Here is a 57,411-nt window from a genome sequence, read left to right as displayed (position 1 = left end):
AGCCGGATCGTCATAGACGTCGCCTCCGAGGATGGGAGCGTCGTACCCGACCTCGCGAAGAGCGCGAACAATTACGGCGATATCCGTGCCGTACGAGGACACGAAGATGACGTCCGGCTCCTTGCCGAGTGCCTTCAGCCGGGCAAGCTGCGCGGAGAAGTTATTATCGCCGTTGGTATAGGTGTCTTCAAGGATGATCTCGCCACCTTCTTTCTTGAACTGCTCGACGAAGTATTTCGAGAGTGATTTAGTGTAGGCGATGTATTGGTCGGTGACTACATAGGCCGTTTTCCAACCGCGTTCCTTTGCCGCGTAGTCGGCAGCGACCGCACCCATTGTCGTGTTCCACATCGACAATGTGAACTGCTTGTCGCCAAGCGACCATGAACTGTAGAGCGGATCAGAGGCGCAGAGAGAAATTCCGACCAGGCCGGCGTTTTGCGCTTCGCGGCTTGCGGGGCTGCCAAAATCAAAGTCACAGGGCGCGACGATGACCTGGGCGCCCTTGCCTATCAGTTCGACAGCAACGTTACCGACGGTCACCGGATCGGACTTGCCGTCGATGTTGATGAACTCGACCTGCTTGCCGAGAATGCCGCTATTGTCGTTCAGATATTTGACGGCGACCTGCGCGCCCTTGTAGCCAGGTGTGTCGAGAGACGCCTGGACGCCGGTAAGCGAGAGGGCGCCACCGATGACGATCTTGCTGTCGTCGGCGGCCGCAGTGCCTGCCAGCAGCATCGCTAGAGATGTAGCGGCGAGGATTCGTTGGTATTTATTCATTTCTTCATTCCCCTTTTGTTTTTGGTCAAATGCATGTGGCCCGGCACCCTGCCGAACCGGTGGACTTAGTTTTTCGAGGCGAGCTCCTCGATCTCTGCGAGCAGTTCATCGGTCGAAAGCTGGCGGCAATAACCCTTGATGGCGCTGAGCGAGAATTGCTCGCGTTCCGGCGTGTAGCTCGCACACGCATCGGGAACCAAGGTCACGAGGTAACCCAGATCGCATGCGTCGCGGACGGCGGATTCGACGCACTGGTCCGTCAGCAGGCCGCAGATGACGAGTTGTCGGACACCGAGGTTGCGCAGCAAGTAATCGATGTGGGTCGAGACGAACACGCTCGAAGAGCTTTTCGGCAGGACGATTTCGTCTTCCAGCGGTGTTAGTTCGTCGATCACCTTTCCGTCCCATGAGCCCTTCGGGACATTGAAACCAGTGATCTTGTAATCCAGGCTGCGGTCGCGGCCGTCGAGCGTAAGGCTTTCGATCGTTGTGTGGAGGACCTCTATGCCAGCCTCGCGGAACTTTGCCAGGAGTCGTTGCATGTTCGGAACCGCGACTGTTGCCAGGCGATCGAAGTAGTAGGCGTATTTGATATCGACCTCGTTTGCCGATACGTCCTTGAACTCGCCACCGTCGCGCCGGGCGCAGAAGTTTTGGACATCGATGAAAAGGATTGCCGAGCTTCCCGGATCGAGCTTCACATGGCGAGTCGTCAACTGATTATAATTCATTGGTCATTAGCTCCATTCTGACAGCAGCGGCGCGCGCCGTTTGCGAGATGATGTCGGCCCAGCGCGATTGGCCGGCTTGATTTGAGATGAGATCGTTCCTGATCTCGATAAGGACATGTGGGATGCCCCGCGCCTCCCCATGGACGGGAATTGTGTAGTCCGACAGGTCGTCGACGGTGTAGGGGACATTCAGTGCGGCTTTGATCTCGGGATAGCTCAGGTTCACCACTTCGAGCATCGCGCGGGCGAACCGGTCATCACGATTATAGAGCAGTCCGAGCTCATACTCCCTGGCCTCACCCGTGCTTCGCATCACCGGGGTGAAACTGTGGATGGCGAGAAGAATTGGCTCGCCGTTTAGCATAACGAACCGACCCAGGGCCTCCTTCACGGCATCGTGATAAGGGCGATGTATCAACAAATATCGCTCTTCGCGATCTTGAGGGCACAAGCCGATGTTCTTTGGTATGACCGTCCCGTCGCTCATCTCCGGGATGGAGTCGCTCGCACGCGCAGGCCGATTGCAGTCGATGACCAACCGGCTGTAGCGCTGAATATAAAGTGGCGCGCTCAGTAAATCAGAAAGCTTACGAGAGACCTCTTCCGCACCGACATCATAGGCGATGTGCCGATCCATTTCGCGGCGACCGATGCCGAGATCACCAAGGCAGGACGGAATTGCCCTGCCCGCGTGCTCGCAGGTCAGAAAGAACTGGCCACGGTACCGCTCTCCTACGACCTCCAGCGGGTGCGGATCGCTTTCAGCAAGATGAAAGCGGCTGCGGTCGCGCATTTGAGACTCCATTGATTGGCATTTTTGTTTTCGTTTCTGCAGGTCGCGCATCGGGCTCTTTCTGCGGCTGGGCGTGGAGGCGCTTCCAAGCCAACGGGCGGAAAAGCTGTTTAGGTTTCGGCCGGACTACCGCGCGCCGCACCAATCGAGGATGGCGGCTGAGATGACTCTCGTCCTCTCTCTAGGAGCGAGTGGATTCCGAAGTGTTCGTCGTAGCCGTGGAACCCGCCACCGCTTGCCCCAAGACGACCGCCGACACCTCGGCTCCGGCGTAGCACGCCGCGACGGTGACGAGTTCGACCTCGTGAAAATCCAGGTCGAGTATCTTCCATACGGCCTCTGTCGCTGAATGCATCTGGCTCTCCCCTCTTTTTGGCGGCCTTAACGGGTCCCCGGCGAATGATGTTGGTGCCTCGAACTAGACGCATCAAACGAATGTGTTTCGTCATTGTCAACATTGTATTGCAGTCTTGATGCAATTTTTTCATCATTTGCTCTCGGAATCCGAGGTGGAGATGCCGACGAAGGCATGCTATTGGACCATCGATGGAGCCTGAATGATTGAATGTTTTCATTCATTCAGGCCGTAGCCAAATTGTTTGACAAAAAACTTTCGTTGCGGTTATGTGGAGACATGGAGAGGAAAATGCAGACAATAAGGACACGCCTGCGCAAAATGACGGAGCAACTGACCGCAAGTGAGCGGAAGATCGCCCAAGCGATCTTGGCCGACTATCCCTTTAGCGGCTTGCTTCCCATCCAGGAACTTGCAGACAGAACGGGCGTCAGCTCCGCCTCGATCACCCGATTTGTAGGCAAGATCGGTGGCGGCGGATATCAAGATTTCCAACGGCAGTTGATTGGGGAACTGAAGGAAGGCAACAAGTCCCCGCTCGATCTCAAGGTCCGCCAAGCGCCGGCCGAGCCTGCGTTTCTAGTCGATTACGCCAACCGCATGACTGTCATCCTCAGGGAAATGACGGAGACGGTTTCTCAGGAGCAGTTCGACCAGGTTTGCCGCCTCATCGCCGACACCAGCCGCAACGTCTTTCTGCTCGGCGGGCGCGTGTCCAATACATTGGCATCCTTCCTCTCAATCCATCTGCGACAGATACGCAGCCAGATCTATCATCTCCCTGACAATCCGGAGTTCTGGCCGGAGCATATTCTCAGGATGCGCAAGAAGGACATCGTCGTCTTATTCGATTTCCGTCGCTACCAGCCCAATCTGGCCGCGCTTGCCGAGATGATTTCGCGAAAGCGCCAGGCGACGATCATCCTGATCACGGACAAATGGATGTCACCGATCGCGCGACACAGTTCAGAGATTATCGCGCTACCGATCGATGCTGGCACGGCCTGGGACACCGTTGTGGGGGCGCATGTCTTCGTCGAAGCGCTAATCGTAAAAGTGTCCGAATTCGACTGGGCCTCCACCCAGGCAAGGATCAAGGCCTGGGACGAAGTTCGACTGGATTCGCCCATGCCCGGAGAAGAACCCAGTTCAACGATCGATCTTGAGGGAACAAATGAAGCGTGAAGAAATGATGATCGCATGCTGCAGCGATTTGGCCGGCAAGGTGCGCGGCAAGGCATTCCCAGTTCAGCAGTTTGACAAACGGCTTCGCCGCGGCGTCGGCTGGACGCCCACCAATGTTCAGATAACCTGCTTCGACGTGCTCGCGGAAAGCCCCTTCGGTTCGCTCGGCGATCTGGTTCTCATTCCGGATGCGGAAACGAAAGTCTCGATTGAAACCGACGACAATGTTCCTCCCGAGCAGTTCGTTCTTGGCAATATCCGTTACACGGACGGCCGCCCCTGGGAGTTCTGTACGCGCTCTATCCTCCAGGATGCGCTCGCTAAGTTCGAGGAAGTCAGTGGACTGACGTTGTTTGGCGCCTTCGAGCACGAGTTTCAGTTCAGGAACATGGGCGATGACGGTCACGGGGCATTCACACTCTCCGGCTTCCGCGCCGAGCGGGAATTTTGCGAAGCGGTAATTGCCGCGATGCGTCAGGCGGGCGTCTCACCCGATACGATCCTGCGCGAATTCGGCGCCAATCAGTATGAAGTCACGATGAACCCGCAAAAGGGGGTTACCGTCGCCGATCATTCCGTCATCACGCGTGAGGTCGTCGGCGCGGTCGCGCATCGGCTGGGGCGGCAACCGACGTTTACCCCAATTCGTGACCCTGCGGGCGTTGGCAACGGCGTGCACATCCACATGAGCTTCCTTGACAAGGGAGGCAACCCGGCGACTTGGGACGGGAACTGCAAGCACGAACTCTCGTCGCTCGCAGCCAAGTTCATCGCGGGGATCTTGAAGTATCTCGACAGCATAATTGCGATAACCGCCCCAAGCGTCGTGTCGTATTTGCGCCTGACTCCGCACAGGTGGAGCGCGGCCTTCAACAATCTCGGTTTCCGCGATCGCGAAGCCTCGGTACGCATCTGCCCTGTCTCCGACATCAGCGACATCGCAAAGGCGTCTCAATTCAACTTCGAATTCCGCGCCGCGGATGCGACGGCGAGCCCTTATCTTCAGCTTGCGGCACTCGTATATGCCGGCACGCAAGGCATCAAGGAAAACCTGGCCGTTCCTGACGCGACCACTGAAGACCTGACCGCGCTCTCCAGCGATGAACTGGCAGCAAAGGGGCTCGTGCGCCTGCCGCAGAGCCTGCGAGAAGCGCTAGAGCGATTTTCGGCCAACGACGTCGTCAAAAGCTGGTTTCCGGAAGAGTTCGCAGACGTCTACGTCAAGCACAAGCAACGTGAGATCAAACACGTCGAAGGGCTTTCAGAGCAGGACGTGTGTCTCGCATACGAACGAGCCTATTGAGGGGATCAAACGCGGTAGCGGTCGAGCAGATCGCTACCAGCAATTCTCGCCGAGATTGCCGGAGAGCGAGTTTGGCGCAGTCATTCTTGCCTTTGCGCGATTACTGTCTCTCAGGATCAACTGCCTTGCTATCCCCGGCTACCAGGATCCGCTCGTCAACCACTTGTCAGCGTTGCACCTCAGGCGAAATCGCGCGCTCCACCCGCGTAAGTGCGATCCTTCAGCCTGCCCTGGCCGTCGCTGCGAGGGATTTTGGTGTTCTAGGTGCCGAATCCGCAGATTTCCTGTTTCTCGTACGGCGCAACTGCAGGATCCGGACGCTTTGGAGCGGGCGCAGCGTCCTATACGGGCAGAAGTGCCCTTAGGGTACTTGAAAATGCCATGCATTTGCCCCACAGCGTAAGCATGACAAAATGGCACCCCGATGCCGGCCTGCTTCGACGCCCGGTCTATATCTCCCTGGCAGACCAGTTTTCGGCCGCGATTAAGAGCGGCCGCCTTGCGGCGAATGAAAAGCTGCCGGCCCACCGCGATCTCGCCTATGACCTGAAGCTCTCCATCCAGACCATCAGCAAGGCCTACGACATTCTGGCGCGCCGCGGACTCGTATCGGGCGAGGTCGGCCGCGGCACCTATGTCAAACCGAGCGGCCCTCCGTTCCAGTCCCCCTATATGGCGGAGGGCCAAGCAGATGTAATCGACCTTTCCATCGTTACACCTGTCTGTACTCCCCTGCAGTTCGAACGCATGAAGGCAGCCCTCCACCGGCTTGGCGACACGATCGCGCCCGCCTCCGTCCTGTCGTTTCGGCCCAACACGATCTTTCCTCGACACAACGACGCCGCTGCCGGCTGGCTGGCCACCATGGGCATTAATGTGTCGCCGCAATATGTACTCCTCACCAACGGCTGCGCCTCTGCCTTCACCGTAGCGCTCATGACCGCGGTCGGCCCCGGCGCGATCCTGGCGGCTGAAGAAGTATGCTACCACGTGATCCGTCCACTGGCAGATTATCTCGGTATCCGAGTTCGCGCGATTGCGACGGACGCCGATGGTATGCTGCCGGATGCTCTGGACGAGGCCTGCGATCGCGAGCAGATCCGCGCGATCACGCTGCAACCTAATTTGGCCAACCCCACCGCCGTGCTGATGACGGAAGGCCGGCGCCAGGCCCTGGCGGATGTCGCCCGCAAACATGATGTCGCTATCATCGAGGTCGATGTCTTCGGCCCTCTGCTGTCCGATCGGCCACGCCCGATCGCAGCCCTTGCCCCGGAGCGGACACTCTACGTGACGGGCTTCAGCAAAGTGATCATGCCGGGCTTGCGCATCGGCTATGTCATCGCGCCTGACCATCTCGCCGCCACCATCGCAAATCGTCAACTGATGGCCAACTGGATGGCGACGCCAGTCATGGCCGAAATCGCCACGCTCTGGCTCGTCGATGGCACAATGGACACGCTGCTCAAATGGCAGCGCGAAACGCTGCGCGTCCGCAACCGGATCGTCGCGAAATGCTTCGAAGGCCTCGCCTATCGTGCCCATCCCGAAGGACTTCACGTTTGGCTACCGCTTTCTCCCGATCATGACGAGGTCGCTTTCGCATCGCAGGCCAGGGCGCGCGGCGTTGCAGTCGCCCCCAGCACGCCGTTCTGTCTTTCCGGCGCACCCGTGGGTGCCGTCCGCGTCTCGGTCGGGGCGACGGAGGAAGAAAACCTGCGCGCGGGCCTCGACGTTCTCGCCTCCCTGCTGCGCGCGGCGCCGGACCTGAACGTGCTTTCGCTCTAGTGAATTGACACGTATCTTTTTCTCAGATTGACATGCTTTCCCCTACGCGGCTCAATGCAGGTCGAACCCTGCGGAGCGCGCATGATCGACGAAATCCAGCCACGGCCAGCCCTGGAACAGCGCCCTCTCCCCTGGCGCGTCGGCCTGATTGCCCTTGCGGCCGATCACACGGCCGAGGCCGATTTCCGGCGCTTGGTGGCAATTGACGAGATCGTCGTCCATGTAACGCGCGTCGCCTATGCCAATCCGACCACACCGAAAAACCTGCGCGCCATGAAGCCGCTTCTCACCGATGCGGCGTCGCTTGCCCTTCCGGATGAACAGCTCGATGCTATCGTCTACGGCAACAGCTCCGGGTCGGTCATCATAGGCGAGGACGAAATTGCAGCGGCGCTCGCCGCCGGCAAGCCGCGCACTTCGATCATCACACCCGCCGGCGCGGCCGTCGCGCTGTATGCCAGGCGCATCGCCATTCTGACGCCCTATGTGCGGCGCACCGCCGGACCCATGCACGCCTTGTTCGTCGGGCAGGGCTTTTCGGCCGTCCGCCTCGTCTGCCTCGGCATGGAGGACGACCCCGAAATGGCATGCCTGCCGCATGACGAGATCGTCCGGCTGGCCGTCCAAACCATAACACCGGGAGCGGATGCGACTTTCACCGGCAGCGCCGCGCTGAGGGCCGCGCAATGCGTGACGAAGATCGAACGGCGAACCGGTCTTCGCGTCGTCACCGGCAATCTGGCAGCGGCCTGGGCCAGCCTCCGGCAATACGGCATCGCGCCGGATCCGCTCGCGCCCAGCCGCCTGTTCACCCTGACCGCAACACCATAACCCCGCCCACAGGATGCGTTCTTCATGATCGAACTCCCCTTCCCGCTTTCGGAATACAAAGCCAGGCTTCACGCCATCCGTACCGAGATGGCGCGCCGCAATCTTGATCTCCTGATCGTCAACGACGTCGCGAACCAGCACTACATCACCGGCTATGACGGCTGGTCTTTCTATACGCCGCAGGTCGTACTCGTGCCGATCGCCGACGAAGAACCCGTCTGGATCGGCCGCGCTATGGATGCGGCAGGCGGCCTGTTGACGGCGTGGATGAAGCCGGAAAACGTCGTCGGCTTCCCCGAGGATCACGTGCAGCGCGCCGACCGTCATCCGATGGACTGGATTGCTGCCTGGATCGTCAGCAAGGGCTGGGGCCGCGGCAATATCGGCATCGAGCTGGAGGCCTACTACTACTCGCCCAAGGCGCATGTCCGCCTGACGGCAGGTCTTCCCAACGCGACCTTCCACGATGCAGACCTTCTGGTGAACTGGATCCGGAGCGTGAAATCGAACGCGGAGATCGACTATCTGCGCAAGGCCTCGCGCCTTGCCGAAGCAGCCGTCACCGCAGCCTATGACTTTATTGCGCCCGGCGTGCGCGAATGCGACGCCATCGCCCGCATCCAGGCCGCACAGGTGGCAGGATCGCCGGATTTCGCCGGCGATATCACCGCGCTTCCCCCGACCATCCTTGCCGGCGAGAATGCGTCTGCGCCGCACGTCATGTGGAGCGACCGGCGCTTTGGCGAAAACGAGACAGTGGCGCTCGAACTCGCCGGCGTCGTCCGCCGCTATACGGCAGGCCTCGCCAGGACCATGCAACTCGGCACGATGCCGGCCAAGGTGAGTGACGCGAGCAAAGCCGTGCTGGAAGGCATGGAGGCGGTGCTGACGACCGTCAAGGCAGGGATCACGGCCGAAGAGGTCGAAGCGAGCTGGCGCCAGGTCATTCAGCGTTACGGCCTGAAGAAGGAGTCGCGGATCGGCTATTCGATCGGCGTAGGCTACCCGCCGGATTGGGGCGAACACACGATCAGCCTGCGCGCTGGCGACAAGATCATCCTGAAGCCCGGCAACGTGCTGCACTCGATCCTTGGCATGTGGATGGACGGCTGGGGCATCGAGATCAGCGAGACCTTCCTGGTGACCGAGCGCGGCTGCGAGACGCTCACCAACTTCCCGCGGGACATCCATGTCAAAGCCTGAGCCCAAGACCACTGGAATGGAACCCACCCTGGAACGCCGGATGATCGACATCCGGCGTCACCTGCACCGCAACCCGGAACTCTCCAACGAAGAACGCGAGACGCAGGCCTATCTGAAGCAGGTCCTTGAGGAGGCAGGCTTTGAGACTGTCAAGCCCGTCGCCGGGTTCGGGCTTGCCGTCGAGATCGTCGGCGCGGCCGGGCCTTCTAACCGCAAGGTCGTGATCCGCGCCGATATCGACGCCTTGCCGATCAACGAGACGTCAGGCGTTCCATTCACCTCGGAGCGGCCGGGCGTGATGCATGCCTGCGGCCACGATGCCCATGCCGCGATGGGATATGCCGCCGCGGTTCTGCTCGACCGCCAGAAACAAGCCTTCAGTGGCACCGTGCGACTGATCTTCCAGCCCGCCGAGGAGGCGGAACCGCTGGGCGGCCGACGCGTCATCGAAGAAGGCCTGCTCGATGACGTCGATGCCGCGATCGGCATCCATGTCGATCCCTACACACCGGCCGGCCGGGTCGCCGTCGGTACAGGCCCCTACACGCTTGCCTGCGACACCTTCGACGTCGTGGTTTCCGGCAATTCCGCGCATGCCGCCAAGCCCTCGGATGGGGTGGACGCGCTCGCCATCGCCTGCTCGATGGTCACGGAGTTGCAGAAGATCGTGTCGCGGGAGATCGATCCCTACGACCCGTTGGTCGTTTCCATTACCGGCATCGAAGGCGGCGGTGCGTATAACGTCATTGCCCCGGAAGTCCGGCTGAGGGGCACGATTCGCAGTGGCCATGAGAAAACCCGACAGAAGGCTTGGCAGCGTCTGCGCCAGATCCTCGAGAGCCTCGCCTCGGCGCACGGCGCCAGCGTCGACATAAACCTCCAGCGCGGCGAACCGGCGGTCGTCAACGCACCTGAAATGGTGGATATCATCCAGCGTGCAGGCGCAGACGTCGTCGGGCGCGAAAATGTGATCAATGCACCTGGCTGGACCGCCGCCGACGACTTCGCGTTCTACAGCGAGAAGTGCCCCGCCGTGTACTTCCGCCTAGGAATTCGCAGCGATGAGGCGGGTTCGATCTATCCGCTCCATCACCCAAGGTTCCGCGTCGACGAAAGTGCTCTGGCGAAGGGTGCCGCTGTGCTTGCTGGCGCAGCTTGCATCTTCCTCAAACCCCCATTTGAAACGACAAGGAGACCTTGATGCTCGATCAAGGTGCCCACATAGAGCATGTCCGTTGAATGCGGAATCGGGCTGAGGATTCCCTTGCTGGCCGAATTCTGGTTCCATCGCCCCGACTGGTGATTTAGTCGGAGGCTCTGTGACCGCCAGCATCACTGTCGGCCGCGCTGCGCTATGCCGACCGCTCCGCGCGGCCTCCTACACCATCACTGGGGAAACGACCCGCTCACGTCTATTGGCCGCAGAATGCTGGTGCGATTGCGCCCCGCCTTCTTCGCTGCAAGCAGAGCCTCGTCCGCGGAAGAAACAAGGCTGTTGAGATCCACCTCCTGGTTCGCAACAGTCGAGATTCCGGCGCTTGTTGTCGCCAAGATCCTATTGTGGCCATCCACAATCGGCGTGTCCGCGAAGGCTGCACGCACGCGTTCCACGACCTTGCGGGCATCACTGAGTGTTGTACCGGGCAGCAGCAGAGCAAATTCCTCGCCTCCGATTCTCCCAAGGATATCGCCGGGCCGGATCGCCCGAGCCGCTCGTTGTGCGAACTCAGCGATAACTCTGTCTCCGGCAGGGTGACCGTATGTGTCGTTGATGGACTTGAAAAAATCGATGTCAAAGAGCGCCATCGCGGTTTCACCCGTTTTTCGGTTCGTCCTTCTAAGGGCATTCGTGCTCGTCTCGAAGAAACCTCTTCGATTGAAAATGCCAGTGAGCTCATCTTTCATGGCGAGGTCGCGAAACCGATGTTGTGTGCGCTCGCCAATCATGAGGATACCCAGCACAACGATTGCCACCATCGCGACAGCGGATTGGAAGGGTGCAAATGTGAACCATCCTTGCAACGGGCCATCGCCGACATCGTTGCGCATCACCACGAGGGCAATTGCCTGGCTGTAACTGACAACCGTCTCAGACAGGCAGATAATCGCAATGCCCAGACGCGGTGAGAATTCCTTCACGGACGACCGCCACAGATCGAAGCCAACAAGAAAGGTCCCGGTTCCGATAGCGACATTGTAATTGATCTGTCGAAGGGCAAAGGCGTCATGAACGAAAGGTAGCCCGAACGCCCAAATCATCGCTGGCGTCAATGCCAAAAGCGTCGTGGGCCGTCGATCAAGAATGCGCAATCCCGACCAGAAGGCTCCAAACCCCAGCAAAGTCGCAAAGCCGGGAGTACCAATATTCGAAAGCAGGGGCAGCCGATATCGTTGCGCTGCAATCAGAACGCCAAGTCCGTACAGCAGAAATGCGATGATCCACCAAGCATAGGCTGCCGTTGAACGGTCACGCAGCCATACAAATACAATGACCAGGCAGCCGAGTCCACATACAATAGCGGCCAACAAGCCGACAGTGAACATATCAAACAACGAAAACCTCCACCCTTTACCCACCGAACCCAATGCAATTTAAGATCTAATAAGCATTTGTTGGAACAAGTCTGAGATGAGATCATGAAAGGCGCACGGATCAGAAGAACCCCAGCCCCCGCAGCAATCCCTCGAAGGTCTGCTGATCTGTGGCATTCTGCATCTCCAGATTTTGAGGATATTGGTCTCCCGTAGACTTGCGATTGTGTATATTGCTCGCACTGTAGTCGAACTGTTGCGTGAAAGCGCGGCTGAAATTCGCTGCGGAAACAAAACCAAGTTCCAAACCGACCGCGGCAATCTTCCGCGCGTCCGCGGGGTCTGCGAGCATAGCGTGAGCTGCGAGAAGACGTCGGCAGCGGATATAGCCTGCAACGCCACCAGACGCTTCAAGGAGTTCATAAAGCCGGGTTCTTGAAATTACCAATTCCCTGCAGAGAGCATCGGTTGTCAAGTCAGACGAGGAAATATTCACTATGTCGAGCAGGTATCGCTACCGACAATCTACCTGCGGGCCGGTCCGCACGTGGACTTTCCCCGGTGCGCCCGGATCTGTGGCGCGAACGTCATGACGATGACAGGACGCGCGCTTCTCGTCAGACGACGGTTTCGCCGCCGTCAACCACCAGGATCTGGCCAGTCATGTAGGAGGAGCGCGAAGACACGAGAAAGAGGATGGACTCGGCGATCTCCTCGACACTTGCCCAGCGCCCCATCGGCACCTTTTCCCGGACATAGGCTTCGATCGCCCCCCTGCCGCCCATCTGTTCGATGAAGGGTACGTTGAAGGGCGTGTCGACCCAACCGGGGCAGAGCGCGTTGACGCGAATGCCGAAGCGCGCGTAGTCGCCGGCCATCTGGCGGGTCATGGCGATCACGGCGTGTTTGGTGGTCGTATAGGCGATCATCTCGCGGTCGAAGAGCACGCCGGACGATGACGAGGTATTGAGAATGACGCCGGATCCCTGACGTTTCATCATCGGCATGACCAAGCGAGCAGCCATAAAGTGCGCCCGAACATTGAGGCTCCACGAGCGGTCGAAGCCCTCGATCTCGACCTGCTCGAGATCGCCGGCCACCTGTGCGCCGGCGTGATTGTGCAGGATGTCGATGCGTCCATGACGGGCCATGAACGCCGACAGACCGGATTCAAGGGCGGCATCGTCAGTCACATCGAGCCCGAGCGCCTCGGCGCTGCCGCCCGTCGAGCGGATTTCGGCCACGACGGTCTCCGCAGCGTCGATATTGCGGTCGACGACGGAGACATGGGCGCCTTCGCGCGCCATGATGGCAGCGCCCGCCCGGCCGATGCCGGAGCCGGCGCCAGTGACGATCGCGACGCGGTCTTTCAGGATCATGGGTTACTCCCCGGCATGCGTTTTTTTGTCCCGCATCAGCGTGCGAGCTGTCAGGATGAGGAAGAGCGAGGCGACCAGCACCAACGTGGCAATCGCGTTGATCTCCGGCGTGACGCCACGGCGGATCGACGCGAAGACATAGATCGGCAGCGTGGTCTTGGATCCGGCAACGAAGAAGGCGACGATGAAGTCGTCGAAGGAAAAGGTGAAGGCGAGCAGGAAGCCGGCGAGCACCGAGGGCAGAATCTGCGGCAGGACGATCTCGCGGAAGGTGGTGAACGGCGTCGCATAGAGATCGCTCGACGCCTCGACGATGTCGCGGCCAAGGCTGGCGATCCGCGCCTTGACGATCATCGTCACCAGCGCCAGCGAAAAGAGGCCGTGCGCGGCGACGATGGAGCCGTAGCCAAGCCCGAGCTGCGGCGGCTTTTCGCCCGGCCAGATCGAGGCGAGCGCCGGGTTAACGAAGGAGAAGACCTCGACCAGCGCCACCAGGGTGGCGATGCCGATCACCACACCCGGCACGACGATGGCCGCGGCGAACAAGCCGTCGAAGATGGCACGACCGCGTGGGCCAAGCCGCTCCATGCCGAGCGCTGCCATGGTGCCAAAGACGGCGGCGAGCCCGGCACTGGTGAACGCGATCAGCAAGCTGTTTTGCAGAGCCGTGATCAGGAAGGTGTTGGAAAGTGCCTTGCCGTACCAGATGGTGGAGAAGCCGGTGAACTCGGAAGCGCTGCGGCCCGCATTGAACGAGAACAGCACGACGAGCGCGATCGGTGCATAGAGGAACAGGTAGACGGAGGTGACGAGCGCGCGCATCAGACGAGATCCACCTGTCTTGAGCCAGAAATCCTGAAGGCGATGCGCATGGCGACGCTGAGAACGATGACGACGACCGCCACCAGCGTCACGGCAATCGCGGAACCGAACGGCCAGTTTCGCGACTGGAGGAAGAGGTCGACCAGCGCATTGCCGATGAAGAACACCTTGCCGCCGCCAAGAAGCTGAGGGATCAGGTATTCGCCGAGAAGCAGGATGGTGACCAGCGCCAAGCCTGTCATGACGCCCGGAAGAGAGAGCGGCAAGGTGACGCCGAAGAAGGTCGAGACCGGCCTTGCACCGAGATCGGCCGAGGCCTCGAGCAACCTGCGGTCGAGCTTTTCGAGGCTCACATAGATCGGCATGATCATCAGCGGCAGGTAGCCGTAGACGATGCCGAGCAGCACGGCGCCCGGCGTGTTCAGCAGCCGCACGTCCTCGATGCCGATCATCGAGAGGAGGTTGGGGATGCCGCGCGAGCCGAGGATGTACATCCAGGCATAGGTGCGCACCAGCAGGCTGGTCCAGAAGGGCACGACGACCAAAGAGACGAGCAGCAGCCGGTATCGCGGACTGGCCTTGATCGCCAGGTAATAGGCAACCGGATAGGCGACGATCAGGCAAAGAAAGGCGCCGAGCGGTGCAATCAGCATGGTGTTGCGGAAGGCGGCGGCGCGCGACCCGAGATTGGCGAACTGGGCGAAGGTAAAGGCCGCCTGGTAGCCGCCTTCGGGCGCCCGTTCGCCGACCGAAAAGACGACGATGGCCATGAAGGGCAGAACGAGGAAGACGAACAGCCAGATCGCCGCGGGGGCTACCAGCGCTGCGGTGACCAGTCTCTTTCGTGTGTCCGTTGTAAAGGCCATGCGGTAGTCCTGGTTGCGGGCAATCATTGGGCATGGAGCTAGGGATCGCCCCTCACCCTGATCTCTCCCCGCAAGTGGGGAGAGGAGAGGTGGTGGCAGCCGGATCAGGGGCTTTCACCCCTACCCGGCCAAGACCGTCAAGCAGACTTGAACCGTGCCATCAGCTCGGCACGGGCCGGGTCGGTCAGCGTCACGGCCGCGCCGAATTCCAGCGGGGTGAGCGATGCTTCGTCCGGATAGACGATCTTGTTCGACGTCACGTCGGTCGGCAGCAGGGCCATCACCCGGCTGTCGGTGGTCGGGCGCCGTTAGCGATGTGTTCCTTGACGGCGTTTTCCGGCGTCATCAGGAAGTTAAGCAGGGCATAGCCGGCCGGCTTGTTGGCGGCGCTCTTCGGGATCGCGTAGAAGTCGGTCCAGATCTCGCCGCCGTCGGAGCCGAGGATGTAGGCGATTTCCGGCATGTCGCGGCTGAGCTGCGCACCGTCATTGGTCCAGCACATGGTCATCCAGGCGTCGGTGCCGCGCATACCGGGCTGATAGTCGCTGTTGATGCCGTAGAGATGCGGCTTGACCTTGATCAGCAGTTCTTCCGCCTTGGCCAGTTCCTCCGGTTTGATAGAGTTGAAGGAATAGCCGAGCGAGACCAGCGCGCTGCCGATCGTGGTCAGCTGGTAATCATGAACCATGGCGCGCCCGTCGGCCTCGGTCTGGGCCACCTCGAAGAAGTCCTTCCACGAGGTGATCTTGGTCTTGATCTTGGCGGTGTTGACGGCCATGCCCGTCGTGCCCCAGTTCTTCGGCACGGCGTAGGTCACACCGTCGACAGCCCCTTCCGACGTGAAGCGCGGCGACTGGCTGGCTTGAGAGAAGGCAGGCAGCTTCGACATGTCGAGCGGATCGATCAGGCCGAGCTTCACATAGGTCGAAATGGTGTAGTTGGTGGGCACAAAGAGGTCCCATCCGGTCCCGCCGGCCTGTAGCTTGGCGAGCATTTCCTCGTTGGAACCGAAGACATTGACTTCGACGGCGACGCCGGTCGCGGCTGTGAAGGCTTCGAAGGTCGCCGGATCATGATAGTTCGGCCAGGTGGCGAGCGACATGGTCGTGCCGAGATCGCCGCCATAGGCATTGGCATTGAAGGCGCCAGGCTGGCGGCCAAGCACGGCCGCGGCGAGGCCGAGGCCGGTGACACCGAGGAAGTGACGGCGCGAAACGGAACCGCGCTTCAGGCGCATCCATTCGTCGCTCAATTGCTCGGCAGTCACCGGGGCATTTTCTCTGTACCACTTTGTCATGACGCTGTTCCCTTTTTTTGTCTTGACGAGTACGGCCGTTCCTCAGGCCGGAAAGACATGCATTCTGCCGGGATCGAATGTCAGAACGACCCGTTCGCCCGGTTCGACGAGATCGCTTTCCTGCACGCTGCGCCGGTCGGCCGTGACGAGAAAATCGCCAAGCCCGTCGACGTCGATCTGATATTCGGCGGTCGAGCCGAGAAAGATGCGGTGGGTGACCGTGCCCGCGAGCCCATCGGCGTACGTCGGCTGTTGCCGCACGAGGTCGATTGCCTCGGGACGCAACGCGACGGTCACGGCGCCCGGAGCCATCGTTCCCTTGTCGTCGCGTCCCAGCGCCATGCCGTTGGAGAGCCTGATCGTCGTTCCGTCTGCCTCCAGCGTGGCGGCGATGCGATTGGTCTTGCCGACGAAATCGGCCACGAAGAGATCGGCCGGGTGGTCGTAGATTGCCTGGGGCCTGTCCATCTGGACGATGCGGCCGGCATTCATCACGCACACCATGTCGCTCATCGAAAGCGCCTCTTCCTGGTCGTGGGTGACGAGCACGAAGGTGATGCCGAGCTCGCGCTGCAGGGTCTGCAGCTCGATCTGCATGGCCGTACGCAGCTTCTTGTCGAGAGCCGCAAGCGGCTCGTCCAGCAGCAGCACCGAGGGCTTGTTGACGATGGCGCGGGCCAGCGCCACGCGCTGCTGCTGACCGCCGGACATTTCGTGCACGCGGCGTTTCTCGAACCCGCCGAGGCGCACCATTGCCAGCGCCTCGCGCGCACGGCTGGCGATCTCGGAGGTGCCAAGCTTCGGCCGCTGTTGCCTCAGACCGTAGGCGACGTTTTCCTCAACGTTGAAATGCGGAAACAGCGCGTAGTGCTGGAAAACCATGTTGACCGGACGGCGATAGGGCGGCACGCCATTCATCTCGCGGCCGTTGATCAGCACCGTACCTTCGCTTGGCTGCTCGAAGCCGCCGATCATCCTCAGGCACGTGGTCTTGCCGCCACCCGACGGTCCGAGCAGGGCTACGAATGCACCCTTCGGCACGGCCAGATTGATGTCCGATACGGCCGTCACGCTGCCATAGCGTTTGGCGACCGAACGAAACTCGATGTCGTTCGTCGAAGGCGCTGTCACTTCATATTCCCCGCGGTTGTTTTTCTGAATGCCGGGTCTTCTCGCGATCACCCGGCTTCTCACCGTCTGCGTCAAACCTATTCAAGCTGGTCGATTGTGGTATATACCCCGAAAGAGGTATTCCAAGCCGTTTCCGGATGTGGAGGGTGTATACCCCAGGAGCATCTGCTGCTCTTTTTTGCAATCGGATTGATGTCGACATGGATCTTGAAGCCTTGTTCAAAGTCATGGGGCGACTGGTGGGCCAGTGGGCTCCCGGCGAGGATGCGGCGGGGCCCGCCTTCCATGAGCTGATGAAGAGCCTGCTCCCCTTCGACTATATCGTCGTCTTTGCCTATCGCGGGCAGGAACGTCCGATCGATCTCTACAGCACCTTCACGGCCGAGGAGCACGTCGTCTTCGTCAGCATGTACCAGGCCGGACCCTATCTGCTCGATCCCTTCTACAGGGCAGCGCAGCAGCCGAAGCCCGGTGTCTGGCGCATGCGGGAGCTGGCGCCAGACCGGTTCTTCTCCAGCGAATATTTCCGCAGCTACTATACCCAGACAGGACTGGCCGAAGAAATCGGCTTCTTCGTCGCGCTCGACAACGGCATCACGGTCGTTCTCTCGCTGATGCGGCGGGAGCAGTCGGGGGTATTTTCCGCTGCCGAATTCGCGCTGCTGAAGAAGGCGGAACCGGTGGTGGCCGCCCTCGTCCGCCACGCCTGGTCCGATCTCGGTCGCCGCTTCGACCTGGCTATCGCCAAGCGCGGCAGAAGCGGGCGCAAGGCTGCCCAACCCTCCGTGGATCGCGTGTGGCGCGATCTCAATCTGACTGATCGGGAAGCCGCCATCGTCGAACTCGTCCTGCAAGGGCATTCGTCGGAATCAATCGGTCTTCGGCTCGGCATCTCCACCGGAACCGTCAAGGTTCATCGCCGCAACGTCTATCGCAAGCTCGGCATTTCCTCGCAAACGCAATTGCTGTCGATCTATCTCAAGAGCTTGGGGTAGTCGCCCGGCTCTTTGAGATTCGCCCGGGCTTCCAGGCGACGATGCCGCTTCCACCCGGCGACGCACCGCGATCAGCAGCGCCGAATAATCCCGCTCGTCGTGCTGAGCATAGAGATCTTTGCACAAGCGGAGAGACTGGTCATTCGCCGGATCAGATCGCGGTGGCGCGTGGGGCGTGAGGTATTCTTTCTCTCACTGAAGCCGTAAAGCTGAACGGTATCGACCCTGAGGCCTATCTGCGCGATGGCCTCACTCGCATCGCGGACCATCCGATCAATCGGATCGATAGATTATTGGCCTGGAACTGCCAAATCACGCCGAAACTCGACTGACCGGACGCTGACTTGGAAAGCGGGGCGGCAAACGCCGCCCCGCTTTCAACTCATCACACCGCGGTGTCGGCGTCTTCGGACGCGCCGCCCATCACCGCACGGTCTTCCTGCATTTCGAGCCACATGGCGTTGACGACTGCGAAGATCGCCGCCAGGGGAAGTCCGAGAAGCCAGGCAAAATACCACATTTTTCTCTCTCCCTCAGTAGACGGTGCTGCTGTTTTCGGTCACATCCGCTTCGGTCACCTTGCCCCACAGGACCTTGTAGACCCAAGCGGTGTAGGCAAGGATGATCGGAACGAAGATCACGGCCATGACCAGCATGACGAAGAGCGTCTGGTGCGACGAAGACGAATTCCAGACCGTCAGCGATGAGTTCGGATCGAGCGAGGACGGCAGGATGAACGGGAACATCGACAGGCCGACCGAGGCGACGATGCCAGCGATCGAGAGTTTCGAGGACAGGAGCGTCGAGACCTCGCGACCGGCCCTGAAGCCGAGAAACACAAGCACCGCGCCGACAAACCCGAGAACCGGGGCAACCGCAATCCACGGCCTCGCGGTATAGGCGGCAAGCCACGAGGGCGAGCGCGCGACCTCGCCGAGCAGCGGGTTGGACGGCCCGTCGGTGACGGGGGAGCCGACGATGGCATAACCGGCGATCCCCGACGCCAACCAGACGCCGGCAAGCGCGTAGGCGACGATCGTCACGATCGCGGCAACGGAGCCGTACATCCGGGCACGCTCCCGCACCGGTCCTTCGGCCTTCAACTGCAGCCAGGCGGCACCGTGCATGACGAGCATCGCAAGCGACACGAGACCCGCAAGCAGTGCGAAGGGGTTCAGCAAACCGAGGAAGGACCCTTCGTAGAAGATCATCAGGTCTTCGTTGAAGCTGAACGGCACGCCCTGGAGGACATTTCCCATGGCAACGCCGAAGATCAGCGCCGGCACGGCGCCGCCGACGAACAGCGCCCAGTCCCAGGCACTCCGCCAGACTGCGCTGTCGCGCTTCGACCGGTACTTGAAGCCGACCGGCCGCAGGATCAATGCGGCGAGCACGGCGAACATGGCGAGGTAGAAGCCGGAGAAGCTCACCGCATAGAGCGGCGGCCAGGCCGCGAAGATCGCCCCGCCACCGAGGATGAACCAGACCTGGTTGCCTTCCCAGACGGGGCCGATCGTGTTGATGGCCACGCGCCGTTCCGTGTCCGTCTTGCCGACGAAGGGAAGAAGCGCGCCGACGCCCATATCAAAGCCGTCGGTGAGCGCAAAGCCGCCGAGCAGGACGCCGAGCAGCACCCACCACATCACACGCAGCAGTTCGAAATCGAGGAGTTGATGAAGGATCATGGTCTTACTCCGCAGGTTGGGTGAGAGCAGACGGGCTTGTCAGCCGCTCGCGATGTCGTTGCTGCCACTGATCGGTTTCCGGCACGTCGAGGTATGGACCCTTACGGATGTATTTCAGCATCAGGCCCATCTCGATGACGAAGAGTACAGTGTAGAAGAGCACGAAGCCGGCGAGCGTGATCGAAAGCTCGGTCACGGAGAGATGCGAGGCGGAGAGCGCCGTCGGCAGCACGCCGTCGACGGTCCAGGGCTGGCGACCGAACTCGGCGACGAACCATCCGAGTTCCGCGGCAATCCACGGCGTCGGGATGATGATGACGGCGAGCCACAGGGCGATACGCGGGAACTGCATCCGGCGGAAGGACGCCATCCAGAAGAACCACGCCATGACCGCAATGAAGGAGAAGCCGAGGGCCACCATCAGGCGGAAGGCCCAGAAAAGCGGCCAGACCGTCGGGACGGTGTCGTTCGCCGCCATCTTGATCTGGTCTTCGCTCGCCTGGCGGGGGTCGTCGATGTAACGCTTCAAGAGCAGGGCGAAGCCGAGATCCTTGCTGTGTTCTTCAAACGCCGCGCGGACCTCGTCCGACACCACGCCCTTGTTGGCCCGGTAGGTCATCAGTGCATCATAGGCGATCTGACCCGAGCGGATCCGATCTTCCGCCTGCTGCACAAGATCGGAGATGCCGGGGATTTCACCGGTCAGCGAACGCGTTCCGATCAGGCCCATCACATAGGGGATGTGGAGGGCATAGTGGGTCTCGCGTGCTTCCTGATCGGGAATGCCGATCAGCGTGAAGGATGCAGGCGCCGGCTGGGTTTCCCACATGCCTTCGATGGCGGCGAGCTTCATCTTCTGGTCATGGGTGACCGAATAGCCGGATTCGTCGCCGAGGACGACGACGGAAAGCGCAGAGGCAAGGCCGAAGGAGGCCGCAACGGCAATCGACCGTCGCGCAAGCTCCGTGTGGCGCCCCTTCAACAGGTACCATGCGGAGACGCCGAGCACGAACACGGAGGCGGTGACGTAGCCAGCCGAAACCGTATGGACAAATTTCGCCTGCGCGACTTGGTTGAAGACGACGTCGAAGAACGATGTCATTTCCATGCGCATCGACATCGGATTGAACTCGGCCCCGACCGGGTTCTGCATCCAGCCGTTGGCGATGAGAATCCAGAGAGCCGACAGGTTCGAGCCGATCGCCACGAGCCAGGCAACGACCAGGTGGGCGCGCTTGGAGAGCTTGTCCCAGCCGAAGAAGAACAGGCCGACGAAGGTCGCTTCGAGGAAGAAGGCCATCAGCCCCTCGACTGCGAGCGGCGCGCCAAAGATGTCGCCGACATAATGGCTGTAATAGCTCCAGTTCATGCCGAACTGGAATTCCATGGTAATGCCGGTGGAGACTCCCAGCACGAAGTTGATGCCGAACAGCGTGCCCCAGAACTTTGTCATCTGCCGCCAGATCGGACGGTCCGTCATGACATAGACCGTTTCCATGATCGCGATAATGATGGAGAGGCCGAGTGTGAGGGGTACGAAGAGAAAGTGGTACATTGCCGTCATTGCAAATTGCAGGCGTGACAGCTCGACGACGTCGATTTCCATGATCTTGCTCTCGGTTGGTCTTCGGTGATGAGCTTGGAAGGATAGGGTTCATCATATCCATGACCCGGGTCTCGTCCATGAGGTGGATCAAGGTCGTTTATCCACCCGAGAACCCCGGCCGCGCGGGCTATGGGGCGCGGATTTCGAGCGCGCGATCAGCCCATGCACGCTCCTCGGCGCGATGGGCGGCGATGACGATCGCGGCCTGGCGGAACGCCGAACGCACCCGCACGAGGACCGCGCGGGCGGTCTCTACGTCCAGTCCTTCGGTCGGCTCGTCGAGAAGCATGACGGAGGGTTGGCGCAACAGCATGCGGGCGAGCGCCAGCCTTCGCCGTTCGCCGCCCGACAGACCTTGCCCGCCCTCGCCCAGAGGATGCGCGAGGCCGCCCTTTGCGGCGACCACCTCGTCGAGGCAGGCGATCCGCAAGCTCTCCCAGAGCATGTCGTCGTCGGCCGTCGGGGCTGCAAGGCGCAGATTGTCGGCAATCGTCCCGCGGACGAGCGTGGCGCGCTGCGGCAGGTAGCCGATCAATGCGGCACGCTCCGCCTCCGGGAGACCTGCGATTGCCCGCCGTTGCAGCCAGACGCCGCCTCGTGTGGGGGCTTCCAGTCCCCGAACGATGTTGAGCAGGGTGGTCTTGCCCGCGCCGCTTTCGCCGACGAGCGCAAGCGTCTCACCGGCGCCGACGTCAAAATCCAGGCCCTCGAAAAGCGTGCGGGTCCCCCGGAGGTAACTCAAGTCTCGGCCTGACAGCATCGACCCCACGCTGCAGGCGGGGGCAGAGATCCCGTTTGACGCGATGCTGTGGCGGGCTCGTCGGCGAACTGGGTTTCGACCCGCCGCGCCGCATCCGTCATCTTGCCGAGTTCGGCGATGCCACGCGCAAGCGGGGCAGCAGTCTCCACTAGCGCGAGCGCCATGAAGAAGCCGAGCGCAGCGCTCGCCGGATCGATGCGCCCCTCGCTCGCCGCAAGTCCACCGACCAGCAGCGCACCGCCGGCCGCAACACTTCCCGCGAGGCCGATAACCAGCGTCGACATCCGGTCCACGAGATCGACCCGCGCCTGCGCCTGCTGCATCCGCCGGTGGGCGTCGAGCACGGATTGGCGGTAATCCTCGAGGCGGCCGCTTACTGCAAGTTCGGTGCGGCCACGCATCATGTCGATGAAACGCATACGCAGTGCCTGTGCCGCCCTTTGCCCGAGCCGGGACGGTTTTTGCGATGCGCGCGCCGCCAGAAGGAGCGCAGCGCCAAGTCCGAGGAGATAGCTGCCGATCTCGAGTGCAGCAATCTCCGGCAGGACGAGCCAGGCGAGCAGGAAGACTGCCGCGGCGAGCACGGAGACCGCGGTCAACCCCGGGATGACCAGCCGCAAAGCGAGACCGTCGAGGGCATCGACGTCGATGGTCAGGCGATTGAGCCTCTCGGAGCCGCGCAGACGTGACAGAAGAGTGACCGGCTTTCTCAGGATCGCCGCCAGCAGGTCTACGCGCAGGTCGGCGAGACCCTTGAGCGTGGCATCATGCGTCGCAAGCCGCTCCCCGTAACGCGCGACCGCGCGTCCAAGCGCGAGAAAGCGAACGCCGGCACTCGGCCGGAAAACATCGAAGGTCATTCCGGCGCCGGCGAGCCCGGCCATTCCCGCCGCGGTGATGAACCAGCCAGAGAGGCCGAGCAGGCCGAGCCCGGCTACGAGAACCGAAACCGAGAGCAAGATGCCAACGATCAATGCGCCGATCCGTCTCCGCCAGACGCGTCGGAAGACGCTGAACAGCGCCGTCATGGCAGGGCCTCCAGAACGATGGCGCGGTCGAAACGGGCAACGAGGCGCGGGTCGTGGGTTGCGACCACCAGTGTCGCGCCCTGCCGGCCGAGAACCTCCAGCGCCTCCACCACCTTGGCGGCTGTCGCGGGATCGAGATCCGCCGTCGGCTCGTCGGCGAAGACGACCTTTGCATCCGCATAGATGGCACGCGCTATCGTCAGACGGCGGGCCTCGCCGCCCGAAACACCACCGCCGTTTTCACCGAGGCGGGTGTCAATACCCCGAGGGAGGGCGACCACCACGCCGTCGGCGGACGCGGCGGCGAGCGACGCGTCGAGCCGGGCTTGGTTGAACCGCTCACTGGCAAGAGCGATGTTGGCGCGCAGGCTGGCATTGAGCATGTGCGGATGCTGGCCAACGAAGCCGATCATCGATCTCCAAGCGTCTGCGCTATGGTCATCGAGCGGCCGCCCGCCGATCTCGACCCGGCCCGCCGAAGGTCGCGCAAGCCCACAAAGCAGGCCGATGAGAGTCGTCTTGCCTACCCCGCTCGGGCCACAGATTGCCACCCTCTCGCCCGGCATGATTACGATATCGGGAAAGGCGATTTCCCGGCCGCCTGCCTCGTAGCGGAGCCCCCTGGTTGCGATCGTCAGGGCGCCTGCAGAGAGAGCGCCGGCTTTCGCCCCGCGCCCAAGGATGCGCGGTACGGGCCGGCAATCCCGTTCGGCAAGTTCGCCCGCAACGGCAAGCGCGGCGGCCTTGTCATGCCAGGCGGCTGCGAGATCGCGCAGCGGCTGGAAGAAGTCGGGAGCAAGCAAGAGGATGAAGATGCCCTCCAGCACGGAAAGCGGCGTTCCATAGGCGCCGAAGGAGAATATCCCGAGGAGCGCGAAGCCCACATAGACTGCGACGAGTGCGATACCGATCGCCGAGAAGAGCTCCAGCACGGTCGAGGACAGGAAGGCGATCCTAAGCACCTCCATCGTCCTCGCCCGCAGGGCTTCGGCCGACTGACGGAAACGGTCGATGGTCAGTGCCTCGGCGTTCAGCAGGCGGATATCGGCTGCCGCGTTCAGCCATTCGAGGAGTGTCGAATTGAGGGTGCCGGTCTCAGCCATGTGCTTCTCGCTCGCCTGCCTTGCCGCAAGTCCGATGAGCGCCATGAACACCGGGATCAGCGGCCCGGCAACGAGAAGCACTATGGCGGCGAGCCAGGACATTGACGCGACGACGAGGAGAATAATGCCCGGTACGATGGCGACCCTGGTGGCGGCGAGCCGGTAGCGGCTCGCCCACGGCAGAAGAGCGTCGAGCTTGCCGGCAAGCAGGGTGGCAAGGGCCGCGGAGGTGTGGCCGGAGTGCGCGAGAGGTGAAGCGAGGCTCTCTTCTTCGACGAGCGCGGTCCGCTCCCGCTCGATGAGCCGTTGCCCGATCAGGAAGGCGCGCCGCCCTGCCAGAACGTCGAGGAGATGACGCAGGGCACCGAGAGTGATGAAGATGATCACCGTGACGAGTGCGCCGGGTGCCGGCGTTCTTGCCTCGGCCAATGCCGCCAGGAACCGGCTCACCAGCCAGGCCTGCGGCAGCCAGAGCATAGCCGCCAGGACAGACAGACTGCTGGCCATCGTGATGGCATTGCGATCGCCGTAGGCGATCTGCGTGAGCTTCCGGCGGCCGGGGTCGCTTTCGGTCATCTTGGTCTTGGACAAGGGGCGCCTGAAGAGATGTCTGGCTTGCGGGGTTCTGGTCGAGCCTAGGCCCGCAAATGATTTTGATCAAATTCCAAATTGTCGCTGCCGTAATTGGATGGCCAGTCGAGGATGCCAGTCGATCGGGAATTGGGATTATGCGACACTCGCCACCCAGACCGATCTGGCAATCAGGACCCTGACGTTCTGCGCCACCAATGCGCATATTACCGTGCGCAAGGGCGACATTGCCGGCGTGCATCCCTCTTGCATTTCAACATCGGAGCTCCGTCTTTCGGATTTTTCGACGCCAATCTCCCTCCGCAGAGTGTTTCAGCCCGACTGGCCCCTGCTTCCTTGTCGACACCTGCCGGCTACGCAATGCAATCGCGATGCGGCGGGGGCCTGGCGTGCATCCATCGACAAGATGCCCCTGTCCGATCCGGTCGAGGGCAATGACGGCCTGGCTGCCGTGTTGCCCTTGAACAGCTGGCGCGGTGCGCACAGTCATGAGCTGACCTTGCTGCCGGCATCGTATGCAACGGACGCCCGTTTGCGACCATGGACCTGCGAAGACAGATGGTGAGAGCATAGCCAAGGTTCAGCGCCCGCCTGGTTGACGAATGGTGCGGAGCAGCAAGCCAGACCCTCAGGCATCAATGGGTTCTGGCCGGCAAATCCGCCTTCAGACAGGCCTGTTCCTCCTCCAGATCGACGGCATCGAAGCGGGTGAAATATCGGATTCCGGTCCGCGATCCACAAGTTCGTCACTGACCTGGGGACGCGCCCGCGCCCTAACACCGACCTGGAGACCGGGGCGCAACGTCTCCTGGCACTTCGTCCTGTCTGCGAGTTGGCCGACAACCAGTCCCTCGAGCTCCCGGCACTCAACGCAGGTCAGGACACAAAACAGGCTTCTGCTGCCCGACCGAAGTTGAGCTGCTCCTCAAGCGCCACGGAGTCGCGGAGGTGTCGGAGATTCGATGCTGGCTTCATGGAGGCGCACTTGTCGATGACAAGCGACCACTTCTATTCGTTTCTACAAGACATATATGAAACCATATCTATTTGTGACCAGGAGAGAAACGCGCTGGCCCGAACGTGGGCCAAAACAAGGACCCTCCCGCAAGTTGCGCCGAGACCACCCCAACGCCCAGACGCAGCGCACTCGGAGGTTTGAGCGACCGGGGGCCGATCAGTCGCCGTGCCGTTTGCCGGCGTGCAGGAGGCGAACGCCGCATGCCGGATGGAGCAAGACAGAAGCACCCCAGATGAGGAAGGAACCAAGTATGACCGCAAAGCCTGATGTGAAGGGCTTCTTCGACAAGCGCACATTCAGCGTCCAATATGTCGTCAGCGACCCCGCGACCGGCAGGTGCGCGATCATCGATCCGGTACTCGACTTTGATGAGAAGTCCGGCGCGACGGCGACACACAATGCCGATGCGCTACTCGACTATGTCGCCGAAACTGGTCTGACGGTGGAATGGATCCTCGACACCCATCCGCATGCCGATCACTTTTCCGCTGTCCATTATCTCAAGGACAAGACCGGCGCCCCAACGGCAATCGGCGCGCATGTCGTCGATGTTCAGGAGCTCTGGAAAGGCATTTACAACTGGCCCGATTTTCCGGCCGATGGCTCGCAGTGGGACCGGCTATTTTCCGCCGGCGACAGCTTCTCGATCGGTGAATTGCAGGGACGAGTGCTCTTTTCGCCGGGCCACACCTTGGCTTCGATCACCTATGTGATCGGCGACGCGGCCTTCGTGCATGACACCCTGTTCATGCCGGACAGTGGCACTGCTCGCGCCGACTTTCCCGGCGGCAGCGCCAAACGGCTTTGGGCATCCATCCAGGAAATCCTGTCCCTGCCCGACGAGACCCGGATCTTCACCGGCCACGACTATCAGCCAGGGGGGCGTAAACCGCTGTGGGAAAGCACGGTCGGCGAACAGAAGCGCAAGAACCCGCATATCGCCGGCAAGGACGAAGCGACCTTCGTCGAACTACGCAACAGGCGTGACAAAACCCTTCCCATGCCGAAGCTCATCCTCCATGCGTTGCAGGTCAACACGCGCGGCGGACGCTTGCCGGAACCGGAAGCCAATGGCAGACGCTATCTGAAGATACCGCTCGACGCCTTGTCCGGAGCAGCCTGGGAATGACCGATGTCATTTCCCAGAGCCTGGCGGCCATCGCCTCCGGCAGCCTGGTCGGCTTCACCCTCGGCTTGATCGGTGGCGGGGGCTCCATCCTCGCCACGCCGCTGCTGCTCTATGTCGTCGGCGTTTCTCAGCCGCATGTGGCGATCGGCACAGGTGCTCTTGCGGTGTCGATCAATGCCTATGCCAATCTCATCGGCCATGCCCGCAAAGGGCATGTCTGGTGGCGCTGCGCGACGGTCTTTGCCACGACAGGCACGATCGGAGCGCTCGCGGGCTCGAGTCTCGGAAAGGCATTCGACGGGCGGGGCCTGCTATTCCTGTTTGGCCTGTTGATGCTGATCGTTGCGGCCCTCATGCTGCGGCCGCGGGCCACGGTCGCCTCGGACATCGTCAAGACGGATCGGATGACCTGCTGGAAGACTGCTGCCGTTGCGCTCGGCGCGGGAGCCGCCTCCGGCTTCTTCGGCATAGGCGGCGGTTTCCTGATCGTGCCGGGCCTGATGCTTTCGACCAGCATGCCGATGATCAGCGCCGTCGGTTCATCACTGCTCGCAGTTGGCACCTTCGGACTTGCGACCGCCCTCAACTATGCCGTCTCGGGCCTCGTCGACTGGACGGTCGCGGCCCAGTTCATCAGCGGCGGCGTGATCGGTGGCCTTGGTGGCATGTTGCTCGCCACCCGCCTTGCGACCAAACGGAACCTGCTCAACCGCATCTTTGCCGTGCTCATCATCGTCGTGGCATTCTACGTGCTGTACAAGAACAGCATCGCAGCCTCCCCCCTCTGATGATAGGCGCAGAATGACAAACTCCAAGCAGCAGAAGTTCTGGAACGGGATTGCCGGGCGTTACGCGGCCCGGCCAATCAAGGATGTTGCAGCATACGAGGCTATGCTGGCCGACGTCGCATTGCGTCTCAAACCCTCGGACCGGGTTCTTGAGCTCGGCTGTGGGACTGGGGGAACCGCAATCCGGCTGTCAGACGGCGTCGCCCACTGGTCGGCGACGGACTTCTCTTCGGAAATGATCGAGATCGCCCGAGCCAAGCCCGGGGGCGAAAACGTGAACTTTATCGTCGCCGACGCCCGACATGCTTTCGACGACGGACCATTCGATGCGATATGTGCATTCAACCTGTTGCACCTGGTGGATGATCCGCCAGCCACGCTGGATCGGATCTTCACCAATCTGAAGCCTGGTGGTCTGCTGATCACGAAGACCTGGTGCTTCGCCGATGTGGGATTGAAGCTGCGTGCCCTGTTTACCTTGCTCCGTGCCGTCGGGAAGTTTCCCGTGGCGACATCGCTAACCGTTCCCCAGCTTCGGCAGGCCGTTCTCAATGCTGGCTTCGAGATCGCTGACGAGCGCATATTTGGCAAGTACAGGCAGAACCCATATATCGTTGCCCGCAAGCCGGAGCTGTCCGACCGGTAGCGTCCGCCCGTCCTTGCGCGGGCATCACGACGCAGGAAATCCACCCGACAAGGATGCGACCGTGCTCGGCATCCGAAGGCTGTTGCAAGGGGCGGAGGTCGGCATGGCCGATGTGCTTAGAGCATCCGGGTCGGGCGAGATCCGGTGCGAATCAATCCTGGATCAACTCGCCATCCCTTAGCGAGAAGATACGGTCGAAACGGTCAAAGATCTTCTCATCATGGGTCACTGCGATAATGCAGGCGTCGTTGTCCACGGCGAGCTTGCGCAAGAGATCCATGACGATGCCGGCGCGCTTGGAATCGAGTGCAGCCGTCGGCTCGTCGGCCAAAATGATGCGCGGCTGGTTGGCGAGAGCGCGTGCAATCGCCACGCGTTGCGCCTCCCCGCCCGAGAGCTTCGCCGGCATCGCGTCGCGACGATGCCCGACCTCGAGATAGTCGAGCAGGCGCGCCGCCTCGCGTTGTGCGTCGGCTGGGTCACGGCCGGCCAGTTCCAGCACCAGCGCGACATTGTCAACCGCATTGAGAAAGGGAAGGAGATTGTGGAACTGGAAGATGAAGCCGATCTTGTCGAGCCGAAGCCGTCTCAGGTCGTCCTTCAACCAGCGGCCGTCGAAGACCACATCGCCATCCAGGCTGATCCGCCCGCTTGTCGGCTCCATTATGCAGCCGATCGCATTGAGCAGCGTGGTCTTTCCCGAGCCGGAGGGTCCGAGAAGGGCGACGACCTCGCCGGAACAAATCTTTAGACTGACATTCCGCAGCGCATCGACGCGGGCCTGGCCTTCCCCGAAATGTTTCGAAACATTGTTGACCTCGACGAGGACGTCCCGTTGTTCTTCCTGCATCGTCCTAGCCTCCCAAGGCTGTGGCCGGATCGGCCTTGAGCGCGGCGCGGATTCCGAGACCACTGGCAATGACGCAGACAAAAGCGATGATACCGCCCATGACAAGGGCGTCCGGGACATCGAGAACCACGCGTCTGGGGAAGAAATCCTTGACCATGGACAACATGCCGAGGCCGAAGAACCAGCCGGTGACACCGAGCGCGAGCGATTGTTGCACGATCAGCCACACGATGGTGCGGTCGGGGGCGCCTATGAGTTTCAGGGTGGCGATCTGCTTCAGCTTTTCGATGGTCATCATGTAGATGATCAGCGCGATCACCACCGCCGACACAGCCATGAGGATAGCCATAAAGAGGCCGAGCTGGCGGCGTTGCCGTTCGATGACCGACCGTGTGAGGAGGGTTTCCTCCTGGACCTGCGTCATGCCGGACAGATGCTTCCATCGCCGGACGGACGCCGTGACCTGTTCCGGGTCGGCTCCGGGATGAAGTCGGGCAATTACGGCATTCACGGTGTCCTGGCTTTCACTGACCTCGCCTTTGGCGCGTTTGACGCGCACCGCGGCCGGATCGATCTCGAATTGCAGGGTCTGGGCGTCGAGCAGAGAAATGTAGACAGCGGGATCGCCACCCGAATTAACGTGATTGTGCACAAGGCCAACCACCTGAAAATGGTTGCGTCCCAGGCGAACCCTGTCACCGAGTAACAGGCCTGTACGGGTATCGGCGATCATTTCGAAATGTGTCCGTGTGATCGGCCGGCCGGCGGTGAGATCCTGTGGCCCCCAAGACGTGAGGGCTCGTAGCCTATGATGTAGAGACGGCGGGATGTGCCGTTATACTCGCCGTCGGCATTCTGATAGGTGACGCTGCCTGCATCCGCCACACCCTGAAGACGGGCAACCGCCTCGCGCGTTGAGCCGGGAATGCGAGAGGATTCGGCAAAGGGACCTTTGGTTCCAGCTTCGACGACCCATACGTCGACCTTGGGCGCCCGGGCAATGGTCAACGCATCGATCACCGCGCCGTTGTAAATCCCCATCATGGCGAGAACCACGGCCATGAGGAGGCTCAGTCCAAGGCAGGTCAGCACGAAGCGGAAGAAATTGTGTCGGACGTCGCGGTAAGCAAGGTTCATGGCTTGCCCGGCAATGCTGATGCGGACCGCCCGTCCTTCAGGCCGGGCCCTCGCGAGGTGACGATAGAGGCACCCTCAGGCAGGCCGCCGGTCACCTCGTAACGTGCGTCCTCGGAGCGAGCGCCGAACGACAGGACCTCTTTCCGCAACACACCGTCCTCAATCACCCAGGCTTTGCCAGACGCGCCATCGAACTCGTAGATGGCGTTCTGTGGCACCATCAAGGATTTCGACAGTGTTTTCACGGTGATCCAGACTTCTGCCTGCTCTCCGAGATATGGTTGCGTTGGACAGTCTTCACAGACGATCCAAACCTTGCGCTCCTCGTTAGCGCGGTCGCTTTCGAGGCCGATCCGAGCGATACGTCCTTTTATGACCATGTTCGGAAGCGACCGAAGGCGGATTTCCGCCGGCTGTCCGACCTCGAGCGGGCCGGCCTGTTCTTCATCGACATAGGCGAGGGTCCAGATGCTGCCCGGCTCGATGAGCGTAAAGATTACCTCGCCCGAGCCGATGACCGTTCCCACTTCCCGCTGCCGGTCGATCACCACCGCGTCGTACGGTGCACGCAAGACGTGCTGGTCCAGGATCGTTTCTTCGTAACTCAGCTTGGCTTGGGCATCGGTCAATTGCGCTTCCGACACATTGACCTCGCTCCTTGCAACCGACAAATCCGCTGCGGCAACCTTTTCGTCGCGAAGCGCCTCCTCCGCTTCCTGCCGGGTGGTTGCATTGCGGCTTGCAAGAGACTGCTTGCGGGCGCTGTCATCTCGTCGCTGCGCGTAGACCGCCTCCGCCCGCAACACGTTCGCCTCGGCCTTCAGGACATACATCTCTGCGGCCAAGCGGGTGGCTTTTGCCTGCGCGACGCGCGCTTCCTGTTCCGCCGAATTCAGCTTGGCCAGCAAGGCGCCCTTGGCGACTGTGTCTCCGTGGTCCGCATGAAGCTCGACCAACGTACCCGGAACCTCGAAACCAACCTTCGACAGCACTCTGGCTTCCACCGTTCCGAGACCGAAAACCCTGATCGGAACGGTTTCAGACGGCTGGACGACCTCGACCTTCAAAGGTCGGTTCTGCAGGAAAAGGTACCCGCCCAAGGCGACCATCCCGATCAGGGCTACGCCGAGAGCGAACTTTGAACGAGCTTTCATGCAGGAACTCCGGCGTGGGGCGTGACAGAGACTGGAACACCATCCGGGGATGATGTCGCTTCGGTTGGAAACGTCGGGCTTAGGATCAAACGGAGCCCTTCTATCGCCGTATAGTATTATTACAATATAACTCCTGTCACGTCCCATATCGGCTGTGTCCGACTATTGTTGCACCCGGGGCGCTTCATCGAAGGCGGATCGCGGCCACGTTCATCGGCAACAGCATAATCAGCAATCTTGGCCGCATGCTGCACAGTGGTGATAGCGCGTATGCCGAACCTCAGGCGCACCGCCAGTGATCGTGAATAGGGCCCCACATACATTGTGTCGGGACATGTCTGGGCAGTCGAAGCGAGCGAACACTGAGAGATGCAGCTTTTCCTTCGCCTCACGGCGCGAGAGGTCCGTGCCAGCAACACCGCGACGATCACCGCAGTCGGTGAGCGAAGGCCTGCGGAAGAAGGACCGGTGCCCGGGCGGGGAACTGCAAGACCGCCCTTGCAGGGAGGGTCGGCAATTTTGCCAGTTTGCGGAGCGGGCGAGCTGGTGATCGCAGCAGAGCTAACGCAGTTGCGCGCACACATCGACTTCGAGTGCCGCCCAGCCCGCCCACAGAATGCCGGTCATCGACAGGACGGCAAGCATCCGGGAGAGATTGGACAGGAAGCGGTCGCGGCGCCAGCCCGCGGCAGCGCGGCGCAGAAACGTCGGCTCCCACACGATCACCGCAAGCAGCACGACCACCAGAAGTGTGGCGATGCCGATCGTCCAGGGGACTGCTTGAGGCGAAATGGCAGATGCGCAGGCGAGCGTGTGCGTTCCGTAGGCGAAGGCGAAATGCCCCGCCCACAGGATGGGCCCGGCCAGGATCATCAGCATGGCACGTGTGACGGAGATCTCCTCGACGGGTTCTTTCATGGCCTTCATCCGATCATCCGTGGAAAGCCGTGAACGAGAAGAAGGCCAAGCAGCGACTGGCCAACGGCGTAGTGGTAGAGAAGCCTGTAGTTGTCGAACGTCACGCGACGCCGTCCGTCGAGCTTGCCGGCGAGATGCCGCGCGAGCGTGAACAAGCCCATGATTACGAGGGCAAGCACAAGCTGGCCGAACAGCGCCGCTCCGAGATAGACCGAGGCGGCATAGGCGTTGTCTCCAGGACGCAGACCCGTCGAAACATGGCCAGTGATTTCAAGAACGAGGGCACCGGTCAGACAGATGAGCGACAGAAGCAGCGCCGTGGTCGTCGCAACCCGCGAGGCGGACAGCGTGTCGAGCTTGCGGCTGACGAGCGACACGATCGCGGAACCCGTGACCAGAAATGCAGCCTCTGAGACCGACCACCAGCCTGATGGCGGGAGCGGCGAACCGGCAGGCGCCCAGACCTCGGCGAGACGACCCAGAGAAAAAGGTAGGAAAACACGTAGGCGAGATAGAGTGAGCCCGCGACCAGCATCAGGATGACCATCGCCCACCACGAGTGAGAGGCCGGCCCGGTCATGTAGGTGGGTAGCCGGAGGCCCTTCGCGATCTCGATTTCGCCTTTGGACGGTCCGGGATCGAGACCCCATGCCCAGACAAGGCAGAAGGCAACGGCCAGCACACCGCAAAGAGTAGCGATCGTCACGAGCTTGACGGTCAGCAACAGGAAGAAGGCGGCCGTGAAGACGGCGGCGAGGAAGGGCGGCCATCCAGGGCCCGGCATCTGGACGACATATTGCGGCCGAGCGTAGATCGGGGAGGTTACCAGCGTCTCGCGTCCGCCGGTCGGCGCGTTCGGAAGGTAATGTTGTCCGCCGCGCACTTCCTGCGAGAGGCCCGGCTGATCCCAGAGGGGTTCCCGGCTGGTGACGTGCGGGATGCTGCGCATGGAGTAGACGTCGTTGGGAAGCCATTCGAGCGTGCCCGCCCCCACGGATTCTCGACCTCCCCTTTTCCGAGGCGGAATTTGGCGGCGAAATCGAAGAGAAACAGAAGAACGCCGGCGGCCAGCACATATGTGCCCACGGTCGAGACCGTGTTCAGCATGTCCCACCCGATTACCGAGGGATAGGTCCAGACGCGCCTCGGCATGCCCCTCAGTCCTGTAAGATGCATCGGCACGAAGGCGACATTGAAGCCGATGAACATCAGCCAGAAGACCCAGCGCCCACGCCGCTCCGAGAGCATCTTCCGGCTGAACAGCGGCGTCCAGTAGTAGATGGCGGCAAACAGCGGGAAGACGAACCCGCCGACAAGCACATAGTGGAAGTGCGCGACCACGAAATAGGTGTCGTGGACCTGATAGTCGAACGGCACCATGGCCACCATCACGCCGGTAAGCCCGCCGAGCGTGAAGATGAACAGGAAGCCGAGGAGGAAGAGCGACGCCGTCGTGATGCGGAACCGCTGCCGCCCGGCGGCGATCGTCGCAATCCAGGAGAAGACCTGGATGCCGGAGGGAACGGCAACAGCCATGCTGGCGGCGGAGAAGAAGGCAAGGCTGAGTGCCGGGATACCGGTCGTGAACATGTGGTGGACCCACAGACCGAAGCTGAAGAAGCCGGTCCCGATCAGCGCGACGACGATGAGGTGATAGCCGACGAGCGGCGTACGAGCCATGGTCGGGACGATCATCGAGACCAGACCGGCGGCCGGAAGGAAGATGATATAGACCTCCGGATGCCCGAAGAACCAGAAGAGGTGCTGCCACAGCAAGGGATCGCCGCCGAGCGCCGCGGTGAAGAACGGCCATCCAAACGCCCGCTCTATCTCCAGCATCATCGTCGCGAGGATCACGGCCGGAAAGGCAAACATGATCATGCCAGCGAAGATAAGCATGGTCCATGCAAAGATCGGCATCCGTGCAAGCGTCATTCCGGGTGGCCGCGTCCTCATTATTCCGACGACGATTTCGATCGCCCCTGCGATGGCGGAAATCTCGATGAAGCCGATACCGAGCAGCCAGAAGTCGGCATTGTCGCCTGGCGAATATGCCATAAGCGTCAGCGGTGGATACATGAACCAGCCGCCCTTGGGGCGAGGTCGTAGAAGATCGTCGAAAAGAACACCAGCCCGCCGACCACGTAGGCCCATATGGCGAAGGCGCTGAGACGCGGAAACGGCAGGTCGCGGGCTGCCAGCATCTGCGGCAACAGCATGACGCCGAGTGCCTCCACGGCCGGAACGGCGAACAGGAACATCATCGTCGTGCCGTGGACCGTGAACATCTGATTGTAGAGATCCTGGTCGACGAGGCGGTTGTCGCCGACGGCGAGCTGGGTCCGCATGATGAGCGCGAGCACCCCGGCAAGCAGGAAGAAGAAGAACGCGACGCCGAGATAGAGAAGGCCGATGACCGAATTGTTGACCGCCGTCACCAGCCGGAAGCCACGGGGCGTCGCCCAGATGCGCTCGAGCTCACGAACTTCCTCTTCAGGCCTTGGATCGGGATTGGGAAGCTCCATTATCCGCCTCCACCGCTGCCGTCGCGCAGGAAATAGAGGACGACTAGTCCCGCGAGATAAACACAAAGGACGGCGAAGGAATCATAGCCCATCCGGAAGATCGTCCGGTCTCTTCGCTCCACCAACCCGATGAAGAAGATCGCCGTGACGGTGATTGCGATGATCGCGGCGAAAGTCTCGAAGCGTCCGGCGCTGTTCATCACGGCATCGGCTCCTCCGGCAAGGTCGACAATGAAGAGAAGGAAGATGTCGATCAGGTTCGTGCCGAAGATATCCGACATCGCCATGGTGTAGAGCCCGGCCCGTGTTGCGCTGAACACGGTGCTCACTTCCGGCAGCGAAGTCGCGATCGCCACGAGCACCGCCCCGACGAAGCTTTGGCCGAGGCCCGTTGCGTCTGCAATGGCGTCGCCGGAACGGGAAAGCAGATAGCCGGCGACAACGATGACAGCGCCACAGGCGGCGGTCGCGAGGCCGATCTGACGCAACGACCTCGAGCTGTTGGCTTCAGCCTCCCGCCCTGCCCTTTCCTCTTCCTTCTCGGGGTCACGTCCTTGTCGTTTGCGACCCAGGGCCGGTCGCGCTTCGTGCGCGACAGCACCCATAGGGCCAGGACTGTCACGGACGCGAGCAGCCACATCCACAGACCCGAAAACAGGAAAGGTATGTCGCCGACCACGACCGCTGCGGCAACGATCGACAGGAGGAGGATCTTGAAGCCGCCCTGCAACATGACGACGGGATCGGGAATGACCGATGTCAGCGCCCGCCGGCCGATCAGCATGTCGGCAAATGCAAGAATGGCCACCTGCATGGCGATGCCGCCGAGAATGCTGTTGACGGCCAGGCTGGCATCACCGCTGATCGACGAGGTGACGCCGACGGCGACCTCCGGGAGTGAGGTAATCCCGCCCAGAAGCACCACGCCGATGAAGGCCTGACCCGCACCCGTCTTCTCGCTGATCGCGCTGGCGTAACCGGTGATCCTGACACCGGCCATCCAGACGGCGACCGCCGCTCCGGCGAAGATGGCCAGATTGATTGACAATCCGAGGCTGCTGAATTCGAACATCGCCGTCACCTCAATTCATCCAGGTAAGTGGCAAGCTGCCGGAGTTCGTCGTCGGTGAAGATCTCGTAAGGTGGCATCCGGTTTTCCGGCTTCAGGTGCTGGCCGTCGCGAATCCAGCGAACGAAGGCAGGAACATCGTTTTCGAGGGTTGCAGCGGCGAGCGAGCGGCGAGCACCGACATGCGTCAGGTCGGGTCCGATAGTTCCGCGCGCATTCGTGCCGCGGATGGCGTGACATGCGGCACAGCCGGTTGAAAGGAAGAGCGCCCGCCCGGTTGCATGGTCCTGATCGGTCGGCGCAGCATCACCGGCTTCCCGTTTCAGCCAGATTGCGAACTCGTCCTCGGGCATGGCGATGACATAGAACGACATCAATGCATGCGGGCCGCCGCAATATTCGGCACACTGGCCGCGACTAACCCCGGGTTTCGTCGGGTAAAGTGTCAGGACGTTCGTCCGGCCCGGAATCATGTCGAGTTTGCCGGCGAGCCGCGGCACCCAGAAACTATGGATCACATCTGCAGATGTGAGTTCGACCTCGACCGGGCGGCCGACCGGCAAACGAATCTCGTTCGCGCTCTCGGTGCGACGGCCGGTCTCGTCGACATAGGTGACCCGCCACCACCATTGTTCCCCGACGACCTCGATCCGCAGGCCGTGCTGGCGCGCGGTCGGAGAACCGAGGGACATCAGATAGAAGCCATAGCCGAGCAGCAAGGTCAGTGCGGTGATCGGGAATATGATCCCGGCGCCGACAACGAGCTTCTCTCCGGCAAGGCGCGCACGCCACCGCTCGCGTCCGAAGATCGCGACCGTCGCCGTCAGCAGGACAGCAACGAAGACGACCGTGGAGAAAACGATCAGCAGCCAGGTAAGGAAACCGATGCGCTCAGCCTCGTCTCCCGACGGGTCGAGCGCCGATTGCACGCCGGCGCATCCCTGCAGGAGGAACGCGGCGGCGAGCAAACCGGCAAGGCAGGAAGACGCCTTCATCGCTCGGCCTCCACGACCGGTGGGCTCACAATGGTGCCCGGCGGCAGCGAGGAAAGATAGGCGGCGGCGGCATCGATTTGATCTGCGTCGAGGTTTGTTGCAACGGCCGCCATGATCCGCCCGTAGGGGGTGCCAACCCGCCCCCGCGTTGCCAGAGCTTCAGCTGGTCTCTGATATAGTCTGTGTGCTGACCCGCAAGTACGGGGAATTGCGGCGACTGTCGCCCGGAATGGCAGCTGAGGCAGGCGGGCACGCCGCTCTCCGGCACACCGAGTGTTGCGATTGCCTCACCGCGGCCGACGCGCCCGGGCGCTGCCGCCGTCGCGGCCTGACGCTCGGGCGGCGATCCAAGTGCCGAGTACCGGGCCGCCAGGTCACGCATGGCGCGCTCGTCCAGGCGGTCTGCGATCGGCTGCATCACACCGCTTGGGCGGCTGCCGCGCGCATAGTCCTGGAGGCTGCGGAGGATGTAGGCTTCCGACAGGCCGGAAAGCCGGGGAATCCGGTCGCCGTTGGTATCGCTCCCACCGGTTTCATGGCATCGCCCGCATTCCTTCGCGGTACTGCCGATCTGGCCGGCGTCGCCGGAGTCGTCGCGACCACGCGAGAGACCGGCCATGTCCGGATAGTCTGCAGTTCGAGTGGGAAGATCCACCAGGAATGCGGTCACCCCCCAGACCTCATCTTCCCGCCGAAGGTCTGGCCAGGCCGGCATGCCGGTGTATTTGAGCCCGTGTTTGACGATCCAGAAGATTTCCTCCGGTGGACGGCGCTTGCCGACCTCGGCAAGGTCCGGCGGCGGTGGAAGCATGCCCTGCATGACAGGATTTGTTTTCTGCCCGGGACGGCCATGGCAGGACACGCACGCTGTCTCGAAATGGGATGCCCCGAGCCTGACCATGCCTTCGTCGTCGAGTGGCGGGACATCGGTCGCGATCGTCCGGGTATCGATCGAGCGTTCGCGGACCTGCGCCAGAAGCCAGGTTGTGATCCGCAAATGATCACTCGAAGCGGCGACGTTGTAGATACCGGACCAGACGAATATGGCACCCAAAGCCACAAGCAGGGCAAGCATGGCGCCGACGATCCTGACCGTGCGTGCGGGCGGCAGGTCTCTCACGTCCACCCTTCTGTGCCAAGCTTCGGCACAGCCCCTGCCCCACTCTCCCCCATTGCGCGCAGCCAGTGGGCTGCAATCACCAGGCCGGCAACGATATAGGTTATCGGGCACGCGGCCAGCATGACGAGGCCGGCGAGCTGCTGGTCGGCGAGCGCAGCGTCCATCGTCGGGGTTCCGTGGGTGACGTGAGACGCCATGATCCCGGGGTAGAGCGCGCGTGGCGCGAACACCAGGAGAACGGCGAGCAGGCAGTAGATCTTGCTCGTTACGAGGAGTGCGACGATCGGCTGCCAGGCCCGCGCGCCCCGGCAGTCCAGCACGGCCGTCCAGAACAGCAATGCTGTCGCAAACAGGCTGCCATACATCAGGAGGTGGAGCGCGGGCGATACCATTGCCAGATCGAGGACGGCCGGCGCATGCCATATCCAGAGAGCCGCGAGCTGCAGGAACGTCGCCGCCCCGAGCGATCCTCCATTGCCGACGCGCCAGCTGCGATCCCGGCGAGACACCGCGAAAGCGGCCAGCGGGGCGACGAAGTTCATCAACAGGATGTGAACGATCATGTGGGTCATAAACGGGCCCATCTGTCTCCCCTGTCCTCCGGACCGCGGCAAGCGATCCGGTTCCGTTTGCGGTCGCAAGCTGCCGGAATTCTGTCTTTCCGACGGCAGCACGCTCCGGCGACTTTGCGGCCACGCCGTCAACTGCCGAGCTTCGTCGTGAACGGAGAACTGTCGCGCTCGAGGTTGGTTCCCGCGGGCCGCAGAGAGATCGACGCGAGGCACCATGCGGCGTTACGCATTCCCGGCACGGAACAAATGCCACTCACCCCGGTTTCGTGATCAATGCCAGGTTGGGGCGGGCGACCGCAAGCAACCGCCCGTGGTCGCTGCTTCGGCGTGCAGAGCCGGCTTCATTATGCGTATTTGACCGACAGTACGAGGAGGCTTTGATGACCCCTATTCCCGGATCCCCCCGCGCGATGATGGCGACGATGCCGGTTCATAGCCTGCTGGTGCCGTTTCCGCTCGTCTGCTTTACGCTCGCGCTACTGACCGACATCACCTATTGGCAGACAGCGCACCTCATGTGGCAGAACTTCTCCGATTGGCTGCTCTTTGCCGGAATCACGATGGGGGTGATAGCCGGCGTGGTCGGCGCGGTGGAGTTTTTCGTGCGACCGCACGGACACGCACCAGGGATAATCTGGCTGCACATCGTCGGTTACCTGCTCGTTCTCGCGCTCGCATTTGCCAACAACCTGGTCCACGCCGCCGATGGGTGGCCGGCCGTCGTGCCCTATGGGCTGGTCCTCTCGGCGGCAACAGTCATCCTGATGTTTCTGCTCGCGATCCTGGGCCGCATTAGACTCTATCGAACCTATGTCGGAGTGGAAGACTATGACTAGTCCCGCCTATACCCGCGGAGGGGCGCTCGCCGGAACCGCGCTCATTCTTCTCCTGCTCACCGGGTGTGGAGAGGATGCTTCGGACTTCGATGTGTCCCAGCAGATCGGCCCGGATCCGGTGTTGCCGGAGCCCGCCCCCGGGCTCATGCCGGACATGAAGGTCGCCAAGGTCGTCGGCTGGAAGAAGGACGAAACGCCGGTCGTACCGGAGGGGCTGGTCATCACGCCCTATGCGAAGGACCTCGCCAACCCGCGCAGCGTACACACCCTGCCGAACGGTGACGTGCTCGTGATCCAGTCCCGCCAGCCCTCCGGCAAGCCGCTCGAGCGGCCCAAGGACCTGATCCGCGGCTGGATCATGTCGATTGCCCATGGCGGCGGTGTCGGTCCGAACAAGGAAAGCAATCTCGTTACGCTGCTTCGCGACACCAATCGCGACGGGACGGTCGACGAACGGTACGATCTCCTGACCGGCCTCAACTCTCCCTTCGGTGTCGCATGGCACGACGGAACGCTCTATGTGGCCGCGACCGACGCAATCCTCGCCTATCCCTATCAGCTCGGACAGACGGAAATCACCGCCGCACCGCGGGTGTTGACACCCCTTCCGGATGGGCCGATCGATCACCATTGGACGAAGGACCTCGCCCTCAGCCCGGACGGGCAATCCCTTTACGCCTCCGTCGGCTCGAATTCGAACGTCGGCGAGCGCGGAATGGAGGCCGAAAAGGGCCGTGCTGCAATCTGGAAGGTGGATTTGGCGACGGGTGCCGCCCGGGTGTTCGCCTCCGGCCTGCGCAACCCGAACGGCCTCAACTTCCATCCGGAAACCGGGGCACTCTGGGCGGTCGTCAACGAGCGTGACGAACTGGGTCCGAACCTCGTCCCCGACTACATGACGTCGGTGAAGGACGGCGCCTTCTATGGCTGGCCGTGGAGCTATTACGGCGCACATGTCGACGAGCGGGTTCATCCCGTGCGCGCCGACATGGTCGAGAAGGCGATCCCCCCAGACTATGCGCTTTCCAGCCATGTCGCCCCCCTGGGGATGGTCTTTTCCAATGCTTCTGCCCTACCGGAGCCATTCGCCAACGGGGCTCTCATCGGCGAGCACGGGAGTTGGAACCGCAATGCCTTCGCCGGCTACAAGGTGGTCTACGTTCCGTTCGAGAACGGCAAACCCTCCGGCAAGAAACAGGATGTCGTCATCGGCTTCGTTCACGGCGACGAAGCGCGTGGCAGGCCGGTCGGGCTGGCGATCGACGGCACGGGTGCCCTTCTCATCGCCGACGATGCGGGAAACACCGTCTGGCGTGTGGCCAGCGCGGACGGCAAGGTGACGGCAGGCCCCGTCGGCTCCGATGGGCAGCGGGCCGCCACGACAGCCACCCCGGCAAATCCTGCAACCGCGCCGGAGGGGAGCGCAACCAGCGAAACCGGCGCCACAAGCCCACCAGCACCGTCACAAACAGAAACTGCACCGGCGGTACTGCCGAAGGCGAACCCGTAAACGACAGGTTCGACATTGCTACAGGGTGACGTTTCGTGTCTCCCCGGACACAGCAAACCCGCTGATTGCCGCGATGATGGCGTGAAAACTGCGACGGGCCCGGTCACTCGTGGTCCGCGCACGCAGATAGCCGTGCGGCAGTTGGGGTTCGTTGCGCCAGCTCGCCGACACCCGAGCCGCGGAAAGCCGTTCGGCATAGGCCTTGCCGTCATCGCGCAGAGGATCGACGTCCGCCGTTACGATGAAGGCAGGGGCGAGCCCGGACAGATCGGGGGCCGAAAGAGGCCGCGCGAGCGGATCGGTCACCAGCGCGCCGCCGTAGAGAAGTCTTTGGTAGGCAAGCACGTCGCTTGTGCGCAGCAATGGCGCTTCGGCGTTCTCCTGATACGACAGCGCGTTACCCCCGCCGCCAAGCCCCGGATAGATCAGCACCTGGCCAAGCGGTTGCCGCTTGTCCTTCTGCGAAAGACAAAGTGCTGCGGCCAGCATGCCGCCGGCGCTGTCGCCGACCACGACGGCGGGCCGGTCGAGCGCCCGCCAGACCGCTTCCACGTCAAGGATCTGGGCGGGCCAGAGATGTTCAGGCGCAAGGCGGTAGTCGACGGAGACGACCTGCAAGCCGACTGCATCGGCGATTTCCGCGCAGACATCGTCGTGGCTGTCGAGCCCGCCGACGACAAAGCCGCCGCCATGCAGATAAAGAACTGAGACGCGCGTCTCGGAGCCATAAAACCTGCACGGCACGTCCCCGACCAGGCGGTCCGTAACAATCATGCCGTCCGGGCGGGGTGCACGGAAGCGCGCGCACATGGCATCGTAGTAGGCGCGGTTTTCAGCCGCGCTCGCAGTGTTCGCGTCCGGCGGATAGCTGGCTTCTGTCCTCGCGATGAAGGCCAGGACCTCGGCATCATCGATCACGATGCATCCCCTCGATGTGGAGCTTCAACCAATCCGGGTCCATCTGCGGGACTGAGGCGAGCAATTGACGGGTGTAATCGTGACGCGGCGGATCCATGACCTCCCTCTTGCTCCCCTTGTCCTGCACGGTCCCGCCCTTCATCACCACCACCTCGTCGGCAATGGCGCGCACAGTATCGATGTCGTGCGTGATGAACATGTATGAGACGCCGGTTTCATCCTGAAGGCCGCTAAGCAGGCGCAAAATCCCCTCGGCCACGAGCTGGTCGAGCGCGCTCGTCACTTCGTCACAAATGATGATTTCGGGGTTGGCCGCCAATGCCCGGGCGATTCCGATGCGCTGTTTCTGTCCGCCCGACAATTCGCCAGGTCGCCGATCGAGAAACAAACTTGGTTGAAGTTCGATCTGCTCCATCAATTCGAACAGGCGTCGTTCACGTGCCTCTCCCTTGAGCCCGAGGTAGAATTGCAGCGGGCGGGACAGAATCTGGCGAATGGTCTGGCGCGGGTTCAAGGCCGTATCGGCCATCTGATAGATCATCTGGATCTTGCGCAATTGCTCACGCGACCGCTGGGTGAGGCTCGGCGGTAGCACCTCCCCATTCAGCGATATCGCGCCGGTACGCGGCGGCAGCAGGCCGGTCACGACACGGGCCGCGGTCGATTTTCCGGAACCGGACTCCCCGACGACCGCCACCGTTGCACCGCGGGGAATTTCAAAATCAACGTCGCGCAGAACGTCGAGCCGGCCATAGCCCGCCGTCACGTTGCTGATGCTGATTACCGGCGCTTCGGTTTTCTTAAGGCGACGTTCGGGGCGCCTGAATTCGCGCACCGCCCAAAGCGAGCGGGTATAGTCCTCCCTCGGCGTCTCCATGATCTGCCGGGTCGGAGCCTCCTCCACCTCTCGCCCATGGCGCATGACCTTGATGCGGTCGGCCATCTGAGCGACGACAGCCAGATCGTGCGTGATGTAGATTGCCGCAGTGCCGGACGTCTCCACGACCTCCCGGATGGCGGTCAGAACGCCGATCTGGGTCGTAACGTCGAGGGCCGTGGTCGGTTCGTCGAAAACGATCAGATCGGGCTTGCAGGCCATGGCCATCGCGACCATTGCACGCTGCAGCTGACCACCCGAGACCTGGTGCGGAAATCGAAGGCCGAAATTTGCAGGATCGGGCAACAGCATGCTGGCATAGAGCTGGCGGGCGAAAATTTCTGCATCTGACCGGCTGGCCGTGCCGTGGATCGCCGGGCCCTCACAAAATTGATCGAGGAGCCGCCAGGCCGGGTTGAAGCTGGCGGCTGCCGATTGGGCGACATAGGCGACGCGCCGTCCGCGATAGGCCGATCTTTCCCTCTCCGACAGGCGTAGAAGATCCACACCCTCGAAGAGGACGCAGCCGCCGGAGAAGCGAAGGCCTGCCTGCACGAAACCCATCGCGGCAAGCCCGAGGGTGGATTTGCCCGCACCGGATTCGCCGACGAGCCCGACGACTTCACCACGTCCGATGGCGAGGTCGACGCCATGCAGGATCGGAGACCACCCGGTCTCCCCCTTCGCCTCGACCTTCAGGTTCTCGATCTTCAATAACATGGCGTCAGTCCTTCAGCCCTGAGGCACGGTGCAACATCCAGTCCACGACGAAATTGATCGCGACGGTCAAGATTGCGATGCAGGCGGCAGGCAGGAGGGGCGTAATGTCGCCGAAAGTGATGAGCGCGGCATTGTCCCGCACCATGGCACCCCAGTCAGCCATCGGCGGCGGCAGGCCAAGGCCCAGGAAAGCGAGCGCCGAAATCGTCAGGAAGACGAAACAGAAGCGCAAGCCGAATTCGGCGACCAGTGGCGCGGTGATGTTGGGAAGAACCTCCCGCAAGATGATCCAGGCCGTGCCATCACCGCGCAGCTTCGCCGCCTCGACATAGTCCATCACCATGACGTTCGCGGCCGTCGCGCGGGCCAGGCGAAAGACGCGCGTGGCATCGAGGATTGCGACGATCAGGATCAGGTTGACGATCCCCGGACCGACCGCCGACAGGGCCAGCAAGGTGAGGATCAGCGGTGGAACGGCCATCATCACATCGATAAGACGCGACAGGGCGAGATCGAACCACCCGCCGAGGGCAGCGGCAAGAAGCCCGGTCACGGCACCGAGCGAAAAGGCGAGGACCGTTGTGACCATGGCGATCCCTACAGTGTTGCGCGCGCCCCAGACGAGACGCGAGAACATGTCACGGCCGAGCGCGTCGGTGCCGAGCGGATAGACTGCGCTCCAGGGCTCGAATTGCGCGCCGACGATCTCGGCCTCGCCGTGCGGCGCGATTAACGACGCAAAGGCGGCGACGAGAATGTAGCCGATCACGATGATGAGGCCGATGAAGGCGCCTGCGGGCATGGTTCTGATGGTCCGCGTGAGGTTTGCCATGACGTTACCTCGGATGCAGCAGGCGCGGATTGGTGGCGATTGCCAGCACATCGGCCAAGAGATTGAGAAGGATATAGACGCAGGCAAAGATGAGGGCGCAGGCCTGCACCACAGGCATGTCGCGATTGGTGACACTGTCGACCATCAATTGCCCCAGGCCGGGATAGACGAAGACGACCTCGACGATGACGACGCCGGTAATCAGCCAGGCAATGTTGATCGCAATGACATTGGAGATCGGGGCAAGGGCATTGGGCAATGCATGCCTGGTGATGGTGCGCCAGCGCGAGGCACCCTTGAGACGTGCCATCGTGATGTACGGTTCCGCCAGCACGTTCAGCACCGCCGCCCGCGTCATGCGCATCATGTGCGCAGTGACGACGAGGACCAGTGTCAGGGCCGGCAGCAGGGCGCGGCGCAGCATATCGACGAGGTCGGGCGCAGCACCGGGATCGGCAATCGACGGGAGCCATCCCATATAGACCGAAAGCCAGAACATCAGAATATAGGCGATGAAGAACTCAGGAAACGAGATCGCCGACAGAGTAAGCGTGTTGGCCAGTCTGTCGAACCAGCTTCCACGCCATAGCGCCGTCAGAAGGCCGAGGACGACGGCCAGCGGTATTGCGATGGCCGCCGCGTAGGCGGCCAGAAACAGCGTGTTGCCAAGACGCGCAGCAAGCAGCTCCGATACTGGCCGACCGTTTGCGAGCGAGCGGCCGAAATCGCCGGTGAAAACACCGCCGATCCAGGCCAGGTAACGAAGCGCCAAGGGTTGGTCGAGGCCAAGCTCGCGCCGGAACGCGGCAATCGTTTCCGGCGTTGCCGATTGCCCCAGGACCTGCTGGGCGATGTCGCCGGGCAGCAGGCTGACGGCAAGAAAGATCAGGACGGAGATGACGAGCAGAGTGAACAGGCCGAGACCCAGGCGCACGGCCATCATGCGCAGAATGGGCCGCCTTCCCCCGCTTTTCATGCCGATGCCTCCTTCAGCCTCACGGCGCGTATGCCGATGCCCGCGTGATCGGGATGGGGCGCGCGATCCTGTGCGATGATCGCTTCTAGCGCGCGCATCAGCGCTGCCGGCATTGCCACGGTGCGGTTTGCCCCGGTGTCGACATGGAGAAGCATATGCTCTCCCGTCGCGACTGTCTCTCCACGGTCGTCCAGGATCGCATGGTGGAGGCGCAGCCGCTTCTCGTCATAACCGAGAAGTCGCGTTTCCACGATCAGCCGCGTTCCTCCCCTCACTTCCGCCAGATGGCGGATATGCGTTTCGACCGTGTAGGCGGAATGACCGCCGGCACGATATTCCGCGTCGAGCCCCATATGGATGAGGAATGCATCGGTGGCGTCGCCCAGGACCTGAAGATAGCGGAACTCGGTCATGTGTCCGTTGTAGTCCAGCCAGCCGCCGGTCACGTGTGCTTCGTGCAGGCGGAGTGGGTAGCCCGTAACTTTCTTGCCCTCCCGCGCGTAGAAGCGGTTTTCCATAGTGCTGACGGTCTTTCCGACGCCCCAGTCATTGGCCTTCAGCGCGTGGAAGATGCCGATCAGGTTGGTATCGCGGATACGCTCCAGCTCGCGGACGGAATGGGCACCCGATTGCAGGTCGGATTGTGCCGCGATGCGGTCGACGAGTTCATCATCAAGGTCCGGCACATCCATGAGCTTGGTCCAGGGCCACTTGAGCGCCGGGCCGAACTGGCTGAGGAAATGGCGCATGCCGGCCTCACCGCCGGCGATGCGATAGGTCTCGAAGAGGCCCATCTGGGCCCAGCGCAGGCCGAAACCGTAGCGGATGATGTCATCGATCTCCTGGGTTGTGGCGATGCCGTCCTTGATCAGCCACAGAGCTTCGCGCCAGACGGCCTCCAGCAGTCGGTCGCCGATATGGGCATCGATTTCCCGGGCGATCTGGACCGGCTTCATGCCGACGGATTCCAGGAGTGCCGACGCCCTTTGTGCAGCGTCGCCGCCGCCGACCACTTCCACCACCGGCAGAAGATAGACGGGATTGAAGGGATGCGCGACAAGGATGCGCTCGGGGTGTGTGGCTCCCTCGCGCAATTCGGACGGCTTGAACCCTGACGTGGACGAGGCGAGGATCGCCTGCGGCGATGCCGCAGCTTCGATCTCGACAATGATCCGATGCTTGAGATCCAGTCGTTCGGGGACGCTTTCCTGGATGTAGTCCGCACCGGAAACCGCCTCGGCGATCGACGCCGCCCAGCTTATCGTGCCGGGCGATGGTAGCGGCGCCTGGTAGAGCCGTTGCCAGGCGTCGCCTGCATTGGCCATCACCTCTGAAACGATGCGTCTGGCCTCGGGATGGGGGTCGAAGACCGCGACGTCATGACCAGCAAGGATGAAGCGTGCGATCCAGCCGCCGCCTATGACGCCGCCGCCAATTGCTGCGATCTTCATGCCTGCCACCACCGTTCCACGATCTTCCAGCCATCGAAGAAGCGGTTGTTGGCGACGGGGCCATGGGCAACCTTGTCGTTGGAGACGTCGATATAATTGACGAAGATCGGGATGATCGTCCCGCCGTCCTCGCTAACCAGCCCCTGCATCTCATGGTACATTTCCGAGCGCAGTTGTTCATCGAGTGTCGTGCGGGCCTTGACCAGAAGCGAATTGAATCGCTCGTTGTCCCAGTGGCTTTCATTCCAGTCGACAGCCTTGGCGTAGACAAGGCTGAACATATCGTCCTCGGTGGGGCGCCCGTTCCAGTAACTGACGCAGAAGGGTTTCTTGAGCCAGACATTCGACCAGTAGCCGTCATCGGGCTCGCGCTTGATGCCGAGGTCGATCCCGGCCGCCTTCGCCGACTGCTGGAACAATTGCACCATGGCGAGCGATCCGACGGAAGCTGCGTCCGAGGCGGCAATCTCAACCTTCAGCGCCTCCATACCGGCCTTCTTGAGGTAGTGCTTCGCCTTGTCGGGATCGTATGCATGTTGGGGAAGGTCAGCGGCATAGTAACGGTTGGCGGGTGCAATGGGACTGTCATTCGCGATCTGTCCATGTCCATGCAGAACCTTTTCGAGCACTTCCTTGCGGTCGATGGCGTATTTGAGCGCAAGGCGGACATTCGGGTCGTTGAAAGGGGCGACGTCGCAGAACATTGGCATGGCGTAATGTGCGGTGCCGGTTACCTCCGTTGCCTGAATCCCGGGGCGACGCAGGAGCAGCGGAAGGGTCGCCAGATCCGGTGAGTTGATCACATCAACTTCGCCCGTCATCAGAGCGTTCTGGCGCGCCGTAGCATCGTTGATGGTCGACAGAACGGCTTCGTCGAACCAGGCGCGATCCGACTTCCAGTAATCGTCGCGGCGCTTCAGCGTGATACGAACGCCCGGTTCGAAATCCGCCAGCACATAGCCGCCGGTGCCGAGTTTCGACTGCCAGTCCAGCGTGCCGTCGTCATTGGCTGGCATGATGACAAAATGGTAGTCGGATGTCAGGTAGGCAAAATCTGCGTTGCCGGATTTCAGCTCGAAGATGACCACGTGGTCGCCATCGGCGCGTATGTCCGCCAATTGCTCGAGAGAGCCCTTCGCGCCCGACTTCGTGTCCTTGCCGCGATGGTGGTTGAACGAGGCGATGACGTCCTTTGCGGTCAGCTTGCGGCCATCGGAGAATGTCGCCGTCTGACGGAGCTTGAAGGTCCAGACGCGCGCTTGCGCATCGGGTTCGAAGCTTTCAGCCAGTTCCGGCACCGCTTTGCCTTCGGCATCGATCTCGACGAGATTGTTGCAGACCGCGAGCATCGCGGTCACGACCGGACCGGCTGCAAAGGTGGCGGGGTCGAGCGTGTCGGACGTTGCACCACCGAGATGGCCGATGCGCAAGGTGCCCCCGCGTTTCGGCTCCGCAGCTCTGGCTCCGCGCGGCAGGATCAGCCCGGCGGCAGCGAGACCTGCAGCCCCCGCCAGAAGGCTGCGACGCGTCATATCGAATAGTGCTGTGCTCATTTCAACTGTTCCTCTCTTTATGATTGTTGTCGTTGAGATGCCGACTACCGCCGGCGCAGTCTAAGTTTTTCGCGGACCTCCTGTGGCCCGAGGATGCGGCAACCCATTGTCGTGAGGATGGTTGCCGCGCGCTCGACCAGATCGCCGTTGCGCGCAAGCACGCCCTTCTCCAGCCAGATATTGTCCTCCAGCCCGACACGGACGTGGCCGCCGGCCAGTGCGGCCTGTGCGACATAGGGCAGTTGCATGCGCCCGATGGAGAACATCGAATAGGTCCAGCCGCGGGGGATGTTGTTGACCATCGCCATCAGGCTGTTCAAATCCGCCGGAGCGCCGTAGGGAATGCCCATGCAGAGCTGGATCATCACCGGATCGTCGATCAGGCCCTCGTCGACGAGGGCCTTCGCGAGCCAGAGATGGCCGGTATCGAAGACCTCGATCTCCGGACGCACGCCGGCAGCCTGGATGCGCTTGGCCATAGCCCGCAAAGTGCCGGGCGTGTTGGTCATCACGTAGTCTGCTTCCGCGAAATTCATCGTGCCGCAATCGAGCGTGCAGATTTCAGGGAGCAATTCCTCGACATGGATAAGTCGCTCGGTGGCCCCGACCAGATCGGACTGGGGGGAGAGAGGCAGCGGCGCTTCCGCCGAGCCAAGAACGATATCGCCGCCCATGCCTGCAGTGAGGTTCAGGACGACGTCGGTGTCTGCGGCCCGCACGCGCTCCACGACTTCACGGTAAAGGGCAGGGTCGCGTGCCGGTGCACCTGTCTTGGGATCGCGGACATGGACATGCGCAATGGCTGCACCCGCCTTGGCAGCCTCGATACAGGCGTCGGCGATCTGAGCGGGCGTAATCGGTACGAAGTGCGATTTGGTGTGGCTCTGTCCAGAGCCGGTGACAGCGCAGGTTATGAAGACGTCGCGATTCATGAAAAACTCCGGGGGGCGGTCAAATTCCACGGGAGTGTGACAGCAATTTTTCCCTCGCGATGTGCATAGAACGCGCTAGATTGTGCATATGTCGCCAAAATCGCCGTTTCACCTGACGTTTTTGTTGTTCGAAGGCTTCTCCAACATGGTGTTGGCGAGCGCCATTGAACCGCTGCGGGCAGCGCGAGACCTGTCAGGTCGACGGCTGTTTTCGTGGCAATTGTGCTCGCTCGACGGCGGCGCGATCGCCAGTTCGTCGCGCGCCCTGATCGGGGCAGATCTTCCCCTTGCCCGTGTGGGCGCGACGGATGCGCTGATCCTCGTGGCGGGATATGGAATTCGCAATCACCTGAACCACGATTCCTCCGCCGCGGTCAGGCGCAAGGCTCGGGGTCTGCCGATGGTTGGGGGCCTGGATACGGGCGCATGGCTTCTCGCGCGGATGGGTCTTCTCGGCGGGCGCCGGGCGACCATTCACTGGATGGAGAGAAAAGAACTCGCCGAGAATTTCCCCGAGCTCCAGGTCATCGACGCGCCCTACGTCGTCGACGGAAACATCGTGACATGCGGCGATGCGCAAAGCGTTCTGAGCTGGTCGCTCGATCTCATTGGAACATACGCCGACGAAGCGCTGCGTTTCGACGTTGCGAATATGTTCGGGCGCGTCGAGAGCCTTGATGAGAGGGCAACGGCACATGGCCTTTCCGGTCGATTGAGCGATCAGCGGCTGCCTATCGCCTTGCAGCGCGCAATCATCTCCATGCGAGAGACTGCGGAACAGCCGCTGCGGTTGCCGGACATCGCCGAACGCGTCGCGCTCTCGACGCGCGGGATGGATCGCCTGTTCCACACCCATCTCGGGGTACCGGCTGGAGAGTACTATCGCCAGATCAGGTTAGCTCACGCCCGCGCCCTGGCGCTTGAGACGAACCTTTCCCTCTACGAAATTGCCTCGCGGACGGGTTTTTCGTCGCCGTCGACGCTTGCGCGTGCCTATCGTATCAAGTTCGGCGAAACGCTCCGCCAGAGGAAGGCAGGCGATACGCCGAGTTCCACAAGCGGGTTCTAGCCGAGGCGGAGCAGCACTCGGTTTACAGGAGGCGGATGACTGTGCCTGGCATTGGAACAGTTGTCTCGTTCACCGACGTCGCGACGATCGATATTCTGAACAGGTCTCGCCATCCTCAATCGTTCGGAGAAATGTTGGGTTTTACACTCGTACTGAAAACAGTCAGGTGGAGTGAGCCGGCTCAGCCAAGTCTCTCTACGCGGGAATGCGATAGTGCGAAAGCTGGTCTACGAGGCAGCTCAGTTGATGACGAAGCGCGTGGCGAAATGGTGCTGGCTGATGGCAGAGGCAATGAATATTGCTAGGCGACACGGCAGTAAAAAGGGCGAAGGTCGCATTGGCCCGCCATCTCGCGGTCATGCACGGGATGCTGCAGAGTTTGGACCTCGTCATGGGACGGGATCCTCTTTCAAAGTCGCTCTTGTCATTGGCGCGGGACTTATTCGCGTTGGGCGTTATTGTTTTTCGTGAAAGTGCGCGCCAGTCATCGTTTTTCATGAGTGAGAATCGGATTTCATGCGATTAGGTCAAAAGAAGCCTTTTTCACACGATGTGACCGTTTTTCACGGGCGCTGGCTGCCGGAGTCGGCGATCCCCGTCGGAGCGCACGGTCGGTATAGCAACGCCGACACAGAATGCCTTCGAGGCATTCTGCTCGTGGCTTTGACGTGCATAGCGTCGGAGAAAGTCGTTCATTGCCAAATTGCCGCAATCGAAAGCCTTGCGATCGTGTGACTTCGCGATTGCTTCTTCTCGCCAAGCTGGCTAGGTCATAGCGTGTCGGGCAACGCCGCAATCGCCGCTTGCAACTTTCCGTTAGGCCTTGGAGGGTTCTCAAGCAGCTCCAGCACGCGTGCGTGATCGCTCGTCGCAACGCGAAGGACCTCCTCCGCCTCGATCACCGCTTCGGCCTCACGCAAGGCGCTCTGGGTGACAAAGTCGGTCAGGTCGGTGTTGCGCAGAACGGCGGCGCGCAAGAGCTTGGCCTTCGTTTTCGGCGAAACGCGCAGATTCATGCGCTTGTCGTCATCACAGGCAGCTTGGGCCATTTCCATCTCTCTCTCGTAAACCACTGCTGTTTAGGATATACGTGACGCAGGCTTCATTTTTCAAGGACGTGCATATTGATGGTGTACACGGACCGATCAGTACTTGCCCGGAAACACGCCCAAAACTCTCGAGTGGCCCGCCATCAACGTTCCTGAACACTCCGTCGATATCCGTGCAAGGGATATGAGACGCCACGCCAACGCGCAGTACGTCAGGCGAGGAACCGGAGATTGAGGCGAAACCGCAAAGCCTTTTTCCGCCGGCTGGGCGGCATCTGGCAACGCCGAGCGAACCACGCCTTTCATCAAGCCCATGTTCGTATCTTCGACGGTGCCGGCGCGGCATCAACGACGTCTCCACTGCCGTTTATTGCCCCCTGGACGCGGTGACCCTATCGCTATCCGGGTTCATCCGGTGCACGAACATGGACAATCGAGCGCGGGTTAGGTCAGAGAAACCTGGCTCCGACGCGGAACACATTGGTTCACGCGCCGCGCGCGTATTGAGAACATCATGCGTGTATTTCACGCGCACCATTCTGCACTGGCGTGGTGGTCGACCGATGCGGGGGACCAAAAAATTGAGAAAACAAGGTTTTTCGGGTGATCGCCGGGATCGGTCAGAGGTGGCACGCGGCTTGCAGAAATGTCGCTGGACCAGCGGAAACATAAGAACGCCGCGGCTCTTCTCGAACAAGGAGATATAAGAATGGGGAACTTTCAACGTCTTTTAATCACCACCGCGGCCACGCTTGCGCTTTCGGCGACCTCGCTGTCAGCCTCCGAAATACGGGTCGGCTTCACGGCCGATGCACTCACGCTGGATCCGGCCAATCATCGCAATCGCGAGACCGAGACGATCATCCGCAACATGTATGACGGGCTCTTGACCCGCGATGCCGAGATGAAAGTCGTTCCAGAGATTGCCGAATCCTGGACACAGACATCGCCGACGTCCTTCGAGTTCAAGATACGCAAGGGCATCAAGTTCCATGACGGCTCGGAACTAACCGTCGAGGACGTCAAATTCACCCTCGACCGCCTGACCGTAGAAGGCGCAATGGGCGACGGGCAGACGAGCCCGCGCAAGAGCCTGCTGGGTCCGGTCAAGGACGTCGAGATCGTCGGCGACGACACGATCCGCATCAATCTCAGCGAGCCCTGGCCGCTGCTGCCGGCCATGCTGCCTTTCCAGGAATTTGTCTCGAAGGCTTTCGTCGAGAAAGTCGGCACTGCCGGCATGGCAACTGCCGAGAATGGTGCGGGTCCCTTCAAGCTCGTCGAATGGCGCAAAGGCGACTCCATCATCATGGAACGCTTCGACGACTATTACGGCGGCTCGCCGGATATTGCACCGGTCGGCAAGGCTTGCGTCGACCGGGTGATCTTCAAGGTTATTCCTGAAACGGCTTCGCGCGTGGCGGCCCTGCTCTCCGGCGACGTCGACATCATCAACGGGCTGCCGCCCTTCTCGATCGCCCAGGTGGAGCAGAACCCCAATACGAAGGTCATGACGGTCAACGGAACGCGCAGTGTTTTCCTCGCGCTCAACCTGCATGGAGACAAGTTCGACGACATCAAGGTTCGCCAGGCGGTCGCGTATGCGCTCGACAAGCAGCTGATCATCGACAAGATCCTCGGCGGGAACGCCGTGCCGATTGAAGGCATCCTCAGCCCCGCCGCCTTCGCTGCGTCGACCAACCTGCCGAAGCACGACTACGACCCGGAAAAGGCAAAGGCACTGCTGGCAGAAGCCGGCTTCCCTGACGGCATCGACATAACGATCGACACCGAAGGCGCCGACAAGGACACGGTCGAGGCGATTGCCTCAGTTCTCTCCAAGTCCGGGATCCGCGCCAAGGTTGCCGTCGGAGAAAGTGCCCAGGTCGACGCGAAGTGGGATCCGAAGAACGACAAGAACGACGGCGATATGTATTTCACGTCGTGGGGTAACGGCTCGCTCGACCCGTTCGACATCTTCGTGCCCACGCATTACACGATGGGCCGCGGCAACGCCTCCGGCTACTCCAACAAGGAGGTCGACACCCTCCTCGACCAGGGCGCGGTCGAACTCGATCCGGCCAAGCGTGCGACCCTCTACCAGAAGGCCGAAGCGATCGTGAATGCGGACCTTCCCTACATCTACCTGTGGGTTCCGAAGGACATCTACGGGGTGTCCAAGCGCCTGAAGGGCTGGTCGCCGAGCGCCGACAGCCGCATCAACCTGCACGACGCCTGTGTTGAATAGCCAGCATAGGACGGGAACGAACCATGCATCTGGGTAAACTGGTCGAGCGTCTTCTGCAGCTCGTTCCCGTTCTCCTCGGTGTCAGCACCATCGTCTTCCTGATGATGGCGCTGACACCGGGAGATCCGGTCGAGATCATGATCGGCGACCAGCCGATCACAGCCGCCGAGGAACTGACGCTTCGCCAGAACCTCGGACTCGACAAGCCGATGGGCGAGCGCTTCCTGGTCTTCCTCGAAAACGCGGTTACCGGCGACTTCGGGACGAGCCTGTTCCACCGGCGACCGGTGTTCGACGTAATCGTCGAGCGTCTGCCGGCAACGATCGAGCTCAGCCTTGTGGCGCTCATCATTGCGCTCGCCACATCCATTCCGCTCGGCGTGATGGCGGCGATCAGGAAAAATACGATCATCGACCGCATCGCCACGGTCGGTTCGCTGCTTGGCGTTTCGCTCCCGGGCTTCTGGTTCGGCATTCTCCTCTTGATGCTGTTTGCCGTGCAATTGAGGCTTCTGCCGGTGTCCGGCCGCATCGGTTTCGACAGCGAGGTCGCGCCGATCACCCATTTCCTCTTGATCGATACGCTGTTGCGCGGGCGCCTCGACGCCTTTTGGGACGCGCTGTCCCACATCCTGTTGCCGGCAATCACGCTGGGGCTGCCGATGACGGCGATCCTGACGCGCGTCACCCGCACCTCGATGCTCGAAGTGCTGCGGCAGGACTATGTCGCCTTCGCCGAAGCCAAGGGCCTCAGCCGCCGGCGAATTCTCTTCCGCCACGCACTGAAGAACGCCCTGATCCCGACGGTCTCGGTCGCAGCCCTCGAAACCGGCTCGCTGCTCGGTGGCAACATGATCGTTGAGACGGTCTTCGGCTGGCCGGGCCTCGGTCGGCTCGTGGTCGAAAGCATCTTCGTGCGCAACTATCCACTCGTCCAGGCGGCCGTGCTGTTCTACGCCGTAACCTACGTGCTGGTGAACTTTGTTGCCGACCTCCTCTACACACTGCTCAATCCGAGGGTGAAACTATGACGGCGGCCGACGATACCGCCGCACCGGCCATCGCGACCGAAGAGGGCACCACCCTGTTTCGCCGCAATCTCAGTGTCTTTGCGGAGAACCGGCTGGCGCTCGCCAGCGCCGTGCTCATGCTCCTCTTCGTATTGGTGGCGATCTTCGCCCCGCTCATTGCACCACATGATCCGAACGAGACTGATCTTTTCAGGCGTCTGCAGCCGCCAGGCTGGGCGGCCGGCGGAGAATGGAGCTATCTTCTCGGCTGCGACGGGCTCGGCCGTGATATCCTCTCGCGCATCATCTACGGTTCGCGCATCTCGATCTTCATCGGCACCGCCGTCATTCTCATCGCGACCATGGTTGGCATCATTGCAGGACTTGCTGCCGGCTACCTGCGTGGCTGGGTCGACATTGCCATATCGAGGCTCGTCGACATTCTGCTCGGATTCCCGTACCTGATCTTCGCCATCGGTCTGATGGCGATGATGGGGCCTGGTCTCGTCAATATCATCCTTGCGCTCGCCTACAAGGAATGGGTCATCCCCTGTCGTGTGGTGCGAGGTGAGACGCTCGCAGCCCGCGAACTCGAGTATGTCGAAGCAGCGCGCGCCATCGGCGCTTCGCGCTTCCACATCATGCTGCGCGAAATCATGCCGAACATCCTGTCGCCGGTGATCGTCGTTTCGACCATCCGCATGGCCGACGTCATCATCCTGGAGGCGAGCCTCTCCTTCCTCGGTCTCGGCGTACAGCCGCCGACTGCCTCCTGGGGATCGATGGTGGCAGACGGGCGCGCTTTCATCCTCGAGGCCTGGTGGGTTTCGACCTTCCCCGGCCTTGCCATCCTTCTTCTCGTGTTGGTGATCAACGTGGCAAGCCAGGGCCTGCGCGACGCTTTCGATCCGAGGTTCAACGAATGACGACCACCGCAACGCCCCTCCTCCAGGTGCAGGACCTCAGGACGGTGTTCGAGACGCGTGCCGGCCGTGTCTTCGCAGTCGACGGCGTCGACGTCACCGTGTATCCGGGCGAATGTCTCGGCGTCGTCGGCGAAAGTGGCTCTGGCAAGAGCGTCACTTTTTCCTCGGTGATGGGATTGGTGCGGGCACCGGGGCGCATCGTCAACGGCTCGATCTCGTTCGAAGGGCGCGACCTCAGGGGTCTTTCGGTCCACGACATGCGCAGGATTCGCGGTCGCGACATCGCAATAACCATGCAGGACGCGTTGACGGCACTCAATCCCGCACTGACGGTGGGCGAGCAAATCCTCGAAGTGCTCTATGCCCATGACGAAACGCTTCCGGAAGGACGCATGGCGCGGCGCAAGGCGGCACGCGCCAAGGCGGTCGACATGCTCGAACTCGTCGGAATCGCCTCGGCTGGCGACCGCCTCAAATATTACCCTCACGAGTTTTCGGGCGGCATGCGCCAGCGGATCATGATCGCCATCGCGCTCGCCTGCCGGCCAAAGCTATTGATCGCCGACGAGCCGACCACGGCCCTTGACGTGACGATCCAGGCCCAGGTGCTGGAACTGATCGCCGATATCCGCGCGCGCCTCGGCATGAGCGTCGTTCTGATCACTCATGACCTCGGCGTGGTGTCCGAGTATTGCGACCGGGTGATGGTCATGTACGCCGGTCAGGTGGTCGAGGAAGGCCCGACCGCTTCGGTCATCCGGGAGCCACTGCATCCCTATACGCGCGGCCTCCTCCAATCCATTCCGCGGCTTTCTCTGCGCGGGCAGAAGATCAGCCCGATTGAAGGCCAGGTACCCGATCTGGTCGACCTCCCGCCGCAGTGCCGTTTCTATTCCCGCTGCGGCGAACGCATCGACGCCTGCCGGCAACGCATCGACATGCGCGACCTCGGTGAACAACGCCGTGCGCGCTGTATTCGGCTGTCGGAGGGCAAGGCATGAACGAGAGGATGACTACGCCGCTTATCACCGTCGACAACCTCGTGAAGCACTATGGCGGGCGACGGGACCCGATTTCCTGGGCGACTGGGAAACCGGCAATCAACATTCGGGCACTTAACGGCGTCTCTTTCGAGGTGCGACGCGGCGAGACGCTCGGCCTGATCGGCGAAAGCGGGTGCGGGAAATCGACGCTCGGGCGCACGCTGCTTCGCCTGCACGAACCAACCTCCGGCAGGGTCGTCTTCAACGGAACAGACATAACCGCACTGAAGCCCGATGCGTTGAAGGCAATGCGTCGAGACATGCAGATCATCTTTCAGGATCCTTACGCGTCGCTCAATCCGCGTCGTACCGTTGCAGACATCATCGGACTGCCGCTGATGCTGCACGGGCTTGCCTCCAATCGGCGCGACATGCGCGACAGGGTCGCAGCGATCATGGACAAGGTCGGGCTGAAGGCCAATCATCTCGATCGCTACCCGCATCAATTCTCCGGCGGGCAACGCCAACGCATCGGCATCGCCCGGGCTCTGATCAGCAATCCACAGTTCATCGTCTGCGACGAGCCGGTTTCGGCTCTCGACGTCTCGATCCAGGCACAGATCATCGAACTGCTGACCAGCCTCAAGCGCGAGATGGGACTGACCTACCTTTTCGTCTCCCACGACATCTCGGTCATCGGTTACCTGAGCGACCGCGTCGCGGTGATGTATCTTGGCGAGATCGTCGAGATGGGACCGGTCGAGGCCGTACTGTCTAATCCGCGCCATCCCTACACGCAGAGCCTGATGTCGGCCGTGCCCGATGTCGACCAT

At 61.8% G+C, this 57,411-nt stretch carries 48 protein-coding genes and 7 pseudogenes (2 of these 55 cut by a window edge); 19 read left to right on the top strand and 36 right to left on the bottom strand.

What is annotated here, in order from left to right:
• The 4 genes from H4I97_RS21435 to H4I97_RS21420 form a co-directional block, all read right to left on the bottom strand.
• On the bottom strand, positions 1–741 hold the 5' portion of the coding sequence (locus tag H4I97_RS21435; protein ID WP_342344146.1) for an ABC transporter substrate-binding protein. Its footprint begins 390 nt before the window's first position; the window shows 741 of its 1,131 coding nt (coding positions 1–741); its start codon is at positions 739–741; its stop codon lies beyond the left edge, outside the window.
• 107 nt (positions 742–848) lie between these two features.
• Positions 849–1,514, bottom strand: coding sequence for a cysteine hydrolase family protein (locus tag H4I97_RS21430; protein ID WP_182307753.1), 666 nt, complete (start codon positions 1,512–1,514; stop codon positions 849–851).
• Complete coding sequence (locus H4I97_RS21425; protein ID WP_244658819.1) at positions 1,504–2,358, bottom strand: N-formylglutamate amidohydrolase; 855 nt, start codon at positions 2,356–2,358, stop codon at positions 1,504–1,506. The genes H4I97_RS21430 and H4I97_RS21425 overlap by 11 nt, the downstream gene beginning before the upstream one ends.
• A 130-nt stretch (positions 2,359–2,488) precedes the next feature.
• Positions 2,489–2,662, bottom strand: coding sequence for a hypothetical protein (locus tag H4I97_RS21420; RefSeq protein WP_182307752.1), 174 nt, complete (start codon positions 2,660–2,662; stop codon positions 2,489–2,491).
• Positions 2,663–2,941: 279 nt separating this feature from the next.
• On the opposite strand from H4I97_RS21420, the gene H4I97_RS21415 reads away from it, so the two are divergent.
• The 6 genes from H4I97_RS21415 to H4I97_RS21390 all read left to right on the top strand — a co-directional run bounded on the left by H4I97_RS21415 (position 2,942) and on the right by H4I97_RS21390 (position 10,173).
• A complete protein-coding gene (locus H4I97_RS21415; RefSeq protein ID WP_182309026.1) occupies positions 2,942–3,847 on the top strand; it encodes a MurR/RpiR family transcriptional regulator in 906 nt (301 codons plus the stop codon).
• Positions 3,837–5,150, top strand: coding sequence for a type I glutamate--ammonia ligase (locus tag H4I97_RS21410; RefSeq protein WP_182307751.1), 1,314 nt, complete (start codon positions 3,837–3,839; stop codon positions 5,148–5,150). Before H4I97_RS21415 ends, H4I97_RS21410 begins: the two co-directional genes overlap by 11 nt.
• Positions 5,151–5,555: 405 nt before the next feature.
• Positions 5,556–6,938: a MocR-like ectoine utilization transcription factor EhuR gene (gene ehuR / locus H4I97_RS21405; RefSeq protein WP_182307750.1), complete on the top strand. Its 1,383-nt coding sequence runs from the start codon at positions 5,556–5,558 to the stop codon at positions 6,936–6,938.
• 81 nt (positions 6,939–7,019) lie between these two features.
• Entirely contained in the window at positions 7,020–7,769 is a 750-nt protein-coding gene (locus H4I97_RS21400) for a maleate cis-trans isomerase family protein (RefSeq protein ID WP_182307749.1), read from the top strand.
• A 24-nt stretch (positions 7,770–7,793) separates the two neighbouring features.
• Positions 7,794–8,972, top strand: a complete 1,179-nt coding sequence (locus H4I97_RS21395) for a M24 family metallopeptidase (protein WP_182307748.1) — start codon at positions 7,794–7,796, stop codon at positions 8,970–8,972.
• 16 nt (positions 8,973–8,988) lie between these two features.
• Positions 8,989–10,173 (top strand): M20 metallopeptidase family protein, encoded by a 1,185-nt coding sequence (locus tag H4I97_RS21390; protein WP_244658818.1) that lies wholly within the window; start codon positions 8,989–8,991, stop codon positions 10,171–10,173.
• Between the two features lie 185 nt (positions 10,174–10,358).
• Here the strand turns inward: H4I97_RS21390 and H4I97_RS21385 are convergent, their stop codons facing one another.
• From H4I97_RS21385 to H4I97_RS21355, 7 genes and pseudogenes are all read right to left on the bottom strand, one after another.
• Complete coding sequence (locus H4I97_RS21385; protein WP_244658903.1) at positions 10,359–11,516, bottom strand: GGDEF domain-containing protein; 1,158 nt, start codon at positions 11,514–11,516, stop codon at positions 10,359–10,361.
• 109 nt (positions 11,517–11,625) lie between these two features.
• A pseudogene (locus tag H4I97_RS21380) lies at positions 11,626–11,997 on the bottom strand (helix-turn-helix domain-containing protein); the annotation flags it as partial.
• Positions 11,998–12,121: 124 nt separating this feature from the next.
• Positions 12,122–12,883, bottom strand: coding sequence for an SDR family NAD(P)-dependent oxidoreductase (locus tag H4I97_RS21375; RefSeq protein WP_182307746.1), 762 nt, complete (start codon positions 12,881–12,883; stop codon positions 12,122–12,124).
• Between the two features lie 3 nt (positions 12,884–12,886).
• A complete protein-coding gene (locus H4I97_RS21370; RefSeq protein WP_182307745.1) occupies positions 12,887–13,705 on the bottom strand; it encodes an ABC transporter permease in 819 nt (272 codons plus the stop codon).
• Complete coding sequence (locus H4I97_RS21365) at positions 13,705–14,571, bottom strand: ABC transporter permease (RefSeq protein ID WP_182307744.1); 867 nt, start codon at positions 14,569–14,571, stop codon at positions 13,705–13,707. The genes H4I97_RS21370 and H4I97_RS21365 overlap by 1 nt, the downstream gene beginning before the upstream one ends.
• A 137-nt stretch (positions 14,572–14,708) precedes the next feature.
• Positions 14,709–15,868 (bottom strand): annotated as a pseudogene (locus tag H4I97_RS21360) (polyamine ABC transporter substrate-binding protein).
• A gap of 42 nt (positions 15,869–15,910) precedes the next feature.
• Positions 15,911–16,999: an ABC transporter ATP-binding protein gene (locus H4I97_RS21355; protein ID WP_182307743.1), complete on the bottom strand. Its 1,089-nt coding sequence runs from the start codon at positions 16,997–16,999 to the stop codon at positions 15,911–15,913.
• A 200-nt stretch (positions 17,000–17,199) separates the two neighbouring features.
• Here H4I97_RS21355 and H4I97_RS21350 point away from each other — a divergent pair, with 200 nt between their 5' ends.
• Positions 17,200–17,994 (top strand): helix-turn-helix transcriptional regulator, encoded by a 795-nt coding sequence (locus tag H4I97_RS21350; RefSeq protein ID WP_244658817.1) that lies wholly within the window; start codon positions 17,200–17,202, stop codon positions 17,992–17,994.
• A 127-nt stretch (positions 17,995–18,121) separates the two neighbouring features.
• Positions 18,122–18,326, top strand: a pseudogene (locus H4I97_RS21345) (transposase domain-containing protein); the annotation flags it as partial.
• A gap of 53 nt (positions 18,327–18,379) precedes the next feature.
• Here the strand turns inward: H4I97_RS21345 and cydX are convergent.
• The 6 genes from cydX to cydD all read right to left on the bottom strand — a co-directional run bounded on the left by cydX (position 18,380) and on the right by cydD (position 24,752).
• The gene (gene cydX, locus H4I97_RS21340; RefSeq protein ID WP_182307741.1) at positions 18,380–18,514 is read right to left on the bottom strand and encodes a cytochrome bd-I oxidase subunit CydX; all 135 of its coding nucleotides are present in this window, start codon (positions 18,512–18,514) and stop codon (positions 18,380–18,382) included.
• Positions 18,515–18,527: 13 nt separating this feature from the next.
• On the bottom strand, positions 18,528–19,679 hold the full coding sequence (cydB, locus tag H4I97_RS21335) for a cytochrome d ubiquinol oxidase subunit II (RefSeq protein ID WP_182307740.1): 1,152 nt from the start codon (positions 19,677–19,679) through the stop codon (positions 18,528–18,530).
• Between the two features lie 4 nt (positions 19,680–19,683).
• Positions 19,684–21,285, bottom strand: coding sequence for a cytochrome ubiquinol oxidase subunit I (locus tag H4I97_RS21330; protein ID WP_182307739.1), 1,602 nt, complete (start codon positions 21,283–21,285; stop codon positions 19,684–19,686).
• A gap of 127 nt (positions 21,286–21,412) precedes the next feature.
• Positions 21,413–22,027 carry an ATP-binding cassette domain-containing protein gene (locus H4I97_RS21325; RefSeq protein WP_182307738.1) on the bottom strand — a complete coding sequence of 205 codons (615 nt, stop codon included), beginning with the start codon at positions 22,025–22,027 and terminating at the stop codon, positions 21,413–21,415.
• The gene (locus H4I97_RS21320; RefSeq protein WP_182307737.1) at positions 22,024–23,073 is read right to left on the bottom strand and encodes an ABC transporter transmembrane domain-containing protein; all 1,050 of its coding nucleotides are present in this window, start codon (positions 23,071–23,073) and stop codon (positions 22,024–22,026) included. The genes H4I97_RS21325 and H4I97_RS21320 overlap by 4 nt, the downstream gene beginning before the upstream one ends.
• Positions 23,070–24,752, bottom strand: a complete 1,683-nt coding sequence (gene cydD / locus H4I97_RS21315; RefSeq protein ID WP_244658816.1) for a thiol reductant ABC exporter subunit CydD — start codon at positions 24,750–24,752, stop codon at positions 23,070–23,072. Before cydD ends, H4I97_RS21320 begins: the two co-directional genes overlap by 4 nt.
• A gap of 1,295 nt (positions 24,753–26,047) precedes the next feature.
• Here cydD and H4I97_RS21310 point away from each other — a divergent pair.
• The 3 genes and pseudogenes from H4I97_RS21310 to H4I97_RS21300 all read left to right on the top strand — a co-directional run.
• Positions 26,048–26,914, top strand: a pseudogene (locus H4I97_RS21310) (MBL fold metallo-hydrolase); the annotation flags it as partial.
• Complete coding sequence (locus tag H4I97_RS21305; RefSeq protein WP_182307736.1) at positions 26,911–27,702, top strand: sulfite exporter TauE/SafE family protein; 792 nt, start codon at positions 26,911–26,913, stop codon at positions 27,700–27,702. The pseudogene H4I97_RS21310 and the gene H4I97_RS21305, both read left to right, overlap by 4 nt.
• Positions 27,703–27,715: 13 nt before the next feature.
• Positions 27,716–28,348, top strand: coding sequence for a class I SAM-dependent methyltransferase (locus H4I97_RS21300; RefSeq protein WP_182307735.1), 633 nt, complete (start codon positions 27,716–27,718; stop codon positions 28,346–28,348).
• A gap of 151 nt (positions 28,349–28,499) precedes the next feature.
• On the opposite strand, the gene H4I97_RS21295 is transcribed toward H4I97_RS21300, so the two are convergent.
• From H4I97_RS21295 to H4I97_RS21255, 10 genes and pseudogenes are all read right to left on the bottom strand, one after another.
• Positions 28,500–29,198, bottom strand: a complete 699-nt coding sequence (locus tag H4I97_RS21295) for an ABC transporter ATP-binding protein (protein ID WP_182307734.1) — start codon at positions 29,196–29,198, stop codon at positions 28,500–28,502.
• 4 nt (positions 29,199–29,202) lie between these two features.
• Positions 29,203–29,931: an ABC transporter permease gene (locus H4I97_RS24880; protein ID WP_342344141.1), complete on the bottom strand. Its 729-nt coding sequence runs from the start codon at positions 29,929–29,931 to the stop codon at positions 29,203–29,205.
• Entirely contained in the window at positions 29,928–30,335 is a 408-nt protein-coding gene (locus tag H4I97_RS24875) for an ABC transporter permease (protein ID WP_342344140.1), read from the bottom strand. The genes H4I97_RS24880 and H4I97_RS24875 overlap by 4 nt, the downstream gene beginning before the upstream one ends.
• Positions 30,332–31,489, bottom strand: a complete 1,158-nt coding sequence (locus tag H4I97_RS21285) for an efflux RND transporter periplasmic adaptor subunit (protein WP_182307733.1) — start codon at positions 31,487–31,489, stop codon at positions 30,332–30,334. The genes H4I97_RS24875 and H4I97_RS21285 overlap by 4 nt, the downstream gene beginning before the upstream one ends.
• Positions 31,490–32,050: 561 nt before the next feature.
• Positions 32,051–32,407, bottom strand: a complete 357-nt coding sequence (locus H4I97_RS21280; protein ID WP_182307732.1) for a hypothetical protein — start codon at positions 32,405–32,407, stop codon at positions 32,051–32,053.
• 5 nt (positions 32,408–32,412) lie between these two features.
• Positions 32,413–34,932 (bottom strand): annotated as a pseudogene (ctaD, locus tag H4I97_RS21275) (cytochrome c oxidase subunit I).
• Positions 34,932–36,004, bottom strand: a pseudogene (locus tag H4I97_RS21270) (sodium:calcium antiporter). The pseudogenes ctaD and H4I97_RS21270 overlap by 1 nt, the downstream one beginning before the upstream one ends.
• 5 nt (positions 36,005–36,009) lie before the next feature.
• Complete coding sequence (locus H4I97_RS21265) at positions 36,010–36,996, bottom strand: cytochrome c oxidase subunit II (protein ID WP_182307731.1); 987 nt, start codon at positions 36,994–36,996, stop codon at positions 36,010–36,012.
• Between the two features lie 25 nt (positions 36,997–37,021).
• Positions 37,022–38,116 (bottom strand): c-type cytochrome, encoded by a 1,095-nt coding sequence (locus H4I97_RS21260; RefSeq protein WP_244658814.1) that lies wholly within the window; start codon positions 38,114–38,116, stop codon positions 37,022–37,024.
• Complete coding sequence (locus H4I97_RS21255; RefSeq protein ID WP_182307730.1) at positions 38,113–38,700, bottom strand: cytochrome c oxidase assembly protein; 588 nt, start codon at positions 38,698–38,700, stop codon at positions 38,113–38,115. Before H4I97_RS21255 ends, H4I97_RS21260 begins: the two co-directional genes overlap by 4 nt.
• Positions 38,701–39,068: 368 nt before the next feature.
• Here H4I97_RS21255 and H4I97_RS21250 point away from each other — a divergent pair, with 368 nt between their 5' ends.
• Both H4I97_RS21250 and H4I97_RS21245 read left to right on the top strand, forming a co-directional pair.
• Positions 39,069–39,524 carry a DUF2231 domain-containing protein gene (locus H4I97_RS21250; RefSeq protein WP_244658813.1) on the top strand — a complete coding sequence of 152 codons (456 nt, stop codon included), beginning with the start codon at positions 39,069–39,071 and terminating at the stop codon, positions 39,522–39,524.
• Positions 39,517–41,034 carry a PQQ-dependent sugar dehydrogenase gene (locus tag H4I97_RS21245; protein ID WP_182307729.1) on the top strand — a complete coding sequence of 506 codons (1,518 nt, stop codon included), beginning with the start codon at positions 39,517–39,519 and terminating at the stop codon, positions 41,032–41,034. Before H4I97_RS21250 ends, H4I97_RS21245 begins: the two co-directional genes overlap by 8 nt.
• Positions 41,035–41,052: 18 nt before the next feature.
• Here H4I97_RS21245 and H4I97_RS21240 read toward each other — a convergent pair whose 3' ends face one another.
• The 7 genes from H4I97_RS21240 to H4I97_RS21210 are packed head-to-tail and all read right to left on the bottom strand — an operon-like array spanning position 41,053 to position 49,293.
• A complete protein-coding gene (locus H4I97_RS21240; RefSeq protein ID WP_182307728.1) occupies positions 41,053–41,952 on the bottom strand; it encodes an alpha/beta hydrolase in 900 nt (299 codons plus the stop codon).
• Positions 41,942–43,549: an ABC transporter ATP-binding protein gene (locus H4I97_RS21235; protein WP_182307727.1), complete on the bottom strand. Its 1,608-nt coding sequence runs from the start codon at positions 43,547–43,549 to the stop codon at positions 41,942–41,944. Before H4I97_RS21235 ends, H4I97_RS21240 begins: the two co-directional genes overlap by 11 nt.
• Before the next feature lie 4 nt (positions 43,550–43,553).
• Entirely contained in the window at positions 43,554–44,381 is an 828-nt protein-coding gene (locus H4I97_RS21230; RefSeq protein ID WP_182307726.1) for an ABC transporter permease, read from the bottom strand.
• Positions 44,382–44,385: 4 nt separating this feature from the next.
• On the bottom strand, positions 44,386–45,357 hold the full coding sequence (locus tag H4I97_RS21225) for an ABC transporter permease (protein ID WP_182307725.1): 972 nt from the start codon (positions 45,355–45,357) through the stop codon (positions 44,386–44,388).
• Positions 45,354–46,808, bottom strand: a complete 1,455-nt coding sequence (locus tag H4I97_RS21220; RefSeq protein ID WP_182307724.1) for a carnitine 3-dehydrogenase — start codon at positions 46,806–46,808, stop codon at positions 45,354–45,356. Before H4I97_RS21220 ends, H4I97_RS21225 begins: the two co-directional genes overlap by 4 nt.
• Positions 46,805–48,361, bottom strand: coding sequence for an ABC transporter substrate-binding protein (locus H4I97_RS21215; protein ID WP_182307723.1), 1,557 nt, complete (start codon positions 48,359–48,361; stop codon positions 46,805–46,807). Before H4I97_RS21215 ends, H4I97_RS21220 begins: the two co-directional genes overlap by 4 nt.
• Positions 48,362–48,405: 44 nt before the next feature.
• Positions 48,406–49,293, bottom strand: a complete 888-nt coding sequence (locus H4I97_RS21210) for a beta-keto acid cleavage family enzyme (protein WP_182307722.1) — start codon at positions 49,291–49,293, stop codon at positions 48,406–48,408.
• An 88-nt stretch (positions 49,294–49,381) separates the two neighbouring features.
• On the opposite strand from H4I97_RS21210, the gene H4I97_RS21205 reads away from it, so the two are divergent.
• Positions 49,382–50,362 (top strand): GlxA family transcriptional regulator, encoded by a 981-nt coding sequence (locus H4I97_RS21205; protein WP_182307721.1) that lies wholly within the window; start codon positions 49,382–49,384, stop codon positions 50,360–50,362.
• Between the two features lie 630 nt (positions 50,363–50,992).
• On the opposite strand, the pseudogene H4I97_RS24660 reads toward H4I97_RS21205, so the two are convergent.
• Positions 50,993–51,106 (bottom strand): annotated as a pseudogene (locus tag H4I97_RS24660) (GNAT family N-acetyltransferase); the annotation flags it as partial.
• Between the two features lie 26 nt (positions 51,107–51,132).
• A complete protein-coding gene (locus tag H4I97_RS21200) occupies positions 51,133–51,411 on the bottom strand; it encodes a type II toxin-antitoxin system TacA family antitoxin (protein WP_182309020.1) in 279 nt (92 codons plus the stop codon).
• 709 nt (positions 51,412–52,120) lie between these two features.
• Between H4I97_RS21200 and H4I97_RS21195 the strand changes: the two genes are divergently transcribed.
• The 5 genes in view from H4I97_RS21195 to H4I97_RS21175 are tightly spaced (at most 23 nt apart) and all read left to right on the top strand, a layout consistent with a single transcriptional unit that may run on beyond the window.
• On the top strand, positions 52,121–53,659 hold the full coding sequence (locus H4I97_RS21195; protein WP_182307720.1) for an ABC transporter substrate-binding protein: 1,539 nt from the start codon (positions 52,121–52,123) through the stop codon (positions 53,657–53,659).
• 23 nt (positions 53,660–53,682) lie between these two features.
• Positions 53,683–54,690: an ABC transporter permease gene (locus H4I97_RS21190; protein ID WP_129330185.1), complete on the top strand. Its 1,008-nt coding sequence runs from the start codon at positions 53,683–53,685 to the stop codon at positions 54,688–54,690.
• Positions 54,687–55,595, top strand: coding sequence for an ABC transporter permease (locus tag H4I97_RS21185; protein ID WP_182308971.1), 909 nt, complete (start codon positions 54,687–54,689; stop codon positions 55,593–55,595). Before H4I97_RS21190 ends, H4I97_RS21185 begins: the two co-directional genes overlap by 4 nt.
• Complete coding sequence (locus H4I97_RS21180; RefSeq protein ID WP_182308970.1) at positions 55,592–56,596, top strand: ABC transporter ATP-binding protein; 1,005 nt, start codon at positions 55,592–55,594, stop codon at positions 56,594–56,596. Before H4I97_RS21185 ends, H4I97_RS21180 begins: the two co-directional genes overlap by 4 nt.
• Positions 56,593–57,411 carry the 5' portion of an ABC transporter ATP-binding protein gene (locus tag H4I97_RS21175; protein WP_244658898.1) on the top strand. It continues 198 nt past the right edge of the window, so the window shows 819 of its 1,017 coding nt (coding positions 1–819); it begins with the start codon at positions 56,593–56,595; the stop codon falls past the right edge of the window. Before H4I97_RS21180 ends, H4I97_RS21175 begins: the two co-directional genes overlap by 4 nt.

It is taken from the genome of Ciceribacter thiooxidans (genome assembly GCF_014126615.1).
GTDB lineage: Bacteria > Pseudomonadota > Alphaproteobacteria > Rhizobiales > Rhizobiaceae > Allorhizobium > Allorhizobium thiooxidans.
This window is presented reverse-complemented; position numbering and strand designations above follow the sequence as displayed.

Excerpts from the sequence above, each read along its gene's own strand:
- H4I97_RS21430 (WP_182307753.1), bottom strand. The coding sequence starts at position 1,514 with ATGAATTATAATCAGTTGACGACTCGCCATGTGAAGCTCGATCCGGGA.
- H4I97_RS21425 (WP_244658819.1), bottom strand. The coding sequence starts at position 2,358 with ATGCGCGACCTGCAGAAACGAAAACAAAAATGCCAATCAATGGAGTCT.
- H4I97_RS21420 (WP_182307752.1), bottom strand. The coding sequence starts at position 2,662 with ATGCATTCAGCGACAGAGGCCGTATGGAAGATACTCGACCTGGATTTT.
- H4I97_RS21415 (WP_182309026.1), top strand. The coding sequence starts at position 2,942 with ATGGAGAGGAAAATGCAGACAATAAGGACACGCCTGCGCAAAATGACG.
- H4I97_RS21410 (WP_182307751.1), top strand. The coding sequence starts at position 3,837 with ATGAAGCGTGAAGAAATGATGATCGCATGCTGCAGCGATTTGGCCGGC.
- ehuR (WP_182307750.1), top strand. The coding sequence starts at position 5,556 with ATGACAAAATGGCACCCCGATGCCGGCCTGCTTCGACGCCCGGTCTAT.
- H4I97_RS21400 (WP_182307749.1), top strand. The coding sequence starts at position 7,020 with ATGATCGACGAAATCCAGCCACGGCCAGCCCTGGAACAGCGCCCTCTC.
- H4I97_RS21395 (WP_182307748.1), top strand. The coding sequence starts at position 7,794 with ATGATCGAACTCCCCTTCCCGCTTTCGGAATACAAAGCCAGGCTTCAC.
- H4I97_RS21390 (WP_244658818.1), top strand. The coding sequence starts at position 8,989 with ATGGAACCCACCCTGGAACGCCGGATGATCGACATCCGGCGTCACCTG.
- H4I97_RS21385 (WP_244658903.1), bottom strand. The coding sequence starts at position 11,516 with ATGTTCACTGTCGGCTTGTTGGCCGCTATTGTATGTGGACTCGGCTGC.
- H4I97_RS21375 (WP_182307746.1), bottom strand. The coding sequence starts at position 12,883 with ATGATCCTGAAAGACCGCGTCGCGATCGTCACTGGCGCCGGCTCCGGC.
- H4I97_RS21370 (WP_182307745.1), bottom strand. The coding sequence starts at position 13,705 with ATGCGCGCGCTCGTCACCTCCGTCTACCTGTTCCTCTATGCACCGATC.
- H4I97_RS21365 (WP_182307744.1), bottom strand. The coding sequence starts at position 14,571 with ATGGCCTTTACAACGGACACACGAAAGAGACTGGTCACCGCAGCGCTG.
- H4I97_RS21350 (WP_244658817.1), top strand. The coding sequence starts at position 17,200 with ATGGATCTTGAAGCCTTGTTCAAAGTCATGGGGCGACTGGTGGGCCAG.
- cydX (WP_182307741.1), bottom strand. The coding sequence starts at position 18,514 with ATGTGGTATTTTGCCTGGCTTCTCGGACTTCCCCTGGCGGCGATCTTC.
- cydB (WP_182307740.1), bottom strand. The coding sequence starts at position 19,679 with ATGATCCTTCATCAACTCCTCGATTTCGAACTGCTGCGTGTGATGTGG.
- H4I97_RS21330 (WP_182307739.1), bottom strand. The coding sequence starts at position 21,285 with ATGGAAATCGACGTCGTCGAGCTGTCACGCCTGCAATTTGCAATGACG.
- H4I97_RS21320 (WP_182307737.1), bottom strand. The coding sequence starts at position 23,073 with ATGACGGCGCTGTTCAGCGTCTTCCGACGCGTCTGGCGGAGACGGATC.
- cydD (WP_244658816.1), bottom strand. The coding sequence starts at position 24,752 with ATGACCGAAAGCGACCCCGGCCGCCGGAAGCTCACGCAGATCGCCTAC.
- H4I97_RS21305 (WP_182307736.1), top strand. The coding sequence starts at position 26,911 with ATGACCGATGTCATTTCCCAGAGCCTGGCGGCCATCGCCTCCGGCAGC.
- H4I97_RS21300 (WP_182307735.1), top strand. The coding sequence starts at position 27,716 with ATGACAAACTCCAAGCAGCAGAAGTTCTGGAACGGGATTGCCGGGCGT.
- H4I97_RS21295 (WP_182307734.1), bottom strand. The coding sequence starts at position 29,198 with ATGCAGGAAGAACAACGGGACGTCCTCGTCGAGGTCAACAATGTTTCG.
- H4I97_RS24880 (WP_342344141.1), bottom strand. The coding sequence starts at position 29,931 with ATGATCGCCGATACCCGTACAGGCCTGTTACTCGGTGACAGGGTTCGC.
- H4I97_RS24875 (WP_342344140.1), bottom strand. The coding sequence starts at position 30,335 with ATGAACCTTGCTTACCGCGACGTCCGACACAATTTCTTCCGCTTCGTG.
- H4I97_RS21285 (WP_182307733.1), bottom strand. The coding sequence starts at position 31,489 with ATGAAAGCTCGTTCAAAGTTCGCTCTCGGCGTAGCCCTGATCGGGATG.
- H4I97_RS21280 (WP_182307732.1), bottom strand. The coding sequence starts at position 32,407 with ATGAAAGAACCCGTCGAGGAGATCTCCGTCACACGTGCCATGCTGATG.
- H4I97_RS21265 (WP_182307731.1), bottom strand. The coding sequence starts at position 36,996 with ATGAAGGCGTCTTCCTGCCTTGCCGGTTTGCTCGCCGCCGCGTTCCTC.
- H4I97_RS21255 (WP_182307730.1), bottom strand. The coding sequence starts at position 38,700 with ATGGGCCCGTTTATGACCCACATGATCGTTCACATCCTGTTGATGAAC.
- H4I97_RS21250 (WP_244658813.1), top strand. The coding sequence starts at position 39,069 with ATGACCCCTATTCCCGGATCCCCCCGCGCGATGATGGCGACGATGCCG.
- H4I97_RS21245 (WP_182307729.1), top strand. The coding sequence starts at position 39,517 with ATGACTAGTCCCGCCTATACCCGCGGAGGGGCGCTCGCCGGAACCGCG.
- H4I97_RS21235 (WP_182307727.1), bottom strand. The coding sequence starts at position 43,549 with ATGTTATTGAAGATCGAGAACCTGAAGGTCGAGGCGAAGGGGGAGACC.
- H4I97_RS21230 (WP_182307726.1), bottom strand. The coding sequence starts at position 44,381 with ATGGCAAACCTCACGCGGACCATCAGAACCATGCCCGCAGGCGCCTTC.
- H4I97_RS21225 (WP_182307725.1), bottom strand. The coding sequence starts at position 45,357 with ATGAAAAGCGGGGGAAGGCGGCCCATTCTGCGCATGATGGCCGTGCGC.
- H4I97_RS21220 (WP_182307724.1), bottom strand. The coding sequence starts at position 46,808 with ATGAAGATCGCAGCAATTGGCGGCGGCGTCATAGGCGGCGGCTGGATC.
- H4I97_RS21215 (WP_182307723.1), bottom strand. The coding sequence starts at position 48,361 with ATGAGCACAGCACTATTCGATATGACGCGTCGCAGCCTTCTGGCGGGG.
- H4I97_RS21210 (WP_182307722.1), bottom strand. The coding sequence starts at position 49,293 with ATGAATCGCGACGTCTTCATAACCTGCGCTGTCACCGGCTCTGGACAG.
- H4I97_RS21205 (WP_182307721.1), top strand. The coding sequence starts at position 49,382 with ATGTCGCCAAAATCGCCGTTTCACCTGACGTTTTTGTTGTTCGAAGGC.
- H4I97_RS21200 (WP_182309020.1), bottom strand. The coding sequence starts at position 51,411 with ATGGCCCAAGCTGCCTGTGATGACGACAAGCGCATGAATCTGCGCGTT.
- H4I97_RS21195 (WP_182307720.1), top strand. The coding sequence starts at position 52,121 with ATGGGGAACTTTCAACGTCTTTTAATCACCACCGCGGCCACGCTTGCG.
- H4I97_RS21190 (WP_129330185.1), top strand. The coding sequence starts at position 53,683 with ATGCATCTGGGTAAACTGGTCGAGCGTCTTCTGCAGCTCGTTCCCGTT.
- H4I97_RS21185 (WP_182308971.1), top strand. The coding sequence starts at position 54,687 with ATGACGGCGGCCGACGATACCGCCGCACCGGCCATCGCGACCGAAGAG.
- H4I97_RS21180 (WP_182308970.1), top strand. The coding sequence starts at position 55,592 with ATGACGACCACCGCAACGCCCCTCCTCCAGGTGCAGGACCTCAGGACG.